General features: G+C 57.7%; 46 protein-coding genes and 2 tRNA genes (1 of these 48 only partly in view). 40 read left to right on the forward strand and 8 right to left on the reverse strand.

Features of this window, described 5'->3' with window-relative positions; all coding sequences use genetic code 11:
• The 3 genes in view from BM160_RS11030 to BM160_RS11040 are tightly spaced (at most 28 nt apart) and all read right to left on the reverse strand, a layout consistent with a single transcriptional unit that may run on beyond the window.
• Positions 1 to 645 carry the start of a type I secretion system permease/ATPase gene (locus BM160_RS11030; RefSeq protein ID WP_092004901.1) on the reverse strand. Its footprint begins 1,107 nt before the window's first position, so only the first 645 of its 1,752 coding nucleotides appear in the window; the start codon lies at positions 643 to 645; the stop codon falls past the left edge of the window.
• A 28-nt stretch (positions 646 to 673) separates the two neighbouring features.
• Positions 674 to 2,425, reverse strand: a complete 1,752-nt coding sequence (locus tag BM160_RS11035; RefSeq protein WP_092004904.1) for a type I secretion system permease/ATPase — start codon at positions 2,423 to 2,425, stop codon at positions 674 to 676.
• Positions 2,422 to 3,030, reverse strand: a complete 609-nt coding sequence (locus BM160_RS11040; protein ID WP_092004907.1) for a hypothetical protein — start codon at positions 3,028 to 3,030, stop codon at positions 2,422 to 2,424. The genes BM160_RS11035 and BM160_RS11040 overlap by 4 nt, the downstream gene beginning before the upstream one ends.
• Positions 3,031 to 3,204: 174 nt before the next feature.
• On the opposite strand from BM160_RS11040, the gene BM160_RS11045 reads away from it, so the two are divergent.
• From BM160_RS11045 to BM160_RS11065, 6 genes are read left to right on the forward strand one after another with little or no spacing between them, the layout of a single operon-like run.
• Entirely contained in the window at positions 3,205 to 5,748 is a 2,544-nt protein-coding gene (locus BM160_RS11045; RefSeq protein ID WP_092004910.1) for a glycosyltransferase family 2 protein, read from the forward strand.
• On the forward strand, positions 5,748 to 7,019 hold the full coding sequence (locus BM160_RS11050) for a glycosyltransferase (protein WP_092004913.1): 1,272 nt from the start codon (positions 5,748 to 5,750) through the stop codon (positions 7,017 to 7,019). Before BM160_RS11045 ends, BM160_RS11050 begins: the two co-directional genes overlap by 1 nt.
• Positions 7,016 to 7,981 carry a glycosyltransferase family 2 protein gene (locus BM160_RS11055; RefSeq protein WP_092004916.1) on the forward strand — a complete coding sequence of 322 codons (966 nt, stop codon included), beginning with the start codon at positions 7,016 to 7,018 and terminating at the stop codon, positions 7,979 to 7,981. Before BM160_RS11050 ends, BM160_RS11055 begins: the two co-directional genes overlap by 4 nt.
• A 1-nt stretch (position 7,982) precedes the next feature.
• A complete protein-coding gene (locus BM160_RS11060; RefSeq protein WP_092004919.1) occupies positions 7,983 to 9,293 on the forward strand; it encodes an ABC transporter ATP-binding protein in 1,311 nt (436 codons plus the stop codon).
• Positions 9,293 to 10,291 (forward strand): GNAT family N-acetyltransferase, encoded by a 999-nt coding sequence (locus tag BM160_RS22230; protein WP_143093227.1) that lies wholly within the window; start codon positions 9,293 to 9,295, stop codon positions 10,289 to 10,291. Before BM160_RS11060 ends, BM160_RS22230 begins: the two co-directional genes overlap by 1 nt.
• 41 nt (positions 10,292 to 10,332) lie before the next feature.
• Positions 10,333 to 11,136 carry a PIG-L deacetylase family protein gene (locus BM160_RS11065; RefSeq protein ID WP_177218985.1) on the forward strand — a complete coding sequence of 268 codons (804 nt, stop codon included), beginning with the start codon at positions 10,333 to 10,335 and terminating at the stop codon, positions 11,134 to 11,136.
• On the opposite strand, the gene BM160_RS11070 is transcribed toward BM160_RS11065, so the two are convergent.
• On the reverse strand, positions 11,108 to 11,929 hold the full coding sequence (locus tag BM160_RS11070; RefSeq protein WP_092004925.1) for an ABC transporter permease: 822 nt from the start codon (positions 11,927 to 11,929) through the stop codon (positions 11,108 to 11,110). The genes BM160_RS11065 and BM160_RS11070 overlap by 29 nt on opposite strands.
• A 10-nt stretch (positions 11,930 to 11,939) precedes the next feature.
• On the reverse strand, positions 11,940 to 12,632 hold the full coding sequence (locus BM160_RS11075; protein WP_092004928.1) for a Crp/Fnr family transcriptional regulator: 693 nt from the start codon (positions 12,630 to 12,632) through the stop codon (positions 11,940 to 11,942).
• 423 nt (positions 12,633 to 13,055) lie between these two features.
• On the opposite strand from BM160_RS11075, the gene BM160_RS11080 reads away from it, so the two are divergent.
• The 23 genes from BM160_RS11080 to BM160_RS11180 all read left to right on the forward strand — a co-directional run bounded on the left by BM160_RS11080 (position 13,056) and on the right by BM160_RS11180 (position 39,108).
• A complete protein-coding gene (locus tag BM160_RS11080) occupies positions 13,056 to 14,399 on the forward strand; it encodes a FecR family protein (protein WP_092004931.1) in 1,344 nt (447 codons plus the stop codon).
• Positions 14,399 to 16,435: a CHASE2 domain-containing protein gene (locus BM160_RS11085; RefSeq protein WP_092004933.1), complete on the forward strand. Its 2,037-nt coding sequence runs from the start codon at positions 14,399 to 14,401 to the stop codon at positions 16,433 to 16,435. Before BM160_RS11080 ends, BM160_RS11085 begins: the two co-directional genes overlap by 1 nt.
• Positions 16,432 to 17,910, forward strand: coding sequence for a tetratricopeptide repeat protein (locus BM160_RS11090; protein ID WP_092004935.1), 1,479 nt, complete (start codon positions 16,432 to 16,434; stop codon positions 17,908 to 17,910). Before BM160_RS11085 ends, BM160_RS11090 begins: the two co-directional genes overlap by 4 nt.
• Positions 17,911 to 18,735: 825 nt before the next feature.
• Positions 18,736 to 18,873, forward strand: a complete 138-nt coding sequence (locus BM160_RS22595) for a hypothetical protein (RefSeq protein ID WP_177218986.1) — start codon at positions 18,736 to 18,738, stop codon at positions 18,871 to 18,873.
• 119 nt (positions 18,874 to 18,992) lie between these two features.
• Positions 18,993 to 21,332, forward strand: a complete 2,340-nt coding sequence (locus BM160_RS11095) for a beta strand repeat-containing protein (RefSeq protein WP_092004938.1) — start codon at positions 18,993 to 18,995, stop codon at positions 21,330 to 21,332.
• A 135-nt stretch (positions 21,333 to 21,467) separates the two neighbouring features.
• Positions 21,468 to 21,542 (forward strand) — tRNA-Thr (locus BM160_RS11100).
• Between the two features lie 88 nt (positions 21,543 to 21,630).
• A complete protein-coding gene (locus BM160_RS11105) occupies positions 21,631 to 21,840 on the forward strand; it encodes a hypothetical protein (protein ID WP_092004941.1) in 210 nt (69 codons plus the stop codon).
• Positions 21,841 to 22,119: 279 nt separating this feature from the next.
• On the forward strand, positions 22,120 to 22,383 hold the full coding sequence (locus BM160_RS11110; protein ID WP_092004944.1) for a hypothetical protein: 264 nt from the start codon (positions 22,120 to 22,122) through the stop codon (positions 22,381 to 22,383).
• 132 nt (positions 22,384 to 22,515) lie between these two features.
• Entirely contained in the window at positions 22,516 to 22,929 is a 414-nt protein-coding gene (locus BM160_RS11115) for a hypothetical protein (RefSeq protein ID WP_092004947.1), read from the forward strand.
• Between the two features lie 97 nt (positions 22,930 to 23,026).
• Positions 23,027 to 23,761, forward strand: coding sequence for a hypothetical protein (locus BM160_RS11120; RefSeq protein WP_092004950.1), 735 nt, complete (start codon positions 23,027 to 23,029; stop codon positions 23,759 to 23,761).
• Entirely contained in the window at positions 23,761 to 23,934 is a 174-nt protein-coding gene (locus BM160_RS22600; RefSeq protein WP_177218987.1) for a hypothetical protein, read from the forward strand. Before BM160_RS11120 ends, BM160_RS22600 begins: the two co-directional genes overlap by 1 nt.
• Positions 23,935 to 24,034: 100 nt before the next feature.
• Complete coding sequence (locus BM160_RS11125) at positions 24,035 to 24,448, forward strand: antirestriction protein (protein WP_218156606.1); 414 nt, start codon at positions 24,035 to 24,037, stop codon at positions 24,446 to 24,448.
• A 978-nt stretch (positions 24,449 to 25,426) separates the two neighbouring features.
• A complete protein-coding gene (locus tag BM160_RS11130) occupies positions 25,427 to 26,638 on the forward strand; it encodes an AAA family ATPase (protein WP_143093228.1) in 1,212 nt (403 codons plus the stop codon).
• Between the two features lie 395 nt (positions 26,639 to 27,033).
• Positions 27,034 to 27,396 carry a hypothetical protein gene (locus BM160_RS11135; RefSeq protein ID WP_092004957.1) on the forward strand — a complete coding sequence of 121 codons (363 nt, stop codon included), beginning with the start codon at positions 27,034 to 27,036 and terminating at the stop codon, positions 27,394 to 27,396.
• 115 nt (positions 27,397 to 27,511) lie between these two features.
• Positions 27,512 to 27,895, forward strand: coding sequence for a hypothetical protein (locus BM160_RS11140; RefSeq protein WP_143093229.1), 384 nt, complete (start codon positions 27,512 to 27,514; stop codon positions 27,893 to 27,895).
• Between the two features lie 578 nt (positions 27,896 to 28,473).
• On the forward strand, positions 28,474 to 29,685 hold the full coding sequence (locus BM160_RS11145; protein ID WP_092004963.1) for a site-specific integrase: 1,212 nt from the start codon (positions 28,474 to 28,476) through the stop codon (positions 29,683 to 29,685).
• A gap of 235 nt (positions 29,686 to 29,920) precedes the next feature.
• Complete coding sequence (locus tag BM160_RS11150) at positions 29,921 to 31,975, forward strand: beta strand repeat-containing protein (protein WP_092004966.1); 2,055 nt, start codon at positions 29,921 to 29,923, stop codon at positions 31,973 to 31,975.
• Positions 31,976 to 32,204: 229 nt separating this feature from the next.
• Positions 32,205 to 35,207, forward strand: a complete 3,003-nt coding sequence (locus BM160_RS11155) for a tetratricopeptide repeat protein (protein ID WP_177218988.1) — start codon at positions 32,205 to 32,207, stop codon at positions 35,205 to 35,207.
• Complete coding sequence (locus BM160_RS11160; RefSeq protein ID WP_092004972.1) at positions 35,204 to 36,079, forward strand: TylF/MycF/NovP-related O-methyltransferase; 876 nt, start codon at positions 35,204 to 35,206, stop codon at positions 36,077 to 36,079. The genes BM160_RS11155 and BM160_RS11160 overlap by 4 nt, the downstream gene beginning before the upstream one ends.
• A gap of 13 nt (positions 36,080 to 36,092) precedes the next feature.
• Entirely contained in the window at positions 36,093 to 36,746 is a 654-nt protein-coding gene (locus BM160_RS11165; protein WP_092004975.1) for a CmcI family methyltransferase, read from the forward strand.
• A complete protein-coding gene (locus BM160_RS22930; RefSeq protein WP_255368830.1) occupies positions 36,710 to 37,918 on the forward strand; it encodes a DUF6447 family protein in 1,209 nt (402 codons plus the stop codon). Before BM160_RS11165 ends, BM160_RS22930 begins: the two co-directional genes overlap by 37 nt.
• Before the next feature lie 187 nt (positions 37,919 to 38,105).
• Complete coding sequence (locus BM160_RS11175; protein WP_092004981.1) at positions 38,106 to 38,495, forward strand: hypothetical protein; 390 nt, start codon at positions 38,106 to 38,108, stop codon at positions 38,493 to 38,495.
• A gap of 349 nt (positions 38,496 to 38,844) precedes the next feature.
• Positions 38,845 to 39,108: a hypothetical protein gene (locus BM160_RS11180; protein ID WP_143093231.1), complete on the forward strand. Its 264-nt coding sequence runs from the start codon at positions 38,845 to 38,847 to the stop codon at positions 39,106 to 39,108.
• A gap of 45 nt (positions 39,109 to 39,153) precedes the next feature.
• On the opposite strand, the gene BM160_RS11185 is transcribed toward BM160_RS11180, so the two are convergent.
• The gene (locus BM160_RS11185; protein WP_092004987.1) at positions 39,154 to 39,480 is read right to left on the reverse strand and encodes a hypothetical protein; all 327 of its coding nucleotides are present in this window, start codon (positions 39,478 to 39,480) and stop codon (positions 39,154 to 39,156) included.
• Entirely contained in the window at positions 39,470 to 39,751 is a 282-nt protein-coding gene (locus BM160_RS11190) for a hypothetical protein (protein WP_092004989.1), read from the reverse strand. The genes BM160_RS11185 and BM160_RS11190 overlap by 11 nt, the downstream gene beginning before the upstream one ends.
• A 366-nt stretch (positions 39,752 to 40,117) precedes the next feature.
• Here BM160_RS11190 and BM160_RS11195 point away from each other — a divergent pair, with 366 nt between their 5' ends.
• From BM160_RS11195 to BM160_RS11245, 11 genes are all read left to right on the forward strand, one after another.
• Positions 40,118 to 40,375 (forward strand): type II toxin-antitoxin system RelB/DinJ family antitoxin, encoded by a 258-nt coding sequence (locus tag BM160_RS11195; RefSeq protein ID WP_092004992.1) that lies wholly within the window; start codon positions 40,118 to 40,120, stop codon positions 40,373 to 40,375.
• On the forward strand, positions 40,362 to 40,643 hold the full coding sequence (locus BM160_RS11200; RefSeq protein WP_092004995.1) for a type II toxin-antitoxin system YafQ family toxin: 282 nt from the start codon (positions 40,362 to 40,364) through the stop codon (positions 40,641 to 40,643). The genes BM160_RS11195 and BM160_RS11200 overlap by 14 nt, the downstream gene beginning before the upstream one ends.
• 257 nt (positions 40,644 to 40,900) lie before the next feature.
• Entirely contained in the window at positions 40,901 to 41,986 is a 1,086-nt protein-coding gene (locus BM160_RS11205) for an alpha/beta fold hydrolase (RefSeq protein WP_177218989.1), read from the forward strand.
• A gap of 48 nt (positions 41,987 to 42,034) precedes the next feature.
• Entirely contained in the window at positions 42,035 to 43,108 is a 1,074-nt protein-coding gene (locus BM160_RS11210) for a tetratricopeptide repeat protein (RefSeq protein WP_092005002.1), read from the forward strand.
• A 32-nt stretch (positions 43,109 to 43,140) separates the two neighbouring features.
• Complete coding sequence (locus tag BM160_RS11215) at positions 43,141 to 43,755, forward strand: IspD/TarI family cytidylyltransferase (protein ID WP_092005007.1); 615 nt, start codon at positions 43,141 to 43,143, stop codon at positions 43,753 to 43,755.
• Positions 43,756 to 44,085: 330 nt separating this feature from the next.
• Positions 44,086 to 44,160 (forward strand) — tRNA-Thr (locus BM160_RS11220).
• 96 nt (positions 44,161 to 44,256) lie between these two features.
• Positions 44,257 to 44,469: a hypothetical protein gene (locus BM160_RS11225; RefSeq protein WP_092005010.1), complete on the forward strand. Its 213-nt coding sequence runs from the start codon at positions 44,257 to 44,259 to the stop codon at positions 44,467 to 44,469.
• Between the two features lie 417 nt (positions 44,470 to 44,886).
• A complete protein-coding gene (locus BM160_RS11230; RefSeq protein WP_218156607.1) occupies positions 44,887 to 45,165 on the forward strand; it encodes a DUF6447 family protein in 279 nt (92 codons plus the stop codon).
• Positions 45,166 to 45,270: 105 nt separating this feature from the next.
• Positions 45,271 to 46,059, forward strand: a complete 789-nt coding sequence (locus tag BM160_RS11235) for a SapC family protein (protein WP_092005014.1) — start codon at positions 45,271 to 45,273, stop codon at positions 46,057 to 46,059.
• 20 nt (positions 46,060 to 46,079) lie between these two features.
• Positions 46,080 to 46,283, forward strand: a complete 204-nt coding sequence (locus tag BM160_RS11240) for a hypothetical protein (RefSeq protein WP_092005017.1) — start codon at positions 46,080 to 46,082, stop codon at positions 46,281 to 46,283.
• Positions 46,280 to 47,944, forward strand: coding sequence for a M10 family metallopeptidase C-terminal domain-containing protein (locus tag BM160_RS11245; protein ID WP_092005020.1), 1,665 nt, complete (start codon positions 46,280 to 46,282; stop codon positions 47,942 to 47,944). The genes BM160_RS11240 and BM160_RS11245 overlap by 4 nt, the downstream gene beginning before the upstream one ends.
• A gap of 145 nt (positions 47,945 to 48,089) precedes the next feature.
• Here the strand turns inward: BM160_RS11245 and BM160_RS11250 are convergent.
• A partial coding sequence (locus BM160_RS11250; protein WP_143093233.1) for a transposase occupies positions 48,090 to 48,266 on the reverse strand: 177 nt, incomplete at its 5' end.

Consider the following 48,266-nt stretch of genomic DNA (forward strand, 5'->3'; position numbering starts at 1 on the left):
GCCGATCATGCCCATCGATTCAAGTACCTCGGCGTTGCGCAATTTGCTTTGCAGGTAGCTGGTGGTTTCGCTGCCGGCTTGGGCTGCCTCTTCCGCAGGGGCCACGGTGTGGCGGTGACCAAACCAGGCCAGCGCGGCCTGGACCACGGCAAACACCAGGGACAGGATGCCCAGCCATGGGTGCAGGAAGAAAGTCACCGCAATATAGATGGGGGCCCACGGGGCGTCAAAGAGCGCAAAAATGCCACGGCCCGTGAGGAATTGCCGGATTTGAATCAGGTCCCCAAAAGCCCGCGACGGTGTAGAGGACGATTGACTCAGGTAGGCTTCAAAACTGGCGTTGAAGACGCGGGTGCTGAGTTGTTCATCAAAGCGCATGCCCGCCCTGACAAGTACGCGCGAGCGCAGCCATTCGGAACAGGCCATCACGCCAAACAGGAACAGCGTGATCAGCGAGACCGCCAGCAGCGTGAGTTCGCTCTGGCTGCTCATTACGCGGTCAAATACCTGCAGCATGTAAAGGGTTGGCGCCAGCATCAGCAGATTAGTCAAAAAGCTCAAGATGCCGACGATCAGGAACTCCTGCCGGAAAGCCCACAGGGTGGCAGTCAGTTCGCTGCGATTGAAGAAGGCGGGTTTTTTCATGGGATTTTGTCGTTATCGCGTTCCGGATTCAGGCTGCAGGCACCAAAGTGCCAGGAGGTGCAGGGCTGGCTGGCGGCGCCGCGGCAGCTTGCTCGCTTGCCTGCCTCAAGGCCGCCAGTACGTCATTGCGCGGCCCGAAAGCCTGCATCACGCCATCACGCAGCACCAGCATCTTGTCTGCGACGGCCAGCACACTGGTGCGGTGCGTCATGATGACAAACGTCGTGCCGCGCGTTTTGAGTTCCAGAATAGCGGCGGCCAGTGCCGCGTCGCCTGCCTCGTCCAGGCTGGAGTTGGGCTCATCCAGCACGACCAGCACCGGGTCGCCGTAAATCGCCCGGGCCAGCGCAACCCGCTGGCGTTGTCCCCCCGACAGCATGGCGCCCTCCCGACCGATGGGGCTCTCATAGCCTTGTGGCAGGCTCATGATGAAGTCGTGCAAGCCGACGGCGCGAGCCGCGGCCTTGACCTTGGCGGGCTCCACTTCACCGAAGCGGGCGATATTTTCAGCCAAAGTTCCTTCCAGCAATTCCACACCCTGCGGCAAGTAACCCAAATGAGGGCCCAGTTCACTTTTATCCCAGGTGAAAACGTCAGCCCCATCCAGCCGCACCTTGCCGCTCGCCGCCGGCCACAGACCGATCAGCAGTCGGGCCAGGGTCGTCTTGCCCGACGCGGAAGGGCCGACCACGGCCAGCACTTCACCTGGCGGCAGGCTGAACGCTACATTCTTGATGATGGCCACGCCGCCGTTCGGCGCGCTCGCCACAAGAGCTTCAACCTGCAGCAGGCCTCGCGGCGCCGGCAGAGGCATCGTCTCCTGTTTGGCGGGGACTGTTGCTAGCAGGCCCTCCAGTCGTTGCCATGCATCACGCACATTCACGACCGTGCGCCATTGGGTGACGATCTGCACCAGCGGTGCCAACACCTTGCCGCCCAAAAGCGAGCCAATGATCATCATGCCTGCGCCGCCATTCAACTGGTTGTGCAGCAGCAGCCACGCACCCAGCCCCAGCAGCAGCGAACCCATGGTGGTCTGCAGAAACTTGGTGAGGGCCTGGTAGCCGCCCGCACGGTCTGAGGCGATGGCCTGCAGGCCCAGAAATTCACGTTGCTTGTCCATCCAGCGGCGGTGAATATCGCGCAGCATGCCCATGGACTCGATAACCTGCGCATTGCGCAACGAGCCGTCCGCGTACTGTTGCGCGGCAATGGCGGAGCGGTTGGCGGCCACAAGGGGCGGTTGCGTGTTCCGTTCATTCAGCCAGCCGATAAAGACCTGCAGCATTGAGCCCACAATCGCGGACCAGCCCAGCACCGGGCTGATGGCGAACACCAGCGCCAGAAACACAAGGGATACCGGGGCTTCCATCAGCGCCAGCAGTGGCGGCGAGCCCAGAAAATCTCGCAGGGTTCGAAAATCGTTCAAAGGTTGCAAGCTTCCACCGGGAATCCTTTTGAGATTGGCCTCGAAAATAGCGCTAAAGACCCGGTTGCGCATCTGCTCGTCCAGCTTTAGGCCGGCTTCGTGCATGATTTCCGCGCGTGCCCATTCCAGCACTTCCATCAGCATGTAGGCGCCCAGCACCACCAGCGTCAGCATGACCAGGGTGAGATGGCTACGGCTGTTCACCACCCGGTCATATACCTCCAACATGTAGCCGCTCGGTGCGAGGCCCAGCAGGCTGGAAAATATACTGAACCAGGCGGCCCGCACAAAATAAGGCCGCAGCGACATCACCGCCTGACGCAGTTCGGAAGGCGGTTTTAGGGTACTCATGTGGTTTCCTCAATCATCACGTATTCGGGAATTTCGCCCGGATCTTGCTCTTTGTTGGCGGGGATTTCATCGCCCTGCGTGGGCGTTAAAAACAGGAATGACAGCTCAAAGCTGTCCGTGGCCGTTCGGGATAAAACAATTTCCCGCAATTTCTTTTCATGGAAGCTGGCTTCGTCTTCAGGCCGCAAAGCCAGGTGAAAGCGTATGCGGCCATCGAGCGTGTACATGGACAGCTGCCCGTCCTTCACGCTGAGGGTGTGACGGTCGAAATAAACCGGGCAGGTGTCAGCAAAGCGTAGCAGTGGCAGTGGCTTGTTGCCCAGCCGGTTAAGGTTGAAGGGGCTGTTTGGGTGCTGGTAGACCAGACGGCTGGAGCGGGATACCGAATAGATGGCGTTGCAGACCATTTGGGAGCCCATGGCCGGGAACTGCTCCCGCAACTGCTTGTAAGCCAGATGATGAAGTGTGACGCGGTTCCAGCAACGCGATTGCTGAACCAGGGGAGACAGTGCGTTGCAGACCTGCGCAAACGCCTGCTGGAGCGCGCGCAGGCTCGCGAGTTGCTCCGGCGAACCGTTCAAGGGAATGCGCAATATGGAATTCATATAGGAATGTATTATAGGTTTCCTATATGAATTTTTGAGGCGTCCATCGATGAGGGGAAAAATTTAAATCCGTTACACTGCCTCCTTGGCTGTTAGCCGCAGATGCGGTACGCCGGCGTTAGCAGGGTCTGTTGTGAACAGCTTCACCTGCCAATCTGAAGTAACCTAAAAAGCATGAATTTGGACCACCCGCAAGAGCTGTCGTGCGATTTGCATGCTCCTCATTTACCTCCCAAAGTTTCCGTTCTGATTCGAACCATGGGGCGGCCCAGCTTGGTGAATGCGGTGAAGTCTGTACGGAATCAGCTATTCGGGGATTGGGAGTTGCTTGTCGTCAATGCGAGCGGTAAACCATTGTTGCCGTTGGCGGAAAAAGATGCCAGCACGGTAACCCGCCTGATTGAGTCCAATTCTCCTCTTGGAAGAGCCGCCGCAGCGAACATGCTGCTTGATGCGGCGACAGGAAAATTTGCCATTTTCCTGGACGATGATGACTGGTTATTGGAGGATCATCTGTCCAAGCTAGTTCAACTCCTGGAGTCTGATGAGAGCTTGGGTGCTGCATACAGCGATGTTGAGTGCGTGACTGCCGACGATACTGCTTCTCAAAAGAGGGTCCACCTGTTCGAGAGCGACTTTGACGCGGCTACCCTGCAACTTCAAAACTACCTTCCTATTCATGCGGTTATGTTTCGGATGGATTGTGTCCGCATGGCCCCGGCAAGCTTGTTCGAGCCTGCACTCCAGCTTTTTGAAGACTGGGATTTTTGGCTTCAGTTGGCAGCGAAAAAACCATTTCGGCGGGTACCTGGCATATCAGCCATCTATGCATTGAACTCCGACGAGGGGTCGGGCCACTCAGAAGTAGCGAACATGCTGCGCCAGACAATGCTGTCAGTGCTCGCCTCACGTCAGATGCAGCGTTGGCAGGCTAGCGATGTGGTGGGGCTCATGCTGAATGCCGTGCGGAATACGAACCAGTTGAATCATGAAAAGCAGAAGGCGACACTGGCGCAGCAGGATGCGGAGCGGCTGGAGCTGCGATTGATGGAAATAGGGCGAAACTTTGACGCCTTGCAGGAGTATTCGGGGTCACAGCAGGCCGAGCTCAACAAGCTCAGCGAGCTTCGCCTGCTGCACCTCAGGCAACTCGAAGAGATCTATCAGTCCCGCTCGTGGCATGTAACAAAGCCACTTCGCGCATTTGGCCGCTTTTTGAACCAGTTCCCCGAGCGCCTCCCGATGCGCTTCGCTCGTAACGTCTACCACGCTGTCGCTGGCGAAGTGGCGCGAAATGGGGTCATGGGATTTGCGCGTCGGCTGCCCTACTATCTGAGGCATCATCGAACCTATTTGGCTCTGCTGCGAAGCCGGGCACCGGCCAGAAATGGCAACGTATTTGCAGCTTCACCTCCCGAGTTGCGCGATATTCGACTGCATCCCGATCTGACTGGGGGCGGGCCTACCATCGACGTGAAAGTGTCCGTGATTATTCCTACGCTGAACGCGGGCCCTGAATTCGCATGGATGCTGCGCAAACTGCGCGCCCAGCGGGCTGTGCGTGAAATTGAAATCGTTGTCGTTGATTCAGGCTCACGCGACACGACGGTTCCAGTTGCCCGTAATGCCGGGGCGAAAGTCATCGAAATTCCTCCTGAGGAGTTTTCTCACAGCCACGCCCGCAACCTCGGCGCAGATCACGCGACGGGTGACTATGTGCTTTTCATGGTGCAGGATGCCTACCCCATAGGAAACCACTGGCTATACGGCATGTTGCGTTATCTTCTCGATCATGCCGACCAAGGCCTCGCCGCCGCCTCTTGCGCAGAATACAGTCGCAGCGACAGCGACATGATGTACGACTCGATGATCAACACCCATTACCGGTTTTTGGGCTGCCTCGAGTACGACCGTATTGGTGAGTACAGCGGAGATGACCACATGTCCCTGCGATCTCAGGGGCAACTCAGTGACGTTTCTTGTTTGATTTCTCGCGAATGCTTTCAGCAGTTTCGTTATCGCGGCAACTATGCAGAAGATCTCGACCTCGGCATACGTCTCATCAAGAGCGGCAAGCGGGTGGCGATGCTGGCATCCGTGAAAGTGATCCATTCGCATAATCGGCCAGCGTACTATTACTTGAAGCGCTCATTTGTCGATGTCGTGTTCCTTGTGGGCCTATTCGATGACTTTGCCGTTCCGTATTGCGAATCTTTGCCAGGGTTACTGGCGGGTATCGAATCCACCGCCGCTCATGTCTCTCAATGGCTCGGTCAAATCGAAACGAGTTCTTCGCAGCTTACGCTGACTGCCCAGCTTGACGGCTGGATTAACGAGTCGCGCAAAACCTTCTCGCTTGTAGGTCAAAGAGGCGCTTCCATGCTGGGCGACGACAGGCTGGATGCTTTTATTTCGACCATGTCTGAGCGCTATCTTGGCGCGGCGACAGGTGTTATGGATGCCACGGCGCGCAACGAAGCCCGTCGCTTCAGCGACAGTTTCTTGGCAAGGCTGGATCATTTCAAGAGTTTTGCCGCGGACGTGTATGGTGAGCAGGATGCCGTGCTGCGTCACGAACTAAGCGATATGGTACGGAAAACTTTCGCAGCCGCCGCCGGCTCAGCGCTGGCCTTCTATTGCTTGAACCATAAGCAGTCCGAAGACGTAGCGCATGCCACTGTCGAACTGATACATAGTGAACTGGCGGCGGGTGTTTGATGCGAATCTTGATTATTGTTCACCAATTTTTCCCTGAATTTGCGGGCGGAACCGAACGCGTTGCATTGAATCTCGCGCGAATGGCGCAGCGTGCGGGTCACTATGTTCGAGTACTCGCGAGTACCGTGGATCCTGAACGTTGTGGCGGCAAGGCTTTCGCTGCGTCTGCTTTAAATGAGCTTGAATCTGTTTATCAAGGCGTTCCCGTCACCTTTATTCCCAGGGCGATGCTGCCCGCATCGGCCGATATAAGTCTGGACGAAGACGAGGACATCGTAGGGAGTCTCGCTGCCTGGATGCGTCAGGAACGCTTCGAAGTCGCGCATGTGATGCACACCATGCGCATGGGCAGTGCGATACTGGCAGCGCAGCGCATCGGACTGCCCTATGTGCTGACGCTAACCGATTTTTTTCTGCCCTGTGCCCGAATCAATTTAATCAATTTAAAGAACCAGTTGTGCCTGGGGCCAGACAATGGACGTCGCTGTTCAAAAGATTGCGCAACGGCACCCTGGACGGCCGAAAGCTACATCGGCCGGTTTGACCAGGCACGTTCTGTGTTACAGGCCGCCGGTGCCCGAATTGCCCCCTCGGAATATGTAGCAGCACGTTACCACGACGCCTTTGAGGGGATTGAGGTACAGACTATTCCGCATGGGGTTGATCTCTTGGCTTTGAGTCTTGCTGCCAACCATGCAACGCCGCCTGCCAGCCCCAAAGCGCATCTTCAGATCGTATATATCGGTTCGATTGTTCCACAGAAGGGCCTTGACGTACTGCTTCGTGCTCTGGCGCTTTTGCCGGACGCAGTGGTCCGGCTCAAGGTAATTGGAGGCGCTTACGGAAATTCTGCTTATCACAGTGAAGTGAGATCTCTGGCCGACTCGGATGCGAGGATCGAGTTTTCCGGATCGCTTGAGGCGTCCGAGGTATTCAAGGCGCTAGGGGATGCTGACTTGCTGTGCCTGCCCTCCAAGGTGCCTGAAACTTTTTCACTAGTGCTGCATGAAAGCGCCGCCGCAGGTGTCCCTGCGCTAGTGTCCGATCTCGGCGCGCCTGCCCAGCAGGTTGCTGCTCATCAATGCGGAGGTGTCGTTGCAGCGGGTGATCCAGAGGCATGGGCTCGCGCCATCGGCGACCTGATCAATTCGCCCGGCATCTTGCAGTCGTGGAGGGAGAATCTTTTCTTGCCGTTGCGTATCGAAGAGGAGGCTTTCTTCTACGAATCCATCTATCAGCGTGTGCGCAGGCAGCACATCCAGTCAACATGAGCGTAAAGGTCGCTGTTGTCATCGTCAACTGGAACGGCAAGGCACACCTGCGGGATTGCCTGGTCTCGCTCAGCCGGCAAACTCATGCTGACTTTCAGGCGCTTGTGGTGGACAACGCCAGTTCCGACGGTTCGCAGCAAATCGTCCACGAAATGAATGACGATCGCTTTTCGCTTCTGCAGCTCGATGAAAACACCGGGTTTGCCAAGGCCAACAATTTAGGCGTGAGCCATGGGGGGGGCTGCAAATGGGTAGCATTGCTAAATCCCGATGCTTTCCCAGAGCCCTGTTGGCTTGAAACCTTGCTGGCTACAGCGAACGAGAACGCCAGCTTCGCGGCCTTCGGTGGACATTTGATAAGCGCTCATGATCATCTGCTCAGTGATGGCACGGGCGATGCCTACAATTTCAGCGGCCGGGCTTATCGCCGAGACCATGGCAGCCCGGTTGAACTATCCCACAGGGAGCGGGAGGAGGTATTTTCGCCGTGCGCCGCCGCCGCGCTCTACCGCCGGGATGCCTGGGACGCGGTTGGCGGATTTGACGAAGACTTTTTTTGCTACATGGAGGACGTCGACCTCGTATTCCGGATGCGTCTGCAGGGCTATCGTTCCATGTACATCCCCCGCGCCGTCTGTTACCACGTCGGGTCCGCCATGTCTGGCCGGCACAGCGCTTTTTCCAGCTACCATGGCCAGCGTAATCTGGTGTGGGTGTATGTGAAGAATATGCCGTCCTGGCTATTTTGGTTGCTGCTGCCGGCGCACATTGGCTTTAACATGCTGGCCGTTGCGCGATTCGCACTACGTGGGCAACTCGGTATTGTGCTGCGCGCCAAGCGTGATGCACTGAGCGCGTTGCCGCAGGTCTGGCAAAAGCGTCGCCGCATTCAGGCTCAGCGTACAGTCTCCCCCGCAAAGATATGGACCGCCCTTGACAAGAGTCTATGGCCGAAGCACTAATTTGCCTTTCATTTTGATGAATACATCCCCTATTACTCCCACCTTTCCTGTTTCGGGCGGCTTAGCCATTGAAGCAATTGGGCTAGGAAAAGCCTACCCAACAATGGCCAGTCCGACACAGCGCTTGCGTTCTGCGCTTTATCGCGAAAAGGTGCAACCCAACGACGCTTTCTGGGCGTTGCGCGATTTGTCATTGGAGATTCCGCGGGGTGAAGTCCTGGGTGTCATCGGGCGTAATGGCGCTGGCAAGTCGACGTTGCTGCAACTGCTTTGCGGCACTGTCAGTCCGAGCACAGGTACGGTCCGTGTAAATGGGCGAATCGCAGCCTTGCTGGAGCTTGGCGCTGGATTTAATCCAGACTTCTCTGGCCGCGATAACATACTGCTTAATGGCCCCTTGCTAGGCATTAGTCGTGAGCAATTACTCGAACGACTTGACGCGATTATCGAATTTTCCGGGATTGGTCACTTTATTGATCACCCGGTCAAGACATACTCCAGTGGCATGTTTGTGCGCTTGGCCTTCTCGTTGGCCACCAGCGTGGATCCCGATATTCTTATTATTGATGAAGCCCTGTCCGTGGGGGATGGAGAGTTTTCACGCAAGTCGTTCGACCGTATTTTTGCGATGAAGGAGCGCGGAACCACCATATTGTTTTGCTCGCACTCCCTGTATCAGGTCGAAGCCTTCTGCAGTCGCGTCATGTGGCTTAACGAAGGAGCACTGCAAGCGATTGGCGAGCCCCATGAAGTGGTGCGTAAATACGATCTGTTTTTGGCCGGGAAGGGTGCCATTCCCCCCTCTGGGGTTGGCGCCGATAGCAGTCCGACGAGTACTCCCGCGGGACAAGAGACTCTTGGCAGCACCCCCGGCTATGCGCGTATCAGCCAGGCGCGCGTCGGGTGTGATGGCGCTTGGGGCAAGAGCCTGCATATTCGTCCCGGCGAGTCCAGTCTGAGCGTCGTCATTGAGTTCGAATCCGACCCGGCGCTGCCGCCGCCCACCGCAGGAGTCACCATTGACTTGCCCAATAGCATGGCGCTGACCTGTTCGATCGCCCGCACCGACGGCTTGGTGCTTGAGCGCGACGAACAAGGGCGGGGCGTTGCAACCATCGAGTTTCCACGCATTCCCTTGCGCAAGGGAAAGTACCATGTTGGCGTTTACCTTGGCAGCGAAAACGCCGTCCATATATACGACAACGCCCTGTCCATTGCCACACTGACGGTAAATGACATACTGCCGGAGCCCGGCTTGGTGACCCTGCCGCACCACTGGCACAGCCTGTCTGGACACTACGGCGACAAGTGATGGCATCCTCGCTCCCAAGCCAGGTGGATGCTTTGCCTGCAGGCCACTCAGAGCGCTGGTCGGTTCATGGTGCCACGGCGGAAAATGACGAAGAACTGCTGCAGTTGTTCGAAAAAGTCTTCGGTCATGTCATGTCGGCATCTCAGTGGCGATGGAAATACGCCGACGCTCCCACGCGCGGCATGATGTTGCGGCGGGACGGCACCGCTGTGGCATTTTTTGGGGGTATGCCGCGGACGATACAAGGGCCATCCGGGACGCACATAGTGGTGCAAAACGGTGATGTCATGGTTTTGCCCAGTGAGCGTGGCGTCTTCAGCCGCAGAGGGGCTTTGTACCATGTGGCTGCCGCATTTTTCAGCCAATTGGTGGGCCCTTCTCTGGGCTATGAATTTGCCTTTGGGTTTCCCAGTGGCAGGCATTTCCAGCTTGGAATCAAGCTCGGTCTCTACGCACCTGCTGGTCGCATGACTGCATTGACTTGGCCGGCATTGCTGCCCTCGCAGCAACGCTGGTCAACGACAGCCACTCTGGACAAGAAAAATCTGCACCTGTTGCAACCCCTGTGGCGCGACATGCGCACGAGTTGGCCGCAATATTTCATGCCGGTGCGTGACGCTGCCCGTTGGAACTCGCGTTTTGCCTCGCACCCCGTCCATCACTACGAGCTCCTGGTGATTCGCCGCCGGTGGACCGGTCGGCCACTTTGCGCCATTGCGTTGAGAGAGCATGCTGGCCATGTCGAGTGGCTGGACTATGTGGGGTCAAGCAAGGCGACAGGCCTTGCCGTGAACGCCGCTCGTCGTTTTGCTGGCGAGCGCAACAAAAAACCTGTCATGGGTCTGTTCAGCGAGGGCATCGCGCCCTATTTTGCAATCGATGCTGCGAGTTGCATGCCTTCGGATATCTATATTCCGGTCAATGCTCGACCCGTCGAAGAGGGCAGGCCTTACATTGGTCAACTATGGTTGACGGGCGGCGACACCGATTTTCTTTAGCGCTTCAGCCATGCAGGTCCACCTTCTCCCTTTCGTCAACCATGTCCGAAGATCAACATATTCCCTACCAAGCCTCAAGCCTGCCAGTGCCTGGTGCCGTCGGCGTACTCGTGCTTGCGCCTCACCCCGACGATGAAGTGTTTGGCTGCGGAGGCTGTGCCGCGCTATATGCCCTCTCGGGGGTGCCGGTCCAGGCCTTGATCCTGACCGACGGCGGTTTGCACGGCGTTCCGCCCGCGGGCGTGGCGGTGGTCGCGGCGCGGCAGGAAGAAGCCCGTGCGGCGGCCAAGGTGCTTGGCTGCCAGCCGCCCATTTTTGGCCACTATGCCGACCGTTCCCTGTCAACGGCGGGCGGGGCGCTTGTCAATTTGATCGTGCGTCAAATGAAGGAGTGCGGCGCTGACGTACTGCTGGCACCTTCGGTTTGGGAGATTCACCCCGATCATCGGGCTGCCGCCTTGGCTGCAATTGAAGCGATTCAGCAGCTCGGCGCCGGCCACACCCTCGTACAGTACGAAGTAGGTGCGCCCTTGCTGCCGAATGTGTTGCTTGACATCACCCCCGTATGGCAGCGCAAGCAGCAGGCCATGGCCTGCTTCGGCTCACAGCTTGCTTTGCAGGCCTACGACCGCCATATTAGTGCGCTGAATGTCTTTCGCACCTATACCTTGCCAGCTGCGGTTCAAGCGGCGGAAGGCTTGCGTGTTGCGACGCAGCAGCAGGCGAAAGAAGACCCCTTTGGTCTGGTTTTTCAGGGTAACCCCCACCCCGTGCGGGAACAGTTTTTGCCGCCCGACGGGTGGTTGGCCCGCTTATTCAGACCTCATCGGCAAAAGCTGGTCTGACCCGGTCAAAAAACCAGTAAGCCAGGGTAGCAAATACCAGGCCGGCCAATGTATAAATCGCCAGAGCGCCCCAATCCGGCGCTTGCCCCTTTAGCAGCAAATGCCTTAGATTTTCAATCGGCACCGTTAGCGGGTTGAGCCAGAGAAGGGTGGGCAAATGGCCTGGTAGCGCTGTTGCGGGGTACAACACCGGAGACATGAACATCAGCATGGTTAACGCTGGTCCCATGACGTGACTGATGTCGCGGATAAACACGCCCAGACCCGATAGCAACCAGGCAGATCCGAGCAACACCGGTACGGTCGCCATGATGACCACCGGCGCCAGGAGTGCCCACCAAGTCAGGCCGGGGCCAAAGCCGGCTATGGCCAGCAGCAAAATGACCAGGCTTAGCCCCGCGTGGAACACAGCGCTTGTCAGCGCAACCCAGGCCAAAATCTCCAGCGGAAACACCACGCGCTTGACCAGGTTGGGCTGCTCCAGAACCAGTCGCGGCGCCCGATTCAGCAGGTCCGAAAAAAGGTTGAATACGACCAGCCCGGTAAAAACCTGAAGGGCAAACTCCCCCGTGCTGTCCCCGCCGCCCGGCCAGCGAGCCTTGAAAACCAGCCTGAACACAAAGGTATAGGAAAGCAGGATCAGCAGGGGAAACAGCAGGCCCCAGCCCACACCCAAAATGGAGCCCTTATAGCGTGCCAGCACGTCGCGGCGGGCCAGCTGGGTGATGAGATACTGGTGCCGCAGCGGAACCATGGCATAGCCAAGACCAGGCAGGCTTGAAAATCGAATCATTATGAGGCGCTTATCCTAGGGGTTGACTGCCTGCCGCGACATCGCGCAGGAGTTTCGGGTTGTCTATTCGCAGGTCATTACCATCGCGCTCCACCACTCCCCGACTTTGGAGGAGTTGGAAAACACGGGTGACTGTTTCGCGGCTGGCATTGATCATTATCGCAATCTCCTGGTGCGTCGGGGCATTCATCACCCGGATTTGGCCTGTGCTCGATGCCATGAACAAAAGCTCGAGCTGGGCACACACCCGCTGCAAAGGATTGGAGAGGCCCAGGATGCGTCGCTGCGCCACCTGCTCCCGCAGCCGCACGGCCAGCCGGGTGCAAACCGCCTCCGAGAGTTTGGGAGAGGCAAAAAGAATCGGTTTGATCAGATCGCGGGAAATAAAAACCACCCTTGAGCGCGCCACAGCAGTAATGAATTCGGGTTGGGGGAGGCCATCAACGATGGCCACCTCGCCAAAATAGTCACCCGGATTGATGAAGTACAGCCCCACTTCCCGGTCATCCATCGTGAAGTCCATGCCCTGCAGGCGTCCTTCGAGCAAGAAGCACAGGGACGACAGTGCACTGTCCTTCTGCAAAACCACTTCTCGCTTCGCAAAGACGCGTTCAACCGCCTGTTGCGCCAAGTGCGAAATCGTCACTTGCGGCAGGTTCGAAAGCAGCGCGAACCCCTGCAAGGCGGCAACAGGAATCGTCATGATTGAAAACGACCCAACCCATTCAGGCCCTTGGTGGCGGATCGGATTCGCGCAACGCCACCCGACATCGACGGTCGTGACGGCGCTTGTCGGGTGAGGCCCCGCAGCTGAACCCTGTTTGTCAGGGTTTTGACGTTGCTATCGAAATAATAGCTGGATGCGGCCGTGCAGCTTGGGTTTGAGTTGGTACTCTTAGAGTTTTTGGTGTTTGCCATCATAAAGGGCAAGAGATCGCGTAAGGTCGGTCTACAAGGCGCCAATAGCAGCATGTCGCCGCCTGAGCATGGCTATTGTGCAACACTTGCTCTTCATCTTTGCTCTTTGCGGCGCTGTATTGCTGGATGTGATCACGCTCACAGCCGCTTACCGGAAGTTGTGGCCAAATAAGCCAGTTGTCTCATTCCATCGTCAATTAATTCGCCCGTGTACTCACTTCGTCTGTCCGTTTTTGCTCGCTTTGCCTTGTGGTTTGCCAGCCTTGCCGTGGCGGGAAGCGTCTCGGCGCAGGCCGTCGGCGAGGTCACCCTCCATATCGGCCATGCCATGGTGGTGTCCGCCAGCGGCACCTCCGAAGCCGTACGCCGTGGAACTTCCATTCACCCCGGTGACCGCATCGAAACCTCGGAAGGGGGGCATGTGCATATCCGCTTTGTCGACGGTGCCATGGTCAGCGTGCGTCCCACCAGTCGTTTGGTGGTGGAAGATTACCAGTACAACCCGCAGCAGGTGGCCCAATCTTCTGTGCGCTTTCGCCTTGAAAAAGGTGTCACCCGCGCCATTTCCGGCGCCGCCGCCGAAGGCGCCAAAGATCGCTTTCGCCTCAATACCCCGCTGGTCGCCATCGGCGTGCGCGGTACCGATTTCGTGGTCAGAACCCAGGGCAACCAGACCATCGCGTCCGTCAATCAGGGGGCCATCATCATGGCTCCGTTTGGCGAAGGCTGTTCACCCCAGGCGTTTGGTCCCTGCGGTTCAATCACGGCAAAACTGCTGTCGGCCGACATGGGTAATATGCTGGTCGAGTTTCGAAGCACCCTGGCCCAGCCCGAACTCAAGCCCATGAATGGCGTGAAGGCGCCAGAAACAATGCTCGCCTCCGCGGAACCCCGGCCGTCTTCCGAGGCCGTAGGTCCCCGAGACGCCAGCAAGCCAGGCACGCGCACCACGGGCGATGATGCAGTGGCCGCCGCGCTGGTGCATGATGTGGTGCGTCTGGCGGGCGATGCGAGCGCGACCGCTCCTGTGGCGCCGCTCGTGCCCGCGGTACCCGAACCCGCACAGCTGGCGTGGGGGCGCTGGGCCGTAGCCAAGTCCGACGCCACCGACTTTTCCGTGGCGCGTCTTGAGGGCAGGGAAGGGCGTGTCGTCACCGTGGGAGACGATAATTTCCTCCTTTACCGCATAGAAAACGGATCGGCCGTGCTGCCTCAAGGCCTGGGTAGCGTCAGCTTTGGTTTGCAGCAGGCCTATGCCCGCTATACCGGGCCCGCTCTCGACATCCAACCCGCCACCGTGCAGGGCGGCTCCCTGTCCATCGATTTCAATTCCCGGCTGTTCAACACCGCCTTGAACCTGCGGTCGGCGGCCACCGGAAATGTCGGCCTGCAGGCATCCGGGTCGGTTCGTGACGATGGTCTGTTTGTTTCCCGCAGCGCCACCCAGGCGGTGGCGGGAGCGGTTGCGCTGGACGGCAAATCTGCCGGCTATCTCTTTGAGAAAGCCGCTGCTGGCGGCACGCTGTCCGGCATCACCCTCTGGGGCCGTTGATGAAACCGCTTGCAAGCCGCTGGTTGATGCGGCCCTGGCGCAGCCGCACGGCCGTCCTGGCCCTCGCCGCGCTGGTCTGGCTAGTCTGGCTGGCCGTTTCGCCCGGCAGCCTCAGGCAGCTCGACGAACGCAGCACCGACTTCCTCTGGCGCCTCACGGCCAGTGAAACCCCCGAGCGCCGCGTCATCTTCATTGACATTGACGACGCCAGCCTCGCTCAAGTCGGCTCCTGGCCTTGGCCGCGAGAGGTCATGGCCCAACTGACCCGCAAGCTCGACCAGCAGGGCGTAGGGCTCAAACTCTTCGATGTGGTGTTCCCTGACGGGCGCGACGGCAGCGCCGAGCTGTCCCGGGCGCTGGCCGTCCATGATGCGGAGAGCCCCTCGGTGCTGGCCCAGGTCTTTGCGCTGCGCAACGAAAGCCAGTTGCGCTCCGGCGCCTTGGCCGGCGCCGTTCCTGGTGTGGGCTGCCAGACCCCCTCCCTGCCCGCGCAGGGCTTCATTGCCAACGCCCCCGGCCTGCATCAGCGCGCCGGGCACATCACGCCGACACTCGACGCCGATGGCGCGGTGCGCCGGATTCCTGGCTTCGTGTGTTTTGACGACCATACTTACTCCAGCCTCACGCTGGCCGGTCTGGCCGCCCTCGTTCCGCCCGTCGCGTTGGATGCCCAGGCGCAACGCTTGTCAGCCCTGCTGCCAGTCGCTGGCGTCGGGCCGTGGCAACCCGCGTGGCAACTGGTGATTCCTAGCCTGCCCGGCAGCCGCATCGGCATGGACGCTCAGGGCCAGATCCGCGTTCCCTACGGCGTCTCCCGCAAGGCCATGACCGCTATCTCCGCCGCCGACGTGCTGCAAGACAAAGTGCCCGCCGGCATGCTCAAGGACGCCTGGGTCATTGTGGGCGCCTCGGCTTTCGGCCTAGCTGATGCCGTTCCCACCGCTTTGGGCGGCGCCGTCAGCGGCGCCGAAGTCCATCTGCAGCTGATGGCCGCCATGCTCGACGACGCCGTGCCCTACACGCCCATGGCCGCCGGCTGGCTGCAGTGGGGCTACGTGCTGCTGTCCATAGGGGGGCTGTTGGCGCTGGCGGCCGGGCAGCCCCTGCACGAGCGCCGCGCCGTGCTGCTGCTGCCGCTGGCCGCCGCCGCCCTGGCCGGGCTCGGCTTCGTCCTGCATGCCGCCGCCTTGCTGCAAGCCGGCTGGTTTGTCGGTTGGGCCACCGCCGCGCTGGCCATTGGTCTGGCCGGGACTGCGCTGGCCTTGGGGGAACACGCCCGCAGCCTGTTCGAAAAAGGCCGGCTCTACCGCAACCTATCCAGCTATGTGCCCAGCCCGGTGGCCGCGCAAATCGCCCTGACAGAGCCCACCGGCGACATCGAAGCCCGCCGCGGCGACGTCACCGTGCTGGCCGCCGACCTGCAAAACTTCTCGCGCTACTGCGAAGCCCGCTCTCCCGAAGACGCCGCCCGTGTGCTGCACCGGTTTTTCAGCACCGCTGAAACCATCATCCAGGCGCACGGCGGCGTGGTCGAGGAAATGGTCGGTGACAACCTGCTGGCCGTCTTCAATGGCCCGCTCGCCTGTGAAAACCATCCCCTGCAAGCCCTCGCCGCCGCCCGCGAGCTGTGGCTGCGTTGCAACGAAGAACTGCCCAACACCGCCGGCATCGGGCTCGAACCCCTCAGCGTCAGCATCGGCCTCGAAAGCGGCATGGCCCTGGTCGGCTCCTTCGGTCCGGCCCGCCGGCGCGTCCATACTGTGCTGGGCCAAACCGTCACCGTCGCCCTCCGGCTTCAGGCGCTCACCGCCGATCTGGCCTATCCCATGCTGGTCGGCCAAAGCGCTGCCGAGCGGGTGGGCCCCCTGTTCGAGCAGTCCAGCCTCGCGCTCAAGCCCCTGGGCAGCTTCCTCTTGCCCGGCTTGCAGCAGCCCTGCAAAGTCTTTACACTGCGAACCCTGCTGCAGCCGGGTAGCATTGCCGAGCAAAGCACCTTGCACTACCTTCATCAACAACAAAAAAATTCCGCCGCGTGACATTCAAGGCTTACCCACGCAGCCTGGGCAAGTGGCTGGCTGCGGGGACAGGCTTAGGCATGTGCCTGGCCTTGACAGGCTGGCCCGCGCAGGCCCAGACCCAGACTTCATCGCCCCCTGCTGAAAGCGCGCCGATTCAGCCCGCCGCGCGTCGTTCACCTTCGCCTGCCGCGTGCCCCGTCCAGCCCACTTACCCGCTGCCGGCCGACCCGGCCAGCCTGCAAGCCCGGCAGGACCAGCTCGATGCCATCGCCCCCGCATGCCTGCACAGCGCCGATTTTTATGCCTGGCGCGGCGCGCTGCTGCTGGCCCAGCACCAGCCTGAGGCGGCTGTTGAAGCGCTGGAGCGCGCACTGCTGCTAGAGCCCAACCTGCCCGGCGCCCAGCTTGACTATGCCGATGCCCTACTGGGCATGGGCGACACCGTCTCCGCAAAAGACCTGCTCGAACAACTGGCCGCCCGTCCCGATTTGCCTGCCCACTTGCGCCCGCTGCTGGCGCGCGAACTGGCCGCCGCCAGCCCCGACGCCTGGCGCACCCGCTGGGTACTGACCACCGCACTGGGCCTTGACAGCAACCTCAACAACGCCCCCGCGGCCAGCGAACTCACGCTGACGTTTCCGCAAGGCCCCGTCACGCTGTCCCTGTTGGAAAGCTCGCGCCCCCAAGGCGGCACCGCCGCCCTCAACACGGTCCAGTGGCAAGCCCTCAAGCCCCAGGGCGGGCAGCTCTGGCTGCTGCAGGCCGAGCTGCGTGCCCGCCAGACCGCCGAAGCCGCCACCCGCTACCAGCAGGCCGACGTGGCCCTCAACTGGCTGCAGGCGCCCGAGGCCCCCCGGCAATGGCTGGTGCGTGCCGGCCTGACCCACGTCGATTTTGGCGGTCAAGTCCTGTTGCAAAGCGTGCGCGCCAGCGTGCTGCGCCAATGGCAGGCACCCCAGCCGACCTTCATGAGCGCATCTTGCCGGCCCAGCGTTGGCATGGAGCTTGAAGCCCGCCGCTACCCGGTGTCGCCCGAACTCAACGGGCGCTACGGCGGTCTGGTGGGCGCCATCCACTGCAGCGCCGACTATGGCCCGCAAGGCAGCCTGCTCAGCCAGCAGCAGCTTAGCGTGCAGCTGCGCCTAGGCGGCGACCAGGCCGACAACAGTCTGCGCCCCGGCGGCAACTACCGCCGGGCGGAATTCCGCGCTACCTGGGACGGGCGGACCGGCCTCTACAAGCTCAGTGCCGATTACGGCTACACCCACCAGGCCGACAGCGCCGGCTACAGCCCACTCTTGGGCGGAAACCTGAACCGCCAGGCCGGCCGCCACAGCCTGCGTGTCGAAATCGCCCGCCCGCTGGCCCCGCAGGCGCTGAGCGGCGTCGACGGATTTGTCAGTGTCGAACTCAACCGGCAAGCCAGCAACCTGGCCGCCTTCGAAAGCCGCCAGAACGCCGTCTTTGCCGGACTGCGCTGGAGCCTTCCCTGAAAACACCGCGCAACCAGGGCTGATAAAGGGCCGGTACGGGGAGGCCCTGGCACGCGCTGCTTTGGGCCGGCTTTCACGGCGCGGGCCAGGCGCCAGCGATTTCCCTCGTTCCCGCCTTCGCGGGAATCACGCGAATCGCCGACATCTCCAGGAATAGGCGCGTGTCTAATGTCGATGCGATGGCCGTGGGGTGAGTGGGTGACTGCTGTTTTATTGATAGCTTCTTGCGTTCATGTTTAATGGGCTAGAGGTCTATTTGAGGTCTATTTGAGGTCTATTTGACCTGATTGGCTGCTTGCCCAAAACAGTAGATTGTCATTGCGCCTTTGAGCCGTAATCCATGAGCCCGAATCCTTGCAAGCGCCGCAAGAGGCATGGATCCCGGCTCAAGGCCCGGATGAAGATGGATGAGGCCGATAGCTCACCAGGTGGCTTGGCTCATGACTTACTTTTTTGGCTGATCCGCGATGCCACAGTTGCGTTTTTAAGCCTTTTGAGCCTCCAGCCCAGGAAGGACGGGCGCAGTCAGCTATTAGCCCTATAGCGACTGAGGCGTGCGCCCAGGGCCATCGCATCTAAATAAAACGACAAGTTAGCGGGCGGTTTTTACAAGGGACGGCTCAAAACCATCGTCATAGCCGCGTAGAGCCTGCCCTCGACCAGATCGGGGGAGGGGGCGGGAACCCCATTGAGGCGCGCATCTGGGTACTTGAAGCATTCTGGATACCTCCTTCGCGAGGACGGCAGTGTTTTTTAAAAGCGACGCGTGGAATGGCGGGTGCCTGAGTCGTTGCGATCAGGCATGAAAAAGACTTTCAGCCTGCCATGTCTGTCGGTAGTTTGCTTTCAAATAAAGAGAAGTTCAAAGCGGGCCGCCCTGCCAAGCGCCTGGCCGGGAAGGCCGCGGGGCAAGAGGCAGCGCCCCATCGTCGCGATTTTGCTGTAAAAAAACAACAAATTTAAACCGCCCGTCAAGGTGTGACGGGAATCACAACGGCCCGCATGGCCTGCCTTCTATACTAGCCCCCGTACTGGGTGCATTGGGTGCCTGGTCGACTTCATCACTAGTGGAGAAACTCTCAATGGCTATTACTGCACAAGAACGCACCAACATCACCAAATTGGTGGTTGCAATGTTCAACGCCGCTCCTGGCGCAACCTACCTGGCCGAACTGACCGTGGCTTATGAAGCCAACGGCCGCAGCCTGTCGAACCTGGCCAAAGACCTGGCCACCAACGCTTCTTACAAGGCGCTGAACCCCGTGTTCCAGACCGCCGCCGAGTTTGCCGCCGCTTTCCTGACCCCCCTGGGCCTGCAAAACAACACCGAAGCCAAAGATTTCATCACCGCCAAGTTCAACGCTGGCGTGAGCAAGGGCCAGATCGCCCTTGACGCCGCAACGGCCATCGATGGTTACACCGGCGGCGATGCCGCAATCGTGGCCGCCAAGGCCATCCTGGTCAACAAAACCGCCGTCGCCGAGTACTACTCCGAGATCAAGTTGGTTGCCCAGACCAACATCGGCTCGCTGCAGCAAGTCATCGCTACTGTGACGGCGGATGCTGCCTCTGTCGCAGCTGCCAACACGGCCATCGACAATGGCGCTGGCGCTGCTGCTGGCAACACCTTCACGCTCACTTCTAGTGTGGACAGCATCGTTGGTACTTCCGGCAACGACACCATCATTGCTGGTACGCAAGCTGGCCTGGCTACCCTGACTGCTGGCGACCAAATCAACGGTGGTTCTGGTACCGATACCCTGAGCATCTTTGGCAACGGAAACGCCTCGGCATTCACTAGCGCAACGGTCTCCAGCGTTGAAGTGGTCACTGCTCAGTTCGACGCAACCGGTGGTGCACTGAACGTTTCAGGCAACGCTGGCGTGACGCAAGTCAACATTGGCAACTCTGTCCTGACCAACGCTGCCGGTTCCGGCTCTGCTACCGTGACCCTGACGAAGGCTCAAGCAGCTGGCATCAACGGCACCATCCTGAACGACACGACCACCAGTCTTGCTGGTAACAACGCTGTCGTGACCTTCGCTTTCAGCGATGTGACCGGTGGTGCTGACACGGCAACCCTGAACGTCAACAACGCCAAGTTCGCCAAGAACGCACTTAACGTTCTGGGCGCAGGTAGTGGCGTGACGATCGCTGGCGTTGAAACCCTGAACATTGCTGCCACCGGCACCAATGCCCTGGGCAACTTGTTGGCAGCCGATACGACCAAGCTGGTTATTACTGGCGCTGGTTCGTTGAGCGCCACGCTGACTGGCACTTTGGCCAAGACCATCGACGGTTCTGCTGCCACTGGCAACCTGACCATCGACAACAAGGCTGCTGCCATTGCTATCCAAAGCATCAAGACCGGCTCTGGCAACGACGTTTACACCACGAAGTGGGCTGACCTGACGGCTGACGACTCTATCGACCTGGGCACGGGTACTGACTCCCTGCGCTTCAGCGATGACGCAACGTTCACCACCGCTGCTCAAAAGGCTCAGCTGACCAAGGTTGTTGGCGTTGAACAGCTGGGCACCGTTGGTGCTGTGCTGACCGTCGATGGTGACTTCGTGTCCCAAACCAGCTACTACACCGACGGTGCTGCTGGCCAGATGGTCTTGACCAACACCGCTAACAACGCTGATGTGAACTTCGGCAAGGGTGCTGAGTTGGCTAGCAGCGTTGCCATGAAGCTCGGCGCCAACACGCTGAACGTCAATCTGGCAGGCTCCGCTACGGGTGCTGCTGACCTGGGCCTTGGTCTGACTGTGACTGGCTCTGCTACTGTCAATGTCAAGTCCACCGGTACTGACGGTCAGCCTAACAACGTGCTGGCTCTTACCGCCGCTGACAACCAATCCGTGGTTGTGACTGGTTCGCAGAACCTGACCCTGACCACGTTTGCTGCTTCCAACATCACCGGCTTCAAGATTGACGGCTCTGCCTTCACCGGCAAGCTGGCGGTGACTGGTACGGCCGCATCCGACATCATCGTCGGCGGTTCTGGCAACGACATCATCAGCGGTGGTGCTGGTGCTGCTATTAGCGATACCCTGACCGGTGGCGCTGGCAATGACAAGTTCATCATCATCGCTGGTGCAACTGCTACTGCGGCCGACGTCATCACTGACTTCGTTACTGCGGCCGATACGATTGCCTTTGCCGCGACAGTTGGAACTGCTCTTACCTTCACAAAGGGTACTGCCGCGGTTGCTGACTTCGCTGCTGCTCTCCTTGCTGCGAATACTGCACTCGCAGTTTCCGCTGTTGCAGGCAGTACTGAATACGTAGCCCAACAAGTTGGTAGCGATACGTACGTGTTCTACGCTGCTGCAGCGGGCTCCGTTGCGACACAAGCTGTGAAACTGGTCGGTGTTGATCTCGCTCACATCGCAGCTGCTGACATCGTTGCTATCTAATCTCCCCCGGAGATAAACCCTTCCGTCAAACGAAGGGTTTAGGTGAAAGCCTCAAGACCCTCGACGCTTCGGCGTCGGGGGTTTTTTCTGAGGGCATTCCAAAGAGTGCCTTCAGAGAAAACGACAAGCAAAATCGCCCATGTGGCTCAGTGGTAGAGCACTCCCTTGGTAAGGGAGAGGTCGCAGGTCCGATTCCTGCCATGGGCACCACCATTCCAAAGCCGGAATTCAGCTGTGCATCGTCAGGGTGGAAATATCACCCCATGACCCCACTGCATGTCATCCATGCCAGATAGCCATGAACCTGCCCGACACCATCACCTTCCACGCTGGCTCAGCCACGGTGGCTGAAGCCCGAGACCTTGACCCGTTGGGGTTCACGCTGGATGGCGCGCACCCCGCTGCCCAGAATGTGCTTGCCCAGACGCCAGAGTACGACCTTGTGGTGAACGTGGTGGGTCTGCCGGATGCAGGGAGTGGGTCTGGCTGGGTACTGCTGCTGGGGTGATGACTTACCCGTGAAGGTGCTGGCGTTACTTCCCGTTGGATCGGCTGACCCACACCCCCACAGCCCCATTCCTCGCCTCAATAGGTTCTGCCTGTTGGGGCTTTTTTTCGTCTGTACTTACCCAAACCAAGGAGAAATGCCTATGCCGATATGTCATGACACAACGTGACAGAACACCCATTCACGACATCAAACCGTGACCCCTGCCAGCGCCCTCGGAGCAATCCTTGTGGCGCTTTTTCTTTGTCTCTTCATTTCCACCAACCCAAAGGAGCCCACATGGCCAAACACAATCTAGTACGCAACGCCGCCAAATTCACCGGACTGCACACAGAAAAAGCCGTAGTCGGTCTAGCTCGATGGGCAACGACTGACCACATGGGTACCGGGAAGATGCTCCAAGGCCTGCCTTCGGGGCTAGGGTTCGTTTCAACGCTGGGCTTCATCCTCGTGCACTTTCTGGCCTCGTTGGTCGGGATAGCTTTAGGGTGTGTGTGGCTTTTTCTGGTGTTCGCCTATGCGATACCGTTCCTGTTTTTCTGACACTTTAGCCTGACAAACCAGCCAACCATTCACCCAATACCCAACTCTCCAACTCCCATTCACAACCATCCGCCAAGCGCCCTCGGAGCAATCCCTGTGGCGCTTTTTTTCGTCTGACAACTGGATATCTCCATGCAAATCATTCGTGACCCCATAGTGGCCGCCACCATCGAAGACGTGGAACTACGTACCTGTATTGAGAAGACCATCGGTGAGCTCAACGAGGATGGTCCCTACGACCCCGACGTGTTGGGCTACTTTCTCATCGTCGAACCCGGCGACACCCTGGAAGCCATCAGCACACAACTTGGCTTTCCCATTCTGTGCAACCGCTGGACGGGTATTGCCTTCGGCCATGCTGGATTTACCCCCTCATGGGAGGTGGTGCAAGCACATGCCCACTGGTACGAAATGGTGTTTGTCATTAGCGACGACGGCTTTGGGGTCGTGGTCTTTATTCCGAAGACTGAAGGCATCAATCCCGAGCTGCTGGCGATGTGTGCCAGATATGCCAGCCCTGCAGCCCAGGAGGCACCAGAGCCTTGAAGCATGTCTCGATATTGATACCGATCCAGCTCCTTCATCACCTTCATCAACCCCGCCACCTCGGCCAGTCTTTATCGCTGGTTCAGGTGGCTTTTTTATGGCTGGCTGCAAACGACTTGAATCCCATAGCGCAATTTCAACCATCTTATTTGATAAGCCAACCAAGCCTGTCAATTCCATTTTCATTCACCACCACCACCCAAAGGACTACACCATGAACGAAGAAGCCAACAAAGACATTTCCGAAGAAGTTAGCCCAGTGCCAGCCCTGCGCATTTTGAAGATCGAAGACTGTGCCTCCCTGTCGGGCCGGTCCCACCTGACCTACCACCTTGGCTGCAACGAGGCAGGAGAAACCCATATCCGTCTGTATGGCAACACGGGCAAGGGCTTTTACAGCAAGGACTGGATTGCCATGCGCTTGATTGATGCGCTGCTGCACAAAGGCTCCGAGGACAAGCCCATTACCTCTGGCTCCATGCAGGCGCTGTTTGAAGGCAAGTCGGTCAACACGGCTGGTTTCATTCTGGCGGTGCTCAAGCATGAGGGCCTGATCCAGACCACCCCGGGCAGCCTGCGCCACTATGAACGGCTCGACCCGATGGCCTGGCAGGCAGATATCCAGGCGCTGGTCGATTCCGGGGTGTCCTTGTCAGAACTGCAATTGCCAGCAGCACCAGTGGTGGCCAAGAAGGGCAGCAAGCAGACAGGCCCGAAGGCGAAGGCCGATATGAAAGCCATAGCCAAGGCCGGTGCAGCACAAGGCACCCAGTCAGGGGCGAGCACACCAGCGGGTCCTGAATCGACGATGCCTGACGCTATGGATTCTTGATGCTGGATTTAACCGTCGTCCTGATGGTCGTTGCCGCACTGGGCCTGATGTTCTCTTCGACACGCCAGTTGGGGATTTTGAGCATGGCCGTGCTGTGCTTCTTGTATCCCGTTCCGGTCATTGCGGTGCTCCTGATTGCAGGCGGAATTGTCATCTTCAACCGATACCGATAGAAAGGAAATCAACACATTTCTGGCTCTTTGTGCCAGTAAGTCTCTATGGGCGGTGCTTCGGTGCTGCCCATTTTTTTTGCATTATTTTTGGAGCGAAATTGTGACCAACACCATCATTCACCGTCAATTGCTCACAGAGGCGCGGCGGGTCAAGCAGACCTCCACCTTGTTTGGCATTCACTTTCCGATGCAGCTGGAGCCCACGGCCTATGCCATGGCGGGTAGGTTGTCACCGGACTACAGCGGTGGCGACTGGGCGTTCTGTGCCTTGGAAAACGGCGGCTTCTACATCGCACCCCGATCAAACGCCAGCTTCAAAGTCTATGCCGACAATGGCTTTTCGGGGGCGCTGTCGGGGGATGCCTTGGGAATCACGGCTTGCCTCTATGCCTACAGCCAGTTGTCGTTTGGGGATGGCGAGTTTGCAGATATGTGTGCCCAGCAGTACCACTGGCTTCGGGACTACATGTTGGTGCACGCGGAGGCAAGGGCCATTGTGGCGGCCATCGACTAACGGAGAGGTGGGGGGAGGGGGTGGCAAGAACTGAAATTCTGAATTCCTGGCACTTTGAGGGACCAGCCGCCTCCTGCAGCTTTTCAGGTCTCCAGGGTTTCACATTGCTCAGCTGAGGCCAATGGGGGCAAGTCGGACAAAGCTCTGGAATCCTGAATTTCTGACTTCCTGGAAACCTGAAGAGGTCGCTGGCCCTCCCGCGCTGCCAACGGTTCACTTCTTCAGCCTTCGCTACACCCCTCGAACCACTGGTCCATCAAAGCAAGCCCTCCACGGGGAGGTGTCGCTGGTCTTGAGATAGAAAACACCTATTTTGGAGGCCCTACCTGGTTAGTGACCACACCAGCTTCATCCATCGGTTCCATCGCGCCAAAAATATCAGCTTGGCGTGGTCATCCTTTCCGTTTTCACCGCTTTATCTGAGGTTTACGTCTCAAGTAAACAACACAAAGAAAATAAGTTCAAGACAGATCCAAAAAGGGTCCCTTGTACTGCCGTTCTGACTTCGTTTACTGTATTTGAACGGCATAAATTAGTCTCAAAACAAGATGCACTGTTTTAAGTGCTGTAAATCAGTATTTATAAATAGTGTATGAATAGTACTTTACTTCATGAAAAATATAAGTACTTCGTAAAGGTTGTCTAAAAGCAGTAAATTTTTTTGATTGAATAATACCTGTTAAATAAATGAAGAAATTAATAGACTGTTTAAAGTGGCTTGCTTTGGTTATTTTTAGATTCAGTATTTGAGAATACAAGGTCATTTTCATTTGATTGAAACTCCTGTCCCTTGAGTATTAACTTTGCAACGCCTAGACTTCATTTCTGTGAGGTTTGAAGCAGCTCGATAAAGTGAGTAATGTGTCGAATACCACCTAATGAAATAGGTGGGTTTATGACTCTGATGCTTATATTAAGCGGGTTGCGAGAAGCTCACAAAAGAGGTTGATTGTTAACTTGTAAATAGGGCGAAGTGGTATGCAAAAAACTATAAATTTGGATGCAATTCATGTTGCATCTTTGAGTATTGATCTGGGGCGTGATGGGGGGGGTGATGCGCAGGCCATCATGTTCAACGGTGATGAAGAATTTGAGCCATGCGATACCGAGGTGATTTACCCGAGGTTCAATGTGCCCGATAAGGTGCCGCTTGGCCATCAGCCGCTGGCCAGATATTCCTTGAAAGGCCATTTACAACACCTCGAAAAACAGATGGTCGAGCAAATCTTGATTTTGGGCTCTCTCGTACTGTTGGGGCAGGCTACCGTGATTTATGCACTGGCCAACACGGGCAAGACCTTGATCGCCCTCTTCTTGATTATTGAGGCTATTAAGACTAAGCGGATTGACCCGTCCAAGCTGTACTACATCAACATGGATGACAACAGCAGTGGGCTGGTGGAAAAGGTGAGGCTGGCAGAGGAATACGGGTTTCACATGGTTGCAGACGGCCATCAGGGTTTTGAAGCCAAGGAATTCAGGTTGGCCATGGAGAAGATGATCGCAACGGACACCGCCCGAGGGGTGATCGTGGTGCTAGATACCCTCAAGAAGTTTGTGGATACGATGCACAAGGGCAAGAGTTCGCATTTTGCTAAGGACATCCGGCAGTTTGTGTTCAAGGGCGGCACGGTCATTGCGCTGTCCCACGCCAACAAGCATCCTGGCTCAGACGGCAGGACGGTGTATTCCGGAACGACAGATATTGTGGATGATTTTGACTCTGCGTTTACCTTGGCCACGGTCTCCAAGCAACTCGACACCCACCAAAAGGTTGTCGAGTTCACCAATATCAAACGCCGTGGCAATGTGGCTTTGAATGCGGCTTACAGCTATGCGTTGGAGCATGACGTGTCATACAACGAGTTGCTGCTATCGGTCCGCGAGGTGGATCCAGAGCAATTGGTGCCCATCAAGCATGCCGCTGAAGTGCAATCCGATGCTACGGTTATTGCCGCCGTTGAAGCCTGCATTTCAGACGGTATCAACTCCAAGATGAAATTGGTTGATGCTGCGGCCAAGAAGGTCTCGGTCAGCCAGCGCATTGTTCTCAAGGTTATCGAAAGGTACACCGGAGAAGACATCTGCTTCCACCGTTGGAAGTTTGCAGTGCATGACCGTGGGGCCAAGGTGTTTCGACTCCTTAATCAAGCGCCTCAATCTCCCGATCTGGTGCCGCCCAAGAACTAATGCTCGTCGGCCCTCTGCGGGGCAGCGTTTCAGGATTTCAGAAATTTCAGAATTTCACTCTTTGCAGGGTTTGTCCAAACGGTTGCCGCGCCTAACGCCGACGAATATTGATTGGCAGCACATGCAGCGACAGCAGGTTTCACGGGGTGGCCCAACCTGCAACCCTTTCCTCTGATTTCGCCAAAAACCATGTCTTCTATGGATTTTGGCAAAAGGGGGGTGGATGGGGCGGCAGAAATTTGAAATTGCGTTTGATGCGATACGGACCTTTGGCTGTTTGCCATCCGATTGAAACGACGAAGTTCGAATACTGCAGCCCCTGCTCACCCCAAATCCAAGCGGCATACGCACCGGTGGTGCACGGTTCGAAATCTTAAATAATTGAAAGCAAAAACATGACAACTATTACTAATCTCTTCCCCTCGACAAAGTGTAACGCTGGCTACATCGAAATGATGGCTGAAACAGCTGCTGCTGACGGATACAAGAAAATTGTGCCTGAAAAATTCGGCTATGTGCTTGTGAATAAACGCTTGGTTCCCTACACCTTTCTGGAGCGCATGAAAAACGACATAGACGGGATTGGCTTCGAATATGGCTCGGTGCTCAGTGAGGCCGTGATCTTTAGTGATCAGTTTTTGTGTTCACTTTGTCCAGATGAGCGCGAGGTACTGATGCCTTGCCTATTGATTCTGATTGAGCGTGGGGATATTGATTTAAATGTTCTTGAATTAACTGATGAAGAAAAGGCGGCATAAAACAGATGCATGACTGACACCCAGGGACCCCGGTGCGACTCCGCTTGACTTCAGCAGGGTTGAACTATGGACATGGGTGTCGCAATCAGATCAATATCAAATTAAAGGAATTCTTATGCCAACCTCAACTATGAAATCTGAAATCGACATTACTGCTCGCATTCGAGTTGACAGCTTCGAGGCCATCAAATATGAGAAACGCCCAGGCAAAAAAGGTGCTGTGATTGGCATGCAGCTTGGAGCTCACTTTGTTTTTAGGTGGATATTCGAGGATGCCTGGAAACACATCAGCGCCGGCATTGCCACAGCCGATAGGTGCAAGTTCCACGCGGCGGAATCACTTTTCAATAATCCTGAAGTCTGGGACGGATATGAGGCGAAGGGCATTCACATCGCCATCGGCCGCTGTTTGGCCTACTTCGTTCGCAAAGAGATGCTGCCCCTTTTTTGTGTCAATCCTTATGCAAGCAACAAGCTTTACATGGTCCACAGGAATTGACTTGAAACCATGAACCGGTGGTGGGGTAGTTGGCTGGTGTGGCGCTTGGGGGAGGGTGCCGACCGGCCCTCCTTGGGCCATAGCGGTCGCCTATCGGGTCGCTGGTGCGTGGGCATGGCCACACACCCATCCGGTTCCCTGGTGCGCTGCCTGGGGCGCTTTTGTGGGCCTCCCGTCACCCACTCCAAGGGGGACTCTCTGCTGCCTCCAAATCCCCAGCGTGGCCCCATGGGGGACGCCCAAATGCGAATGTTTTAAATGCTTAGACAAGGGGGGGAGCGGGTGGCAAAAAAATGGAGATTGTGATGATGGATTTTCAAAATTGAACCTTGTCGATTTTGAAGAGACTTCATTGGGCACGATCTAAAAACTGCTACCCCTGCCACCCTTGGATCAGCCCGTGGGGCGGCTACTGCCACAACACCAAGTTGCTTTGATTCCTACGGTCATTTCCCGCGCTATGCCCATCTGCCGTTGGGCTTGTCGATGGTTCATTTCCTTCTATTCAACCCGTCGCTGCCGTCCTAAAAGGCTGCGGCATCCCTAAACCTGTCTGTTTTTTTCAAAGGAGTATTTCTATGCCTAATGTGAACCTGAGTGCTCATTTCTGCAGCACCGCTGTCTGCCCCGAGGGCAAGAGCAAAATCGACTATTACGACAATGCCATCACCGGCTTCATTTTGGAATGCCGTGCTTCTGGCGGACGAACATTTCACCTGCGCTACCGTGATCCCCATGGCAAACAACGGCAACACAAAATTGGTGATGCTCAGTCCATCAGCTACGACAAGGCTCGCCAAGCTGCTCAAACGCTACGCTCCCGTGTGGTGCTGGGTGAAAGCCCTGCCGAGGAACGCAAGACCAAACGCAGCATTCCGACGCTGGCTGAATTCAGTGCCGCCAGGTACATGCCGTTTGTAAAGGGCTACAAGAAGAGCTGGGACTCGGACGATTCGTACCTGCGCAATCATGTGTTGCCCAAGTTCGGGTCTCTGCATCTGGACCAGGTGAGCCAAGAAGCTGTCATCGAATTCCATCATGAAATGCGTGCTGCTGGTTATGCTTTTGCAACGTGCAACCGGATGGTGATCTTGATGCGCTACATGTTCAACCTGGCCAAGAAGTGGAAGATTGCTGGTGCCGAATCCAATCCAACGGCCGCTGTGCCGCTGTACGAGGCCAACAATGCACGGGAGCGATTCTTGACTGCCGACGAAACCCAGCGCCTTCGGGATGCACTGGAGCATAGCGAAAACACCCAGTTGCGCTACATCGTGCCTTTGCTGTTGCTAACGGGCGCACGCAAGCGGGAATTGCTGGAAGCCAAATGGGAACACTTCGATCTGGAGCGGCGTACCTGGAGAATTCCGACGACCAAAACAGGTAAGGCCCGCCATGTGCCTTTATCTGCTGCGGTCCTGTCGGTGTTGGCCCAGCTGCCTCGCTGGGAGGGCTGTGCGTACGTGGTGCCCAATCCGAAGACGAAGCAGCCCTATGTGTCGGTGTTCTACAGCTGGAATACAGCACGCAAGCAAGCAGGGTTGCCAGAGGTCAGGATGCACGATCTGCGGCACAGCATGGCCTCCAACATGGTGAACTCCGGCAGGTCGATCTACGAGGTCGCCAAGGTGCTTGGACATACCCAGCTCAAGACCAGCCAGCGCTACAGCCATCTGTCACAGGAGACCTTGCTGGCAGCAGTCGATGCCTCGGCCAATGCAGCAGGCACCAACTGGGGTGCAGCGCAAACGGTCAAAGCTGGTGAAAATCTGGTTTCGGCAACCGCGTAAAAAGCCACCTGTACCACCCGATCCAATGGAATCCATCGTTGGGTTGGGTGGTCGGTGGGGCATCCCATTGCCATTGTCTTCGGCAAAGGCACTTCCTATTGGCATTTGGGTCAATGCATACTTTTTGCAGTTGGGTAGGCTGTGGGTGCGGGGAAAGAGGTGGTCCAAAAATCCCTGCAACTTGTTGAAAACAATCGACTTTTTACTTTGTTAGGCAGGTTCGCTCACTAAAGATGTGGTCACGACCACCGGTACCTCCGGCAACGACACCTTCTCCGGCATCCTCGACACCGCTGCTGCTCCGAATGACGGCACATACCAGATTGGTGACGTGATCGATGGTGGTGCAGGTACCGACACGCTGAATCTGACCCTGATCACTGGCAACCCCGCTGGCGCTGCTCGCGCAGACGTCAAGAACGTTGAAGTGATCAACATTCGTAACATCAGCGGTGGCGCTGCCGAGTTCGGCGCCGCCCAGATTTCTGGCGCTACCCAGATTTGGTCCAGCGAATCCAATCAAGATCTGACGGTCTCCAGCGTCGCTAACCTGGTTGCTGTTGGCCTGAACAAGACGGCAAAGAACATCACCGTCAAGTTTGCTGACACGGTCGTCGCTGGCGCTGCTGACGCCTTGACCGTTGCTCTGAACGAAGCTGGTACGAAGGCTGCTGCATCGACCGTCACCGTTACTAACCAGACCGGCGCTGCTAACGTAATCGAAGCGCTGACCGTCTCTACCACCGGTTCCAAGACCAACTACGTGGACGTGAATGGTGTTGGCAATGCAGTGAAGACCCTCACCGCCACCGGTGCAGCCGCTCTCGAAGTGACCGTCAATCCGACCGCTCTTGTCACGGTTGATGCTTCTGCCGCTACTGGCGGTGTCAAGGTGACCGGCACGCTAATTGGTACCGCGGCCGCTGGTCTGACAGTGACCGGTAGCGCTGCTGCTGACCAGTTCACCATTGACCTGACCAACAAGGCTGTTGTGAACGCCGGCGCTGGCAATGACGTCGTCACTCTGACTGCTGTTGCCTCGCTGACCTCCACCGACAGCATCAACGGCGGTGACGGTACCGACGTGCTGGCTCTGGCTGTTGCCGATGCCAAGACCGTTGCTGCCAACACAGCTCGTACCGTTATCACCGGTTTCGAGACCCTGCGCGTCACTGGTGACTTCGCTGACGTCGCCGCTGACAACTTCGACATCTCCAAGTTCGGCATCAACTCGCTGCAAGTCGACGGCAACTCCGGCAACGCGGCCAACACGGTTTCCAACTTCACCTCGGGTGCAACGGTTGAATTCCGCTTGGCTGCTGACCAGGTCAATGCCCTGAACATCGGCATGAAGAACGCAACCGATGCAGGCACCGACAGCGATACGCTGAACATCAAGCTGAATGCTGACTTGGTGACCCAGGCCAACGCTAATGCTGCTGTTGAAGCATCCAATGCGTTCGAAGTCAAGGTTGGCGTGGACGGCATCAACATCCTGAACGTCACCACCGCTGACCGCGACAACACCGACGGCGCAACCAAGGCAACCGACGGCTACATCCTGACGCTGTCCTCGGCTGCCAACGTGACCGCGATCAACGTTTCCGGCGACAAGGAACTGTCCTTTACTTCGGCTGCAACCACTAACGCACTGAAGACTCTGGATGCTACGACTCTGACGGGTAACCTGAATGTCGATCTGAGCGGCTTCGGCGGCACGCAAGGTGTTGAAGTCAAGGGTGGCGCTGGTGTGAACACCATCACCGGTACTAGCTTGGCCGACATCATCACTGGCGGCGCCAAGGACGACGTCCTGGTCGGCGGCGCGGGTAACGACAAGATCAGCGGCGGCGACGGCAAGGACACCATCACCGGCGGTACGGGTGCTGACGTTCTGACCGGCGGTGCTGGTGTGGACACCTTCGTGATCGCGGCTGGTGATTCGCTGGTTGCAACCGCAGACAGCATTACTGACTTGGCCTTTGGCGTTGGCGGCGACGTGATTAAGTTCAACGGTGGCGCAACCCCAGCAGTCGCAGGCAACATCGTGGCGCTGTCTGCTGCTGGACAGGCTAATGTGACTGCAGCGGCAACGTTGGCTCTCGCAGCGACCCAGGTGGCAATTGAAACCTCCGGCGTGAAGATCGTTACCGTGTTCACCTACGGCACCGATTCCTACCTGATGTACAACAACGCAGACGACAACACGTTTGACAACGCTACTGATGCTCTGGTGAAAATCACTGGTGTTACTGGCACGATTGACGCGTCGAATATCTTCGTTGCCTAATCTCCGCACGGAGACAAGTCTCTGCCATTAGGCAGGGGCTTGCAGTGAAGGTCAGATAACCCTCGGCGCTTCGGTGTCGAGGGTTTTTTATTGGTTGGCCGCTATGAAAAATAATAAATCCAGAAGCTCGACACCCAGAAGCCCTCAGAGTAAATCAACTGTCCAGAAAATTTTTTTGGGCTATGGGGTACGAAACGAGCAACGGCCTACACGCAATGAAATCTCGGAATTGCTCAAGCTGTTTAATGAGGGTAATTATTCAGCTGCGGTGACTGCTGCGACGGCGATGGCGCTCCGTTACCCGTCAGATGGGTTTGCATTTAAAGTGCTCGGTCCATCGTTGCACTATCTGGGCAAATCTGAAGAAGCTGTAAAGTCAATGGAGGCAGCGCTCAAGCGCAGTCCCAATGACGTCGAAGCACACGCTAATCTGGGAGGATTGCTAAATGAGCTCGAACGATATGATGAAGCAGAGCCTGTGTTGCGTAACGCTCTTGAAATCAATCCCCAGTCCTCGCAAGTCTTGAATAATTTGAGTGTTACCCTGTTATCGCAGCGGCGACCAGAAGAAGCAGAAGTTGTTAGTCGAAAAGCCCTTGTTGCTCGCAATGATTATGCGGAAGGTTATAACAACCTAGGCAATGCGCTTTATGAGATAGGGAACTACAGCGAAGCAGCCGAATGCTACAAAAAAGCGCTTCAACTTAATCCTAAGCTGCCTGAATCCTATGCAAACCTTGGCAAAATAGCGAATAGCCTTGGCCAATATGCTGTCGCTGAAACCTACGTCCGCCAAGCCCTGGCGCTAAAACCAAGCTACCCCCAAGCGCTCAGCAATCTTGGCACTGTCCTCAAAGAGTCAGAACGATATCAAGAGGCCGAGGAGTGCTACAGAATGGCGCTTGAGCTAAACCCCAGGTTGGTGGATGCCTGGTCCAATCTATCGTTGCTGATGCGGGAGCTCGGCCGCGATGTAGAGGCGACCGAGGCTTTGAATCGTGCCCTAACGATGGACACGAAAAGGGTTGCCTCACGACTGCGCAAGGTAATGATGACCTTGCCGACGGTATGTCTATCTTCCGACCAAGCGATTGCGTCAGTCCTAGCCTTTGATGAAGAACTCGCAAAGTTTGAGTTATGGCTAGACGAGTCTCCTGCGCGTCTACTTGAGCTCAAGGAAGAGGTTGGAGTCTCTCAGCCTTTCTATGTGGCTTATCGTGCTGGCAATCATCGTGATCGACTAAAAAAATACGGATCAATATTAACGAAGTGCAATGAAACATCCCTTCCAGTTCAACCAAGGGCGTCTGAAAATTGCGGGAAGATTAAACTACTGATTGTTTCTGCTCATATCCGGAGACACTCGGTCTGGGATGTCGTGCTTAAAGGCTTGGTGAGGCATCTGGATAGAAATCGTTTTCAGGTCGATATTTTTCATGCCGGGAAGATTTCTGACGAAGAAACCGAGTGGTGCAGAAGTAATGTCGACCGCTGGTTGGATCTGAGCCAGGCAAATTCTCGAAGAGCTTGGGTTGAATCGATCAGCGAACTTGTGCCAGATGTTATTTTTTACCCCGAAATCGGAATGGACCGCGTTGTCACCTACTTGGCGGCACAGCGTTTGGCGCCACTGCAAATGGTCGGCTGGGGGCATCCTATAACGAGTGGCCTCCCGACTCAGGACTTGTTCTTGTCGGGTGATTTTCTGGAAAAAAATAGCGCTGAATCCCACTACTCAGAAAAGCTCGTTCGTTTACCAGGCGTAGGTTGTTGCACTGAGCCATTGGCAGTAGAAGGTGCTGATCAAGGTTGTCTTGATGAATATTTTGAATATTTGCCTCGACCAATATTTGTTATTGCTCAGCAACCATTCAAGCTCGACCCAGAAGATGATGTGCTTTATGTGGAAATAGCCAAGAAAGTCGGTCGATGCACCTTGCTGCTATTACAACCAAAAAAACAAGCAAACGCCTTTTCTATTTTAAAGGATCGCCTATTCGGTGCTTTCACACATCACGGGCTAGATCCTTCCGTGTATATCAAGGTTGTTCCATGGCTGGATAGGACGCAGTTCTATTCATTGCTGGAAAATGTGGATATTTACCTGGATTGTCCAAGCTTTTCCGGATACACCACTGCGTGGCAAGCGGCGCACCGGGGTTTGCCCATCGTGACGCTAGAAGGTGAGTTCATGCGCCAGCGACTGGCCGCTGGCTTGCTACGCCAGATCGGGCAGACCGACACCATTGCCCAAGATCGGCAGGCTTATGTGGAAATAGCAGCAAGTCTGGCTGAAGAAGCTCAGGATCGCGGGCGATACGTCGAGCGTCGGGCAGGCTTGAAGGCTGCCGCTGGCCTTGCTGACCATCGCGTCGAGGTGGTGCGCGCCTTCGAAGAAACCATCATCAATCAATTAGCGGCTCGCGACGCATTGCCAGAAGGCTTTGGCGGAACCGCATTACTCAATAAGGAGCTACGTGTGGCTGAACCCGCCTTTGACTACCCTTGGCAGCAGCTCGATGCAGATCTGCATTTCCATTCCCTAAAACACGACTACGCGCCAGTTGGACTATTGCAGATGGTGAGCACACCACCTCGCGAGGTGCTGGATGTGGGCTGCTTTTGTGGCGGAACTGGCCGCTGGCTAAAAAAGCAGTTCCCTACAGCGCGCGTCACAGGCATCGAGATGTTGGAGAAAGCTGCGGCGGTGGCCCGCGAGGTTTACGAGGAGGTTCATGTCGGCAAATTCGAAGACATCGATATCAGTGCCTGGCAGGGGAGGTTCGACACGATCATCGCTGCTGATGTGCTGGAGCACATGTACAACCCTTGGTCCGTGCTGCAAAAGCTTAGCGCGCTGCTGGCTCCGGGCGGTGCCATCTACATCAGCCTGCCCAACATCCGAAATCTGAGCATCTTGATGGGGCTGGCAGGCGGGGAGTGGCGCTATGCAGGCGCAGGTATTCTGGATATCACCCACATCCGTTTTTTCACCAAGGCCCAGATACTGGAAATGTTGGAACAAACCGGTTGGCAGGCGGGCGAGGTACGCATCAACGCTGATCCGCGTCTGATGCCGAGTTTTCAGGACAAGGATCTTAGTCAAATCAAGACCATCAATGCAGGCAAGCTCAAGCTTGAAGACCTAAACGAGCAAGATGTGCTCGAGCTATTGGCCTTGCAATTCTTTATCCGGGCTACGCCCGCCATCACCCCGGGAGCCCCCCAATGACACTACAAGTCCGCTATATCGAGCTACTGAAAAATAGCCTTCTTAATGAGCCGTATCTGGAAAACGAGGTTCGCCTGCTCTACATATTCACGATGCTGGCAACCCAGAAGAAGGTGGATGTGGACGTGGTACGGGAGATTGGGCGTCGCCTGCCGGATTGGGTGAAACAGGTCAGGCAAGCCCGGCAGGAGGGGCGTCCCTGGTGGACGGTTACCTTGACAGATGCGAGTGGCTCGGCCCAAAAAATCAATCTGCGCAACGTCTGCGAGTTCTCACACACTATGGTCGGCCGCAAGCGCCTGGACAATATCACCCATTGTTTGGATATCGTCCGTACCGAAAATGTACCGGGTGACCTGATCGAAACAGGGGTTTGGCGTGGCGGTGCATCCATTCTGATGCGTGGCTACCTGGCCGCCTGGGAAATGAACGACCGCAAGCTATGGGTGGCTGACTCGTTCGAGGGGCTTCCCGTTCCTTCACTGCCCCAGGATGAAGGATGGGATTTCAGCGCAAGCAAGGAGCCTATCCTCGCCATTCCCCTGGAAGAAGTGCAGGAGAACTTCCGTCTCTATAACCTGCTCGACGATCAGGTGCAGTTCCTCAAGGGTTGGTTTTGCGACACCCTGCCGACCGCGCCCATCGAGAAGCTGGCGGTGCTGCGGCTGGACGGCGATTTGTATGAATCAACCATGGATGGGCTCAACGCGCTTTACGACAAGGTGTCGCCGGGTGGATTCATCATTGTGGACGACTATGGTGACTTTGAACCTTGTCGCCGGGCGATTACTGAGTTTCGACAAGCACGTAATATCAATGATCCCATCGAAGTGATCGATTGGGCCGGCGCCTACTGGCGCAAATCGCGATAAAGGGCAGAAGAGAATGAGCAATCAGTTGGAGAGAAATTTCCGTAGTGCCTTGGCCCCGGATAATCTGAGAAGTATTCAACGCGGCACCCACAATTACATGTGGAAGGGCTGCACGATGTGGAAGAACCCGTTTGACTTTGCCATTTACTGGATGCTGGTTTGGCATGCAAAGCCAAGAACGATCATTGAGATTGGTTCAAAATTTGGCGGCAGTGCGCTGTGGTTTGCTGACATGCTCGAGATGTACGGCATCGAGGGCAAGATCGTTTCGATTGATATTAACCAGGTTACTTCGATTCAAGACCCGAGGATTGACTTTCTGTATGGGGATGCGAGTAATTTAGGTGCAACGCTGACGCCAGATTATCTGTCCAGCCTGCCGCGCCCTTGGTTGGTTATCGAAGACTCCAGTCACATCTACGAGCACTGCTTGGCAGCGATTGAGTTCTTCCATCCCTTGATCCAAAAGGGAGAGTTTCTCGTTATCGAAGATGGCATTGTCGATGATCTGGGAGCTTCCGCTGAATTCAACGGCGGACCGAACAGGGCTGTCAAGGAGTTCATGGATAAGTACGGTAAGGACTATGCACTAGTAGCCGATCTTTGTGATTTCTGGGGGCACAATATTACTTGGAACCCCAACGGCTATTGGAAGAAAATCGGCTGATTGATCTTTTAATGCGGCAGCGCCGACATATCTGGTTCCGTGGCTTGCTACCGAATGAGCCGCGAATTCTTTACCTCAGTGCTGAAGCGGAGCTGACGAGGAAGTATCTGCAACCAAGCTTGACACAGTTGGAGGCTTGCCTGCTGGCCGTCCGAGTCGGACTGGACCCTGAGTTAAGGCACCTACGACCCGTGAAGTTGGGCAAGCCCTATCCACTGGGCCAGTGTCTGGAAATCGCCCAAGCCGTTGAGCAGCGTCTACGGGTGGTCACTGAATCGAGCCTACCCGCAGATGCGGCTAACGGCCTGCGCGCTTTGCGCGCTTTTCAGCGTGCGGGCGGTACTTTTCGCCAGGTCTGGGGAGACCTGCGCGGGCAGTACTTCCAGAACGCCTTCCAGGTGGGTACGCTGTACGTCGACGTGGCTAACGACACGGTGACACCGACCAAGCCCAAGGTGGAAATCCTGCCATTTGACGAGGCGCAGTTTTTCCCCATCCGGGACTTCGGACACTTTCGCCAGATTGCCCGCAGGTACTGGGGCGATGAGGTGTATCCCAACCATGTATTACCCAAACTGGCTCCACATTGTCCGCTGATAAACGTCAGCAAGCCTGGGCGCATCAAGCTGCATGACGCTACGCAGTACATGCTGTCCATGACGCGAACACAAGCCTTTGTGCCGAGCGAAGAGGTGCTGCGCGATGCGCCGATGCCTGAAGCGCTGTTCGAGCAGATCTGCCGGACCCTGAAAGGTGCCGGCCACGCGCTACCCCGCAGCCCCGATCACGGCCGAACACTCGCCCTGCAGCAATGTCGTCTGCAGCGCTCCAAACGCTGGTACCAGGAGCCCGCGCGTGTGGAAGAGGTTATCGAGGACGCACAGCAGGTCAACCTGCGCCTTGCTCGCTGGCACCACGCCACACAGATTCGAAATCCACCCTTACAGGACAAACCGATGCCCTCCATCAAAATTGACAACATCGACTACGACCTCGACAGCCTATCGATTGAAGCCAGGGCACAACTGCAGAGCATCCAGTTCGTGGACCAGGAGCTCGCCCGACTGCAGGCGCAGGTGGCGGCGATGCAGACGGCGAGGAATGCGTATGTAAATGCGCTGAAGGCGGCGCTACCGGTGGTGGCAGGTGGCGACACCATCAAGCTCTCGTAATGGCCGGGCGCGATCTACTTACTCGTCGACCTTGCTGCCGAATCCATAGGCTGGCTGCCGCTGGGGGAAGGTGCTTATTTGCATCTCGGCAACCCGGACGAAGAAAATGTGGTGATCACCGTGGTGGGCGTGCCGGATGCCAGCATGGTGGGGATGAATGTGTTGCTGGTGGGGTGAGGGCCTCGCAATGATTCAGACGGTGGAAGACTTTGACGAGGCCACGCTATTTGAGCGCCTGACGCTTGATCGCGTGTGCCCTGTTGTGGGCGATGAGTCGACAGATGAAATTGATCTGCGCTCGCCAGATCAGCAAGGCGGTGTCATCGTTCATATGCGACTGCATTGCTCGATCAGTGCTGATGCGGTCAACTCCCTCGCCCTCGCGCTTACCCCACTGCTGTTCGGGGCAGCTTGGAAGATTCTGGACTTGTTCGTCGAGCTTGCATTGAATCTGTCTGGTGCCAAACCAAAGCGCAGAAACTGGACCATCGATGAAAAGGTGATAGCCGCCCAAAGTGGGCTGGGATTGAGCTCCTTGCTGACTGATGATGTTGCCCTTTGGAGGGCAGTCTGTTAGTGCCGACGCAAAATTGACCACCTGGGGGTCAAGATTGGATCGGCCCTAACAAGCAAGCGGGACAAAGCGAATGCGGCAGAACAGGCATCTGGCATTTTTATGTGAAAAACCTCGACGCACTTCAATGCGTACCCCAACCCCGCTTCGGCGGGGTTTTTTACTGATTCCCCGCATTGCGCTGGTTTGCCGTGGCTGGGGCCGCGCCCGCAGTGGGCTACGGGCTGGATGCCCTGGCCCCGCAGGACCCACCTGGCGGTGAGTCTGCGGCCCCTTTTGAAAAAAGGCTAAACCAGGGTGCTTGACTTGAATGCCGGCATCTTTCAGCCGGCGTTCATTCAGGAGCATCCAATTGACATTCGAGACCCTCAGCCTCAGCGCGCCCCTTTACCCCGCCAACACGACCGTCTGGGCGCGCGGCGACTACGTGATTCATGAGTACGACAGCAAATTCGCCGACATGCTCATGCGTGTGGTTTCCGTGGCCAGGAACGGCACGTTTAAAACGCGCTATGTGGACGAAACAATGCACCGCTTTTATGGCGGTAAAACCTGGACAAACAAGCTCGACGCTTTGCATGACCCCGCACGGTTCGGTATTGCGCTGCCCGCGTAACAGTCTCGGTCCAGCACTTGAGTCCAGAGGGACCCTTTTTTAAAGCTACTTGCGCCCGTAAGTGCTGTCGTGGTCAGCGGCGATGGTCAAAAAGCGAATGAAGTCACCCTCCCGGTAGGCCGTGCAGCGCCTGGCCTGGGTAATGCGCAGGGAGTAGATGGCGTCAATCCCAGAAGGCGGTTTGACGCTGCTGATTTTTTCCCACTTCATCCCGCTGTCGCGGTACAGCTGGCCCCAGGTCAGTTGTCGGATTTTTTTCAGCGTATCAAGCGCCGCATGCCGCTCAGCTTTTTGCAGTCCAAGCAGATTGTCCTGAAACACCGGGTTGTTCAAATCAAGCCGAACCAATGCATCCGGCAGGCTACTGGCCATGAGACAAACGACTCAGGGTGTTATCGAGTTGTGCATCAGTCGGTGGATTTTGGGCTGCCCACGCCAGTGCATTGCCCAAATCGGACGCAGCAGCAGGGGCGTGTAGCCAGCGCTCATTGTCTGGGATTACCGTTGCGGTGCGTACCAGCCAGACCCCGGCCTCTTGCTCTTCCACGAGAACTTGTCGTCCGGCAAACTGTTTGCCCAGCGAAATTTGGCCATTCGCGCCAACGACCTTGACGCTGTTTGTATGCGACGCTAATGCCGTCATAGTGTTTTCCTAAAATGTTATTGCACGAAATTACGTTCGCACCAAAATATTATCATCAGTTTTAGGTGAAAAGTCAATGCGTCAGGCCAGCATCCGCAACGTCAAGGGCCTGCAAAACACCTAGGCGTCATCGCCAAAGCTCCCCGCACCACTGTCCCAGTGGCCGCTGCCCATGTCTGCCCCAGCGTTCCAGTCGTGCGTGCTTGAGTCCGTGACCCAGTCCGGCATGGGCGTGCCTAGGTTGACCTCTGCCTGCCCCGAAGGAGAGCAACGCTCCTTCGGGGCATTCTGGGCAATCCAAGTGTTTGGCAGAAAACGATGGTTGGGCTACAATGTAGCTCAATTGAGTTTGGATAGGAGTCCACTATGAATGCCGTTGTTCGTGCCCGGATTGACGAGCACATTAAAGATGAAGCTGCCATCGTGCTGGCCGCCATGGGGCTGACCGTATCAGATGCTTTTCGCATCATGCTCACCCGCATTGCTCGGGAAAAGCAACTCCCCTTTGAGCCCCTGGTGCCTAACGCTGAGACCATCGCTGCGATGAAAGAGGCACGCAGCGGCAAGCTCAAGTCGTTCAACTCAGTCAATGATTTGATGGCGGACTTGAATGCGGACGATTGACTACACCAGTCAATTCAAGAGGGATTTCAAGAGGGAAACAAAAGGGCGTTATCGGCAGTCGTTTGCAGAGATGCTGCAAGAGACGGTGGATTTCCTTGTCAAGGATGTTGCATTGCCTGCGCGTTATCACGACCATGCACTGACCGGAGAATGGGCGGACCATCGGGACTGTCATATCAAGCCCGACATGGTGCTGATATATAGAAAGCCTGATGCCGACACGCTTCAACTTGTACGCGTTGGCTCACACAGTGAGCTTGGTCTTTAGGCCCCTGTTTTTACCAGCAGCAACCCCGCATTGGCGGGGTTTTTCATGGGTGCTGGATTCATCGCAAAGCTTATTCGTGGGGGCTCACTGATATGCTGAGATGCCTGAGATTCACATGGCCTTCCAGTGTGCAGCCGGTTTTCTGAAGAGTGGGGGCTCTTCATCTCATGAATTTTGCTGAGATATAAAAGCCATACCGTGCGAAGCCAGTATTAGCGCGGGTTTCAAGGGGGCGACCTCCCATGCTCACTACGGGTGTGGACAACCTGACCGGCACCGCCGGCAACGACACGTTCAATGGCTACATTTTGGACGCTGGTGCCACGGGAACGACTTTGACGGGCGCTGATGTTATCAATGGCGGTGCTGGTGGGGTGTGCAACATCAAGAATTTTGGCTTTGAATCGGGCGAAAGTATTTCTGACTTGCGGCTGCACTATTCGACCCTGGGCACCCCACAGTACGATGCAGCCGGACAAATCTGCAATGCCGTACTTCTGCTGCATTCGTCGACGGGCAATCGCCTGCATTGGTTGTCTGAACCGTTGGGCAGTGAACTGTTCGGGCCTGGGCAACCGCTGGATGCATCGCGGTATTTCATCATCCTGCCCGACTTGATCGGTCATGGGCAATCGAGCAAGCCCAGCGACGGTTTGCGCACGCGATTCCCCCGCTACCGCTGCCGGGATATGGTCAATGTCCTGCATCTGCTGGTCTCGCAAGGGCTGGGCATACGCCAGCTGCAACTGGTGATGGGCACTTCGTTGGGGGCCATGCTGGCCTGGCTGTGGGGGCAGATGTACCCTGAATCGAGCGCACGCCTGGTACCGATGGGTGCCTATCCGCTGGCCTTGGGCGGGAGAAACTGGATCATCCGCCGCATGATCATCGAAGCGATTCGCCATGATCCAAGCTGGGAAGACGGAAATTACACCAAGCCACCCACCAGTTATCTTTACACGGCCCCCTTGCTCATATTGCTGGCCCACGGTGTGCAGCAACTCCAGGATCTGGCGCCCAACCGCCACGCGGCAGACCAGTACTACGAACAACTCATCAAGACAGTGGCCCAGCATGATGCCAACGATTTACTCTATATCCTGGAGGCGACGCATGATTTCGATCCGTCACCGGATTTGGAGAAGATCACGACCAGGGTGTTGGCCATCAATTTCACGGGTGACGAGATTTGCCGTCCGGAAATCAGCGAGCTGGATACCGCGCTCAAGCGCTTGCCCGATGCGCGCTTCGTTCTGGTCCCGGCGACAAGGCAGTCTTGTGGCCATTTGACCTATTACCAGCCGGACACGTGGAAAGCGCATCTGGCTGAATTTCTCAACTAATCTGATGGTGTCAAAAATATCGAAATTTAGAATGGCAGGTCGCAGGCGGTGACGCTGGATGTCGGTTGCGCCCAGGTGCGAAAATGGCTGCAAGCGGGCCAGGCAGCGCAGGCCTGGGCCGCGCTGCAGCAGCTGGCCCAAGCCTACCCGCAGCAAGCCGTGGTGCCACGCCTGCAAGGCGCCGTGCTTAGTGCCACCGGCCAGCACGCGCAGGCTCTGGCACACTACCGCGCTGCGCTGGCTTTGGCTCCGCACGACGGTCTGGCCCTGGCGGCGGCTGGCGGCAGCCTGCACCTGCTGGGCGATTTGCCGGTGGCCATGCAGCACTACCGCGGCGCACTGCAGTCGCAATGCCGTGCGCCGCTGCGTATGGCGGCATCACCACCGCCTCCAAGCTTTGACAGCGCCGCCGCCGAGCAGCGCTTGTGGCAGGTGCTGGCGCAGTTGGCGGGCGCCGGAATCCATGCCTTTGCCACCGCGGGCACCTTGCTTGGCCTGGTGCGCGAGGGCCGCTTGCTGCCCTTTGACAAGGACCTGGACATTGGCCTGCCTTTTGCCCAGATGCAGACGGCCACCTCCTTGCTGCTGAACAGCGGCTGGCAGCGTGCCGCCGCGCCTCAGGGCATGGTCAATCCCGTGATGCTGTGCGACGGGCAGGGCCTGTCGCTGGACCTGTGCGGCTTAGTGGCCGAAACGGGCAGCGGCGCGGCGCTGGGCGGCTTCTGGTTGCAGGGCGTACCGGCCGACTGGCAGCGTGTGACGCAATTCCCTGTGTTGCACTTGCACCAGCAGCCGCAACCCCAGGGCACCGTCTGGACCGTGACCGATCCCGAGGCCTGGCTGGCGGCCCTATATGGCCCCGACTGGCGCACACCCGACCCCGACTTCGATACCGTGATTGCCGCGCACAACCTGCGCGGCTTTGCCGTGCTGACACAGTGCTATGCGTTCTCGCGCATTTATGAAGCCTGGCTCCAAGGGCGGCTGCAAAAGGCTGCCGCCCTGACCTCCCAGAGCCTGCGCCACCTGCCCGATGATGCCTTGCTGTTGCAGGTGCAGCAGCAGCTGGCAAACGAGGCACCCCCCGCGGGGGAGCACGCATTAGTCGCTTGTCGGCTTTGATCCCGGCCGCAGGCCAGGGGGTTCGGCTGGGAATGGGGCCAAAGGCCTGGCTGGAATTGGAGGGCCGCCCGGCGCTGGTCTGGCTGGCGCAGAAACTCGAACGCATCGCCGATGAGGTGGTGGTTGCCGTGGCAGCGGCGGACATGGCGCACGCTCAGGCCATGCGCCAGCGTTACGGCCTGTCCATCCGTCTGATTGAAGGCGGGGCGACGCGCCAAGCCTCGATCACCCTGCTGGTCGAGGCCAGTGGCGGTCAATATGTGCTGATCCAAGACGCCGCACGTCCATTTGTCAGCCTGAAACTTGCACAGGCCGTGACCCATGCGGCCATGCTGCATGGCGCGGCAGCGGCCTTCTTGCCAATGGAGGTGCCGGTGGCGCGCTTGAGCGATGGCTGGGTGGTCGAACATGCTCCAGCGAAGAACATGGCGTTGTTTCATGGGCCGCAGGTTTTTCTGCGTGAGCCGTTGCTGGAGGTCGTCCAGGACGCGCGCAGCAGCGGCCACCAGCAACAGTCCATTGGCCAATTGTGGCTGGATGCAGGGCGCCGCCTTCATGCAGTCGTCGGCGAAAAAACGGATATCAAACTCACCACGCCCGAGGATTGGCTCTTGGCGCAAGCCTACAAGGTGTTTTTGTACCCATGAGCAGCGGTAAGCTGGTGCAGCCCACCGACACTCCCTGCAAAAGCCGCACGTCTGCTGCGCAGCGGCAAGGTGCAAATACCACCTCTTGACCCCGCTGCAACCATCCATGCCACCAAGATCGCCATGAACCTGTTCTGAGCGGTCGCCATGGCCGAACTGCAACGCATCACCACCGAAGACCGCTTCCGTCTGTCGGGCGAGGTTGGCGCGCAATCCACGGTGGTGCTGTGGCTGACGCAGCGGCTGAACATATTCGGTTGATAATCGGAACCCCCGACGCTTTGACGTCGGGGGCTGGGGCATTCAGTGCCTTCAGAGAAAGCAAAAATCGCCCATGTGGCTCAGTGGCAGAGCACTCCCTTGGTAAGGGAGAGGTCGCGGGTCCGATTCCCGCCATGGGCACCACCTTCCATTCCAGAACCGGAATTTTGCTGTGCATTGTCAATGTGAATTGATCACGTCATGACCCCATCGCATGTCCTCCATGCCACAAAGATAGCCATGAACCTGCCAGAAACCATCACGTTCCACGGCGGCTCAGCCACGCTTGCTGACGTCCGAGACCTTGACCCGTTTGGATTCACGCTGAATGGCGCGCGCCATGTTGACCAGAACGTGCCTGTCCAGGCGCAAGCGTATGACGTGGTGGTGACTGTGGTGGGCCTGTCGGATGTTGGGAGCGGGTCTGGCTGGGTGCTGCTGCTGGGCTCATGACTTGCCGTGAAGGTGCTGGCGCTGCTTCCCGTTTGATCGGCTGAGCCGCAGGACCTGGGCCGACAGAGGCTGCCGTCAGCGAAGCGGCCGGCTGGCGCCGCACCAAGTCGGTCAGCCTGGGCGCTGAAGTGTTGAGGTTTTGAGTCAATATGGTCCTAAGCCAAGTGGCTACGGGCGTAAGATGCTACTCTATTAATAGCAAGCAGGTATCTAGCCTCGGAGGTCGCCATCGCTGTTTTTGGCGTGTGGGCCAAGGCTTGGCATGAACGACGGGCCTTGAGTGCAAACACGGCAGCCAGGGGCTCGGGGCGGGCGTGGTTTGCTGAGAAAATAGGCCCAGCGGGCTGCCCGACTTGAAAACCTTCATTCATATCTGCATGCCTGCATACCTGTATACCTACTTACGACGGAGAAAAAATGTCTTTACCGGAATATGTCACCCTCAATGGCACTAATTACGCCTCGGCCAAGCTTTCTGAGGCGGCGCGTGCCCAAGTGGTGAATGTCCAGGTGGTCGATGCCGAACTGGCCCGCCTGCAGCAGCAGCAAGCCATTGCCCAGACCGCCCGCAACGCCTACGTCAATGCGCTGATGGCCGAGATCAAGGCGCCAGCCGCCCCCGCAGAAACTGCAGGTGCCGTAGCCGCCCAGCCTAAAAAGCCCCGCGCCCCGCGTAAGACGGCCAGCAAGGTCTGAGTGCCTGACCTCCCCGCGTCCTCCTCCAAGAGGGCGCGGGGATTTTTCTTGAGCGCATGCACTGGCTGGCGTGCGTTCAGGAAACCCCCAAACCCAAGGAGCGGTATGCCCAACTTCCAAGTGATTTCCCGTGAACGCCATGCCAACCAGCGCTGGCAGCGCTACACCAGCTACGCCTTTGCCGCCCATGAGGCGGTGATACCGTTGGCGGCCGCCGAGCTGCCCAAGGCGACGATGAGCCTGCCGCTGGCCTTCACCGAGCAGGACGGCGCTTTTATTCCGGTGGCCGTGCTCGGTCTGCAAGCCGGCAGCAATCTGTGGGTCGGTGCCGATGGCCGCTGGGCGGGCTCCTACATTCCGGCGGCGTTTCGCAGCCTGCCCTTTCGCCTTGCGCAAACCGAAGAGGGGCAGCAAGTACTTTGCGTTGACGAGGAAAGCGGTTTGGTCACCGGCGGCCCGGCGGGCGAGCGCTTCTTCAACGATGACGGCCAGCCCGCCCAGGCGACGCTGGACGTCCTGAACTTCCTGACCCAGACCGGGCAGGGCCGTGCCGCTGCGGCGCTGGCCTGTGCGGCCCTGGCCCAGCACAAGCTGATTCGTCCCTGGCCGATTACCGTCAAGACCGACGCTGGCGAGCAGCGCATCGAGGGCCTGTTCCAGATCGATGAAGCGGCCTTGAACCAGCTGACCGGCGAGGCCTTGCAGGCGCTGGCCCGGGCCGGGGCACTGGCCGTGGCTTATTGCCAGCTGCTGGCTATGCAGCATTTGCCGCTGCTGGGCCAGCTGGCGCAGGCCCGTGCCAAGGCGGTCGCCCCGGCACCGCTGCCGGCGGGCGATCTGGATCTGGAGTTTTTGAACCGCAGCGGCACCATCAGCTTCGGCAATTTGTTCTGAGCTGGCTCGACCTTTCAAGCATGGCCGGGCTTCAGCGCATCACCACCGAATACCTAGATGTGGAAAACCGCATCCGGCTGGCGGGCGAACTCAGCAGCGGCCTGACCTGCTTCGACAATGCCAGCCCCAGGTTCGCCAGCGGCTGGTCGGTGGCCTGCGTGACGGCGAGGTCGTGGCGGGCTCTTGCCTGGGCCGCGCCCGTCGTTTATCGTGACGGACTATGAGCGCTCCCAACTCCACCACCAGCCACGCGGTTGAAGTTTTTCCGGCCACCCACAATCTGCTGGTCGATGCCCTGCTGGGCGGCACGCGCTGGGCTGGCAGCGTGCCGGGCGGTGGCAACTTCCTGTATTACAGCTTTCCCTGGACCAGCGCCGCATCGGCCAGCTGGTCGGGTTTCAATGGTGGCGTTTACAGCGCGCTGAACGAGCCCTCGGCGGCCCAGCGCTTTGGCCTGAATGGTGTGCAGATGCAGGCGGCGCGAGACGCGCTGCAGGCCTGGGCCCATGTGTCGGGCTTGTCTTTCCAGGAGGTGGCGGAAACCAGCAGCGGCAGCACGGTGGGCGATATCCGCATTGCCTTCAGCTCGGCCGGCGGCGCCGGCGTTTGGGGTCATGCTTACGAGCCGACCGCAGGGTTTGCCAGTAGCGGCGATGTCTGGCTCAACACGGGGGCGTCGGCTGCGACGCAAGGCGACTGGTCGCCGGGCCGCTATAACTTCATGGCGATGATGCATGAGCTGGGGCATGCGCTGGGCCTCAAGCACCCGGGCAACTACAACGTCGGCGGTGGCGGCGAAAGTTCGCCTTTTCTGCCCGCTTCGCTGGACAACAACCGCGAAACGGTCATGTCGTATACCTCGATCACCGACAACCTGTTTCGCCAGGTGACGTACGGGGCCGGCCTGCCCAAGTTCAACTACCTTGAGGTTCAACCCGACACGCCGATGATTCTGGACATTGCCGCCATTCAGGCGCTTTACGGCGCCAACATGACCTGGCACGCGGGCAACGACACTTACGGCTTCGACCCGTCCACGCCGTTTTTCAGGACGATCTGGGACGCCGGCGGCAACGACACAATTTCGATCGCCAACTTCTCGCTCGGCAGCGTCATCAACCTGAATCCCGGCACGTACAGCAGCATCAGCATGGTGTCGGATCCGCTGCCGCCCGGCTACACCGGTGGCACGACGCCGACCTACACCGGCGTCAACAACCTGGGTATTGCCTTTGGCGTGACGATTGAGAACGCTGTCGGCGGCAATGGCGCGGACACGCTGTATGGCAACAGCGCCAACAACAGCCTGATGGGCGGCGGCGGCAACGATGTCATCGACGGCGGCGGCGGCATCGACACCGCTTTTTACAGCGGAGCGCGCAGCGGCTACGCGCTGGCGCTCACCCCGGGGGTGAGCACGGTGACGGACCGCAGCGCCGGGCGCGACGGCACTGATTCGCTGACTTCGGTCGAGCGGTTGCGGTTTTCGGACACCTTGGTGGCCATCGATATCGGCGGCAGCGCCGGCGTCACGGCGAAGGTCCTAGGCGCTGTGTTCGGCAAGGCGGAGGTGGTTAACCAGGCCTACGCGGGCATCGGCCTGCAACTGCTCGATGGCGGCATGAGCTACCAGGATCTGATGGCGCTGGCCCTTAACGCCCGGCTAGGCGCGGGCTATTCCAATGCGGCCGAAGTGACCCTGTTGTACCAGAACCTGACCGGTGTCGCCCCCGGCGCCGCAGATCTCGCCTATTGGATCGGCACTATCCAGTCTGGGCAGTTTACCCAGGCGTCATTGGGTGTGATGGCCGCCGACAACAACTCCAACATCGCCAACATCAACCTCGTGGGCCTGGTCGCCAGTGGGTTGCAATATCTGCTCTAGCAGGCTGCTGAAATACTCACTGCGCCAGCGCAGCAGCTGACTCGAAGCGGTTTATTTTTGCGGTTCTGTTTCATATTTTGAGATTCCAGTGCTTTTTTGAGCTTTTGTTATTGGTTTGAAGCTCTGCTGCCGTTTTTTTCACCCCTCACTGCGCCTGCAGACGGATTTGTCCCAAGGTGCGCATACGCGTCAAGTTGTACGCGGCCATCGTCAGCACAAACATCTGATCGACCCGCTCAAGCCCGCGCACCATGACCTGCCGCATCCGTCCCACCGTTTTGGCCCAGCCAAAGCCCTGCTCAATCAGTTTTCTCTTTTGCTG

The sequence above is a fragment of the Polaromonas sp. OV174 genome, assembly GCF_900112285.1.
GTDB lineage: Bacteria > Pseudomonadota > Gammaproteobacteria > Burkholderiales > Burkholderiaceae_C > Polaromonas.

What these genes read in the sequence shown, in the direction of transcription:
- BM160_RS11065 (WP_177218985.1), top strand. Translation starts at nt 10,333, where the DNA reads ATGTCCGAAGATCAACATATTCCCTACCAAGCCTCAAGCCTGCCAGTG.
- BM160_RS11120 (WP_092004950.1), top strand. Translation starts at nt 23,027, where the DNA reads ATGGCTGGCTGCAAACGACTTGAATCCCATAGCGCAATTTCAACCATC.
- BM160_RS11245 (WP_092005020.1), top strand. Translation starts at nt 46,280, where the DNA reads ATGAGCGCTCCCAACTCCACCACCAGCCACGCGGTTGAAGTTTTTCCG.
- BM160_RS22600 (WP_177218987.1), top strand. Translation starts at nt 23,761, where the DNA reads ATGCTGGATTTAACCGTCGTCCTGATGGTCGTTGCCGCACTGGGCCTG.
- BM160_RS11095 (WP_092004938.1), top strand. Translation starts at nt 18,993, where the DNA reads ATGGCTATTACTGCACAAGAACGCACCAACATCACCAAATTGGTGGTT.
- BM160_RS11070 (WP_092004925.1), bottom strand. Translation starts at nt 11,929, where the DNA reads ATGATTCGATTTTCAAGCCTGCCTGGTCTTGGCTATGCCATGGTTCCG.
- BM160_RS11165 (WP_092004975.1), top strand. Translation starts at nt 36,093, where the DNA reads ATGAGCAATCAGTTGGAGAGAAATTTCCGTAGTGCCTTGGCCCCGGAT.
- BM160_RS11115 (WP_092004947.1), top strand. Translation starts at nt 22,516, where the DNA reads ATGCAAATCATTCGTGACCCCATAGTGGCCGCCACCATCGAAGACGTG.
- BM160_RS11135 (WP_092004957.1), top strand. Translation starts at nt 27,034, where the DNA reads ATGACAACTATTACTAATCTCTTCCCCTCGACAAAGTGTAACGCTGGC.
- BM160_RS22230 (WP_143093227.1), top strand. Translation starts at nt 9,293, where the DNA reads ATGGCATCCTCGCTCCCAAGCCAGGTGGATGCTTTGCCTGCAGGCCAC.
- BM160_RS11105 (WP_092004941.1), top strand. Translation starts at nt 21,631, where the DNA reads ATGAACCTGCCCGACACCATCACCTTCCACGCTGGCTCAGCCACGGTG.
- BM160_RS11215 (WP_092005007.1), top strand. Translation starts at nt 43,141, where the DNA reads ATGGGGCCAAAGGCCTGGCTGGAATTGGAGGGCCGCCCGGCGCTGGTC.
- BM160_RS11185 (WP_092004987.1), bottom strand. Translation starts at nt 39,480, where the DNA reads ATGGCCAGTAGCCTGCCGGATGCATTGGTTCGGCTTGATTTGAACAAC.
- BM160_RS11225 (WP_092005010.1), top strand. Translation starts at nt 44,257, where the DNA reads ATGAACCTGCCAGAAACCATCACGTTCCACGGCGGCTCAGCCACGCTT.
- BM160_RS11235 (WP_092005014.1), top strand. Translation starts at nt 45,271, where the DNA reads ATGCCCAACTTCCAAGTGATTTCCCGTGAACGCCATGCCAACCAGCGC.
- BM160_RS11040 (WP_092004907.1), bottom strand. Translation starts at nt 3,030, where the DNA reads ATGAATTCCATATTGCGCATTCCCTTGAACGGTTCGCCGGAGCAACTC.
- BM160_RS11200 (WP_092004995.1), top strand. Translation starts at nt 40,362, where the DNA reads ATGCGGACGATTGACTACACCAGTCAATTCAAGAGGGATTTCAAGAGG.
- BM160_RS11190 (WP_092004989.1), bottom strand. Translation starts at nt 39,751, where the DNA reads ATGACGGCATTAGCGTCGCATACAAACAGCGTCAAGGTCGTTGGCGCG.
- BM160_RS22595 (WP_177218986.1), top strand. Translation starts at nt 18,736, where the DNA reads ATGTCTGTCGGTAGTTTGCTTTCAAATAAAGAGAAGTTCAAAGCGGGC.
- BM160_RS11240 (WP_092005017.1), top strand. Translation starts at nt 46,080, where the DNA reads ATGGCCGGGCTTCAGCGCATCACCACCGAATACCTAGATGTGGAAAAC.
- BM160_RS11130 (WP_143093228.1), top strand. Translation starts at nt 25,427, where the DNA reads ATGCAAAAAACTATAAATTTGGATGCAATTCATGTTGCATCTTTGAGT.
- BM160_RS11050 (WP_092004913.1), top strand. Translation starts at nt 5,748, where the DNA reads ATGCGAATCTTGATTATTGTTCACCAATTTTTCCCTGAATTTGCGGGC.
- BM160_RS11110 (WP_092004944.1), top strand. Translation starts at nt 22,120, where the DNA reads ATGGCCAAACACAATCTAGTACGCAACGCCGCCAAATTCACCGGACTG.
- BM160_RS11175 (WP_092004981.1), top strand. Translation starts at nt 38,106, where the DNA reads ATGATTCAGACGGTGGAAGACTTTGACGAGGCCACGCTATTTGAGCGC.
- BM160_RS11160 (WP_092004972.1), top strand. Translation starts at nt 35,204, where the DNA reads ATGACACTACAAGTCCGCTATATCGAGCTACTGAAAAATAGCCTTCTT.
- BM160_RS11055 (WP_092004916.1), top strand. Translation starts at nt 7,016, where the DNA reads ATGAGCGTAAAGGTCGCTGTTGTCATCGTCAACTGGAACGGCAAGGCA.
- BM160_RS11140 (WP_143093229.1), top strand. Translation starts at nt 27,512, where the DNA reads ATGCCAACCTCAACTATGAAATCTGAAATCGACATTACTGCTCGCATT.
- BM160_RS11085 (WP_092004933.1), top strand. Translation starts at nt 14,399, where the DNA reads ATGAAACCGCTTGCAAGCCGCTGGTTGATGCGGCCCTGGCGCAGCCGC.
- BM160_RS11230 (WP_218156607.1), top strand. Translation starts at nt 44,887, where the DNA reads ATGTCTTTACCGGAATATGTCACCCTCAATGGCACTAATTACGCCTCG.
- BM160_RS11045 (WP_092004910.1), top strand. Translation starts at nt 3,205, where the DNA reads ATGAATTTGGACCACCCGCAAGAGCTGTCGTGCGATTTGCATGCTCCT.
- BM160_RS11075 (WP_092004928.1), bottom strand. Translation starts at nt 12,632, where the DNA reads ATGACGATTCCTGTTGCCGCCTTGCAGGGGTTCGCGCTGCTTTCGAAC.
- BM160_RS11145 (WP_092004963.1), top strand. Translation starts at nt 28,474, where the DNA reads ATGCCTAATGTGAACCTGAGTGCTCATTTCTGCAGCACCGCTGTCTGC.
- BM160_RS11035 (WP_092004904.1), bottom strand. Translation starts at nt 2,425, where the DNA reads ATGAGTACCCTAAAACCGCCTTCCGAACTGCGTCAGGCGGTGATGTCG.
- BM160_RS11195 (WP_092004992.1), top strand. Translation starts at nt 40,118, where the DNA reads ATGAATGCCGTTGTTCGTGCCCGGATTGACGAGCACATTAAAGATGAA.